The 54,793-nt window shown below is 73.3% G+C and carries 43 protein-coding genes; 11 read left to right on the top strand and 32 right to left on the bottom strand.

The genetic code is table 11. The features are described from left to right. Positions 1 to 40: 40 nt before the first annotated feature. The 5 genes from ABTZ17_RS14605 to ABTZ17_RS14585 all read right to left on the bottom strand — a co-directional run bounded on the left by ABTZ17_RS14605 (position 41) and on the right by ABTZ17_RS14585 (position 3,999). Entirely contained in the window at positions 41 to 1,129 is a 1,089-nt protein-coding gene (locus tag ABTZ17_RS14605; protein WP_352195940.1) for a branched-chain amino acid aminotransferase, read from the bottom strand. Between the two features lie 234 nt (positions 1,130 to 1,363). After that, a complete protein-coding gene (locus ABTZ17_RS14600; RefSeq protein ID WP_352195939.1) occupies positions 1,364 to 2,404 on the bottom strand; it encodes a 3-isopropylmalate dehydrogenase in 1,041 nt (346 codons plus the stop codon). A 92-nt stretch (positions 2,405 to 2,496) separates the two neighbouring features. Then, a complete protein-coding gene (locus ABTZ17_RS14595; RefSeq protein ID WP_352195938.1) occupies positions 2,497 to 2,634 on the bottom strand; it encodes a hypothetical protein in 138 nt (45 codons plus the stop codon). Between the two features lie 406 nt (positions 2,635 to 3,040). After that, positions 3,041 to 3,592, bottom strand: coding sequence for a GNAT family N-acetyltransferase (locus tag ABTZ17_RS14590; protein WP_352195937.1), 552 nt, complete (start codon positions 3,590 to 3,592; stop codon positions 3,041 to 3,043). Beyond that, complete coding sequence (locus ABTZ17_RS14585; protein ID WP_352195936.1) at positions 3,589 to 3,999, bottom strand: tyrosine-protein phosphatase; 411 nt, start codon at positions 3,997 to 3,999, stop codon at positions 3,589 to 3,591. The genes ABTZ17_RS14590 and ABTZ17_RS14585 overlap by 4 nt, the downstream gene beginning before the upstream one ends. A gap of 82 nt (positions 4,000 to 4,081) precedes the next feature. On the opposite strand from ABTZ17_RS14585, the gene ABTZ17_RS14580 reads away from it, so the two are divergent. Beyond that, positions 4,082 to 4,783 (top strand): nitroreductase family protein, encoded by a 702-nt coding sequence (locus tag ABTZ17_RS14580; protein WP_352195935.1) that lies wholly within the window; start codon positions 4,082 to 4,084, stop codon positions 4,781 to 4,783. A gap of 379 nt (positions 4,784 to 5,162) precedes the next feature. On the opposite strand, the gene ABTZ17_RS14575 is transcribed toward ABTZ17_RS14580, so the two are convergent. The 3 genes from ABTZ17_RS14575 to ABTZ17_RS14565 form a co-directional block, all read right to left on the bottom strand. After that, positions 5,163 to 6,038, bottom strand: a complete 876-nt coding sequence (locus ABTZ17_RS14575; protein ID WP_352195934.1) for a hypothetical protein — start codon at positions 6,036 to 6,038, stop codon at positions 5,163 to 5,165. A gap of 270 nt (positions 6,039 to 6,308) precedes the next feature. Next, positions 6,309 to 7,940 carry an L-glutamate gamma-semialdehyde dehydrogenase gene (gene pruA, locus ABTZ17_RS14570; protein WP_352195933.1) on the bottom strand — a complete coding sequence of 544 codons (1,632 nt, stop codon included), beginning with the start codon at positions 7,938 to 7,940 and terminating at the stop codon, positions 6,309 to 6,311. Between the two features lie 57 nt (positions 7,941 to 7,997). Then, a complete protein-coding gene (locus ABTZ17_RS14565) occupies positions 7,998 to 8,951 on the bottom strand; it encodes a proline dehydrogenase family protein (protein WP_352195932.1) in 954 nt (317 codons plus the stop codon). A gap of 204 nt (positions 8,952 to 9,155) precedes the next feature. On the opposite strand from ABTZ17_RS14565, the gene ABTZ17_RS14560 reads away from it, so the two are divergent. Beyond that, complete coding sequence (locus tag ABTZ17_RS14560) at positions 9,156 to 10,403, top strand: PucR family transcriptional regulator (RefSeq protein ID WP_352195931.1); 1,248 nt, start codon at positions 9,156 to 9,158, stop codon at positions 10,401 to 10,403. Between the two features lie 66 nt (positions 10,404 to 10,469). Here the strand turns inward: ABTZ17_RS14560 and ABTZ17_RS14555 are convergent, their stop codons facing one another. Beyond that, entirely contained in the window at positions 10,470 to 11,033 is a 564-nt protein-coding gene (locus ABTZ17_RS14555) for a TetR/AcrR family transcriptional regulator (protein WP_352195930.1), read from the bottom strand. Between the two features lie 103 nt (positions 11,034 to 11,136). Here ABTZ17_RS14555 and ABTZ17_RS14550 point away from each other — a divergent pair, with 103 nt between their 5' ends. Next, positions 11,137 to 12,690: an MFS transporter gene (locus ABTZ17_RS14550; protein WP_352195929.1), complete on the top strand. Its 1,554-nt coding sequence runs from the start codon at positions 11,137 to 11,139 to the stop codon at positions 12,688 to 12,690. Positions 12,691 to 12,780: 90 nt separating this feature from the next. Here the strand turns inward: ABTZ17_RS14550 and serA are convergent, their stop codons facing one another. The 6 genes from serA to ABTZ17_RS14520 all read right to left on the bottom strand — a co-directional run bounded on the left by serA (position 12,781) and on the right by ABTZ17_RS14520 (position 22,509). Continuing rightward, entirely contained in the window at positions 12,781 to 14,370 is a 1,590-nt protein-coding gene (serA, locus tag ABTZ17_RS14545; protein ID WP_352195928.1) for a phosphoglycerate dehydrogenase, read from the bottom strand. Positions 14,371 to 14,666: 296 nt separating this feature from the next. Beyond that, positions 14,667 to 15,668 carry a ketol-acid reductoisomerase gene (gene ilvC / locus ABTZ17_RS14540; protein ID WP_352195927.1) on the bottom strand — a complete coding sequence of 334 codons (1,002 nt, stop codon included), beginning with the start codon at positions 15,666 to 15,668 and terminating at the stop codon, positions 14,667 to 14,669. A 93-nt stretch (positions 15,669 to 15,761) separates the two neighbouring features. Continuing rightward, the gene (gene ilvN, locus ABTZ17_RS14535) at positions 15,762 to 16,286 is read right to left on the bottom strand and encodes an acetolactate synthase small subunit (RefSeq protein WP_352195926.1); all 525 of its coding nucleotides are present in this window, start codon (positions 16,284 to 16,286) and stop codon (positions 15,762 to 15,764) included. A 29-nt stretch (positions 16,287 to 16,315) separates the two neighbouring features. Continuing rightward, positions 16,316 to 18,202, bottom strand: a complete 1,887-nt coding sequence (locus ABTZ17_RS14530) for an acetolactate synthase large subunit (protein ID WP_352195925.1) — start codon at positions 18,200 to 18,202, stop codon at positions 16,316 to 16,318. A gap of 204 nt (positions 18,203 to 18,406) precedes the next feature. After that, entirely contained in the window at positions 18,407 to 21,295 is a 2,889-nt protein-coding gene (locus tag ABTZ17_RS14525; RefSeq protein WP_352195943.1) for a putative bifunctional diguanylate cyclase/phosphodiesterase, read from the bottom strand. Positions 21,296 to 21,570: 275 nt separating this feature from the next. Continuing rightward, positions 21,571 to 22,509 carry a 2-hydroxyacid dehydrogenase gene (locus tag ABTZ17_RS14520; protein ID WP_352195924.1) on the bottom strand — a complete coding sequence of 313 codons (939 nt, stop codon included), beginning with the start codon at positions 22,507 to 22,509 and terminating at the stop codon, positions 21,571 to 21,573. A gap of 74 nt (positions 22,510 to 22,583) precedes the next feature. Here ABTZ17_RS14520 and ABTZ17_RS14515 point away from each other — a divergent pair, with 74 nt between their 5' ends. The 3 genes from ABTZ17_RS14515 (at position 22,584) to ABTZ17_RS14505 (ending at position 25,247) form a co-directional block, all read left to right on the top strand. Beyond that, complete coding sequence (locus ABTZ17_RS14515) at positions 22,584 to 23,576, top strand: aldo/keto reductase (RefSeq protein ID WP_352195923.1); 993 nt, start codon at positions 22,584 to 22,586, stop codon at positions 23,574 to 23,576. Positions 23,577 to 23,791: 215 nt separating this feature from the next. Next, complete coding sequence (locus ABTZ17_RS14510; RefSeq protein ID WP_502994680.1) at positions 23,792 to 24,946, top strand: PQQ-dependent sugar dehydrogenase; 1,155 nt, start codon at positions 23,792 to 23,794, stop codon at positions 24,944 to 24,946. A gap of 85 nt (positions 24,947 to 25,031) precedes the next feature. Next, on the top strand, positions 25,032 to 25,247 hold the full coding sequence (locus ABTZ17_RS14505; protein ID WP_352195921.1) for a DUF6191 domain-containing protein: 216 nt from the start codon (positions 25,032 to 25,034) through the stop codon (positions 25,245 to 25,247). On the opposite strand, the gene ABTZ17_RS14500 is transcribed toward ABTZ17_RS14505, so the two are convergent. From ABTZ17_RS14500 to ABTZ17_RS14480, 5 genes are all read right to left on the bottom strand, one after another. Continuing rightward, a complete protein-coding gene (locus ABTZ17_RS14500; RefSeq protein WP_502994679.1) occupies positions 25,174 to 28,236 on the bottom strand; it encodes a helix-turn-helix transcriptional regulator in 3,063 nt (1,020 codons plus the stop codon). The genes ABTZ17_RS14505 and ABTZ17_RS14500 overlap by 74 nt on opposite strands. A 77-nt stretch (positions 28,237 to 28,313) precedes the next feature. Further along, a complete protein-coding gene (locus ABTZ17_RS14495) occupies positions 28,314 to 28,463 on the bottom strand; it encodes a hypothetical protein (protein WP_352195919.1) in 150 nt (49 codons plus the stop codon). Between the two features lie 201 nt (positions 28,464 to 28,664). Further along, positions 28,665 to 29,228, bottom strand: a complete 564-nt coding sequence (locus ABTZ17_RS14490) for a hypothetical protein (RefSeq protein WP_352195918.1) — start codon at positions 29,226 to 29,228, stop codon at positions 28,665 to 28,667. Positions 29,229 to 29,346: 118 nt separating this feature from the next. Then, the gene (locus tag ABTZ17_RS14485) at positions 29,347 to 29,895 is read right to left on the bottom strand and encodes a GNAT family N-acetyltransferase (protein ID WP_352195917.1); all 549 of its coding nucleotides are present in this window, start codon (positions 29,893 to 29,895) and stop codon (positions 29,347 to 29,349) included. 28 nt (positions 29,896 to 29,923) lie between these two features. Continuing rightward, positions 29,924 to 32,140, bottom strand: a complete 2,217-nt coding sequence (locus ABTZ17_RS14480; RefSeq protein ID WP_352195916.1) for an MMPL family transporter — start codon at positions 32,138 to 32,140, stop codon at positions 29,924 to 29,926. Positions 32,141 to 32,460: 320 nt separating this feature from the next. On the opposite strand from ABTZ17_RS14480, the gene ABTZ17_RS14475 reads away from it, so the two are divergent. Both ABTZ17_RS14475 and ABTZ17_RS14470 read left to right on the top strand, forming a co-directional pair. Further along, positions 32,461 to 33,279: a GNAT family N-acetyltransferase gene (locus ABTZ17_RS14475; protein WP_352195915.1), complete on the top strand. Its 819-nt coding sequence runs from the start codon at positions 32,461 to 32,463 to the stop codon at positions 33,277 to 33,279. After that, a complete protein-coding gene (locus ABTZ17_RS14470; RefSeq protein WP_352195914.1) occupies positions 33,276 to 33,791 on the top strand; it encodes a DinB family protein in 516 nt (171 codons plus the stop codon). Before ABTZ17_RS14475 ends, ABTZ17_RS14470 begins: the two co-directional genes overlap by 4 nt. 167 nt (positions 33,792 to 33,958) lie before the next feature. Here the strand turns inward: ABTZ17_RS14470 and ABTZ17_RS14465 are convergent, their stop codons facing one another. Further along, positions 33,959 to 34,687: a siderophore-interacting protein gene (locus ABTZ17_RS14465; protein ID WP_352195913.1), complete on the bottom strand. Its 729-nt coding sequence runs from the start codon at positions 34,685 to 34,687 to the stop codon at positions 33,959 to 33,961. A gap of 122 nt (positions 34,688 to 34,809) precedes the next feature. Here ABTZ17_RS14465 and ABTZ17_RS14460 point away from each other — a divergent pair, with 122 nt between their 5' ends. Together ABTZ17_RS14460 and ABTZ17_RS14455 are read left to right on the top strand one after the other, a co-directional pair. After that, a complete protein-coding gene (locus tag ABTZ17_RS14460; RefSeq protein ID WP_352195912.1) occupies positions 34,810 to 36,861 on the top strand; it encodes a penicillin acylase family protein in 2,052 nt (683 codons plus the stop codon). After that, positions 36,858 to 37,469: a GNAT family N-acetyltransferase gene (locus tag ABTZ17_RS14455; RefSeq protein ID WP_352195911.1), complete on the top strand. Its 612-nt coding sequence runs from the start codon at positions 36,858 to 36,860 to the stop codon at positions 37,467 to 37,469. The genes ABTZ17_RS14460 and ABTZ17_RS14455 overlap by 4 nt, the downstream gene beginning before the upstream one ends. A gap of 99 nt (positions 37,470 to 37,568) precedes the next feature. Here the strand turns inward: ABTZ17_RS14455 and gatB are convergent, their stop codons facing one another. The 10 genes from gatB to mnmA all read right to left on the bottom strand — a co-directional run bounded on the left by gatB (position 37,569) and on the right by mnmA (position 52,713). Beyond that, positions 37,569 to 39,023 (bottom strand): Asp-tRNA(Asn)/Glu-tRNA(Gln) amidotransferase subunit GatB, encoded by a 1,455-nt coding sequence (gatB, locus tag ABTZ17_RS14450; RefSeq protein ID WP_352195942.1) that lies wholly within the window; start codon positions 39,021 to 39,023, stop codon positions 37,569 to 37,571. 73 nt (positions 39,024 to 39,096) lie between these two features. After that, complete coding sequence (locus tag ABTZ17_RS14445; protein ID WP_352195910.1) at positions 39,097 to 39,339, bottom strand: hypothetical protein; 243 nt, start codon at positions 39,337 to 39,339, stop codon at positions 39,097 to 39,099. After that, positions 39,336 to 40,829 carry an Asp-tRNA(Asn)/Glu-tRNA(Gln) amidotransferase subunit GatA gene (gatA, locus tag ABTZ17_RS14440; RefSeq protein WP_352195909.1) on the bottom strand — a complete coding sequence of 498 codons (1,494 nt, stop codon included), beginning with the start codon at positions 40,827 to 40,829 and terminating at the stop codon, positions 39,336 to 39,338. Before gatA ends, ABTZ17_RS14445 begins: the two co-directional genes overlap by 4 nt. 4 nt (positions 40,830 to 40,833) lie before the next feature. Continuing rightward, positions 40,834 to 41,130: an Asp-tRNA(Asn)/Glu-tRNA(Gln) amidotransferase subunit GatC gene (gene gatC / locus ABTZ17_RS14435; RefSeq protein WP_007266718.1), complete on the bottom strand. Its 297-nt coding sequence runs from the start codon at positions 41,128 to 41,130 to the stop codon at positions 40,834 to 40,836. Between the two features lie 135 nt (positions 41,131 to 41,265). Beyond that, a complete protein-coding gene (locus tag ABTZ17_RS14430) occupies positions 41,266 to 43,458 on the bottom strand; it encodes a putative bifunctional diguanylate cyclase/phosphodiesterase (protein ID WP_502994678.1) in 2,193 nt (730 codons plus the stop codon). Positions 43,459 to 43,784: 326 nt separating this feature from the next. Further along, entirely contained in the window at positions 43,785 to 45,977 is a 2,193-nt protein-coding gene (gene ligA / locus ABTZ17_RS14425) for an NAD-dependent DNA ligase LigA (RefSeq protein ID WP_352195908.1), read from the bottom strand. Positions 45,978 to 45,996: 19 nt separating this feature from the next. Beyond that, on the bottom strand, positions 45,997 to 46,980 hold the full coding sequence (locus tag ABTZ17_RS14420) for a methionine synthase (protein ID WP_352195907.1): 984 nt from the start codon (positions 46,978 to 46,980) through the stop codon (positions 45,997 to 45,999). Positions 46,981 to 46,985: 5 nt separating this feature from the next. After that, positions 46,986 to 47,675, bottom strand: a complete 690-nt coding sequence (locus tag ABTZ17_RS14415; protein ID WP_352195906.1) for an SDR family oxidoreductase — start codon at positions 47,673 to 47,675, stop codon at positions 46,986 to 46,988. A 169-nt stretch (positions 47,676 to 47,844) separates the two neighbouring features. Then, positions 47,845 to 51,204 (bottom strand): S8 family peptidase, encoded by a 3,360-nt coding sequence (locus ABTZ17_RS14410; RefSeq protein WP_352195905.1) that lies wholly within the window; start codon positions 51,202 to 51,204, stop codon positions 47,845 to 47,847. A 363-nt stretch (positions 51,205 to 51,567) separates the two neighbouring features. After that, positions 51,568 to 52,713, bottom strand: a complete 1,146-nt coding sequence (gene mnmA / locus ABTZ17_RS14405) for a tRNA 2-thiouridine(34) synthase MnmA (RefSeq protein WP_352195904.1) — start codon at positions 52,711 to 52,713, stop codon at positions 51,568 to 51,570. Between the two features lie 63 nt (positions 52,714 to 52,776). Between mnmA and ABTZ17_RS14400 the strand changes: the two genes are divergently transcribed. Then, positions 52,777 to 53,442 (top strand): N-acetylmuramoyl-L-alanine amidase, encoded by a 666-nt coding sequence (locus ABTZ17_RS14400; RefSeq protein ID WP_352195903.1) that lies wholly within the window; start codon positions 52,777 to 52,779, stop codon positions 53,440 to 53,442. Between the two features lie 48 nt (positions 53,443 to 53,490). On the opposite strand, the gene ABTZ17_RS14395 is transcribed toward ABTZ17_RS14400, so the two are convergent. Further along, positions 53,491 to 54,654 (bottom strand): cysteine desulfurase family protein, encoded by a 1,164-nt coding sequence (locus ABTZ17_RS14395; RefSeq protein ID WP_352195902.1) that lies wholly within the window; start codon positions 54,652 to 54,654, stop codon positions 53,491 to 53,493. Positions 54,655 to 54,793: the final 139 nt, after the last annotated feature.

Below are 54,793 nucleotides of genomic sequence, written 5' to 3'. Positions count from 1 at the left end.
GTCCGGCGGGGCCCACCCCGTTCGCGCGTTCCGTCCGCGATCAGTCGCCCAGCGGGTGCATCCAGCCGTGGGTGTCGGGGGTGCGGCCGGTCTGGAGGTCCAGGAGCGCCGTGCGGAGCTTCATGGTGACCTCGCCGGGCTCGCCGTCGCCCTGGGTCCAGCTCGCGGCGTGCGACTTCACGGAGCCGACCGGGGTGATCGCGGCGGCGGTGCCGCAGGCGAAGACCTCGGTGAGGGTGCCGTTCTCGGTGTCGCGCTTCCAGTCCTCGGTGGAGATGCGGCCCTCCTCGGCGGTGTAGCCGAGGTCGCGGGCGATGGTGAGGAGCGAGTCACGGGTGATGCCGGGCAGCAGGGAGCCGGTCAGCTCGGGGGTGACGATGCGGTCCCCGTACACGAAGTACAGGTTCATGCCGCCCATCTCCTCGACCCAGCGGTGCTCCACGGCGTCCAGCCAGACCACCTGGTCGCAGCCGTGTCCGGCGGCCTCGGCCTGGGCGACGAGGGAGGCCGCGTAGTTGCCGCCGGTCTTCGCCGCTCCGGTGCCGCCCTTGACGGCGCGGACGTACTCCTCGGAGAGCCAGACCGAGACCGGCTTGACCCCGCCGGAGAAGTAGGCGCCGGCCGGGGAGGCGATCACCATGAAGAGGAACTCGTTGGCCGGGCGGACGCCCAGGCCGACCTCGGTGGCGAACATGAAGGGCCGCAGGTAGAGGCTGGCCTCGCCGGAGGAGGGAACCCAGGCACGGTCCTGCTGGACCAGCGCGTCGCAGGCGGCCAGGAACAGCTCGGTGGGCAGCTCCGGCATGGCCATGCGGCGGGCGGACGCCTGGAAGCGCTCGGCGTTGGCCTGCGGGCGGAAGGTGCCCACGCCGCCGTCGGGCTGCCGGAAGGCCTTCAGCCCCTCGAAGATCGTCTGCGCGTAGTGCAGGGTCATGTTGGCCGGGTCCACGGACAGCGGCGCGTAGGGCACCAGCTCGGCGTCGTGCCAGCCGCGACCCTCCGTCCACTTGATCGTGACCATGTGGTCGGTGAAGTGCCGGCCGAATCCGGGATTGGCCAGGATCGCCTCGCGCTCCGCGTCCGAGAGCGGGTGGGAGGAGGGCTTGAGCTCGATCGTGGGCGTCGTCATGGGTGCGTGTCCTTCACCGGTCGTGTGGAGTGGACCGCGCTCAACGGCGTACCTAGCACGTCGGGCATCCCCGCATTCCGCGGCCCCGCGTTCGATTATCGCGCGGAGGGCGGCTGCGGAGAAAGCCGGTGGTGCGGTCCAGGGGAGATGGTGGCACCCGGAGGCCGCACAGGAGAAGCCGCCGGGCGCCCGTGGGGGCGGACCCGGCGGCTTCGGGGAGCGTACGCGGCCGGGTCAGCCGGCTACGCGGGCGGCGAGCGCGTCGCCGATTTCGTCCGTGCTGCGGAAGGTGCCGTCGCGCTCGGCGAGGTCCGCGGAGACGGCCTCCTCGATGCGGGCGGCCTCCGCGTCCCGGCCGAGGTGGCGCAGGAGCAGGGCGACGGAGAGGACCGTCGCGGTGGGGTCGGCCTTGCCGGTGCCCGCGATGTCGGGGGCGGAGCCGTGCACGGGCTCGAACATGGACGGGAAGGCACCGGTCGGGTTGATGTTGCCCGAGGCGGCCAGCCCGATGCCACCGGTGACGGCGGCGGCCAGGTCGGTGAGGATGTCGCCGAAGAGGTTGTCCGTGACGATCACGTCGAACCGCTCGGGCTGCGTGACGAAGAAGATCGTCGCCGCGTCCACGTGCAGGTAGTCCGTGGTGACCTCGGGGTACTCAGCGGCCACCCGGTCGAAGGTGTTCTTCCACAGGTGACCGGCGTAGACGAGCACGTTGTTCTTGTGCACGAGGGTCAGCTTCTTGCGGGGGCGGGCGGCGGCCCGTGCGAAGGCGTCCCGGACCACGCGCTCCACGCCGTAGGCGGTGTTCACGCTGACCTCGGTGGCCACCTCGGCAGGGGTCCCGGTGCGCAGGGAGCCGCCGTTGCCGGTGTACGGGCCCTCGGTGCCCTCGCGGACGACCACGAAGTCGATCTCCGGACGGCCGGCCAGCGGGGTGGCGGTGTTCGGGAAGAGCTTCGAGGGGCGCAGGTTGATGAAGTGGTCGAAGGCGAAGCGGAGCTTCAGGAGCAGGCCGCGCTCCAGGACGCCGGAGGGGACCGAGGGGTCGCCGATGGCGCCGAGCAGGATCGCGTCGTGGCCCTTGAGGGCCTCCAGCTCCGCGTCCGGCAGGGTCTCGCCGGTGCGGTGCCAACGCTGGGCGCCGAGGTCGTATTCCTTGGTCTCCAGCTTGACGTCCTGGGGCAGGACCGCGGTGAGGACCTTGAGGCCCTGTGCCACGACTTCCCGTCCGATGCCGTCACCGGGGATCACTGCGAGATTGATGCTGGTCGCCATGACGGAACCGTACTCCCTGTCCCATTCGCTGACACGCCTTGTCCGGATACTGGACAAGGCGTGTCAGTCGGGGCCTTTGCGGACGTGCCTGATCAGTGGACGTGGCCGGTCTGGCCGCCGTTGTCACGGCGGTCCAGGGCCCGCTGGAGGGCGGCGGCGGCGTTCTTGCGGTCGGCGGCGGCGGTGGGGGCGGCGTGGCGGACGCGACGGACCGCGGTCGTCTCGGACATGGTGATCGACTCCTTGAGATCACGGATGCGGCCGCGCACGGGCGGGACCGCGGGATGAGGGGTTCTCCAAGGCGCCGGAAGGGGCGGGGAGCCGTGCGCCGCAGGGGTTGCCTGCCAAAGGGCGCGCGCTCTCGACCGCCATTCGCTGGATCAGCGAGACGTTCGGCTCCTACAAAGCTAGGGCAGGTTCCGCTGTATGTCCCGGCAGATACTCGGACTTCCTAGCATTTGAGACGGACGCTCACCCGGCGGGACCCCCGCGCTCACCCGGCGGGACTCCCGCGTCGCGCTCCGACCCCTGCGGCGGGCCTCCCGGGCCCGCTTCGACCGGGCGGCCCATCGTCTCGGAACGCTCGCCCTCGGAGCACTCCCCCGCAGAGGGCGCGCCCCTCGGAGCGCGCGCCCCTCAGAGCACGTCCCCGTCCCGCCAGTCGAAGTCCAGCCGCCCGGCCGGGTCGGGGGCGGTCGCGCCCGCCGGGACCCACAGGTAGGTGCTGCCCTCCTCCTCGGGCAGCGCGACCGGGCCCGCCGGGCCCAGCGCCCCGATCCGTCCCGGCCAGCACCGCCAGCCCCGCCCCGCGTACAGGGCCGCGCCCTCCTCCGAGGCGGACAGGGCCCCGAGCACGTAGGCCGCCTCGACCACCCGCTCCAGCTCCGCCATGACCAGCCCGCCCAGCCCGCGCCGCCGGTGGTCGGCCCGGACCGCCACGGCCTCCACGTACCCGGTGCGCAGGGCCCGGCCGCCGTGCAGGACCCGGCGCTGCACCACGCTGCCGTGGGCGAGGAGCGCGCCCCCGGGGCCGTCCTCGCGGAGCAGGACGTGCATCCCGCCGAGGGCGTGCTCGAAGTCCTCCTCGGCGAAGTCCCCTTCGAAGGCGGCGTCGAGGAGTTCCCGGATCTCGGCGAGGTCGGCCGGGGTCAGCTGCGCGGTGTGGCGGGTCAGGGTGTGCGTCGTCATCCGCCCAGTCTCGCCCGCGGCGGGGCGGGCCCCGCCTCTGCCGGGCCGGCGGACCGCAGGAGTGCGGAAAGGCCGGAAACAGGCGGGGGTTCCGCATGTCGGAGTGCCGGACGCGGGTGCCCGGCGTCGTGGTGGAGGGGTCCGGCGCGGGGGAAACGGACCGTGGCGCCCTCCTTCGGGCGCCGCGCCCGCTCCTTCGCGGCCCCTTCCCGTTCCTGCTCTTCGCGCAGGTCGACGACGGTGCGCACGCCGTGCGCGGCGAGCCGTTCCGGGTCCCGACCGGTAAGGGGGCCGACCCGGTCGACACGGACGGGCCGGGCCGGCCGGAGCCCTCCGGGACCGCCCGGGTCACGAACGTCACCGCGGCCTTCCCGGGCCGGGAATCGACGTTCGGCGCCGACGGTCATAGTGCTCCTGTTGGTGACAGGAGGGACGAACCGACCGGAGGCCGCTCTGGTCGCCGCGGTTCCCGGGCCGCAGACTCGGGCCATGTCCGAACTGACCCAGCATTGGACGCCCACCCACGGCGATCCGTACCGTCCGGTGGCCTATCGGCCCGCGCGGATGCCCGGCGAGGAATCCCTGGCCCGGGCCGCGGACCTGCGGCTGCGGATGGACGGGCGCCGCACGGTGCGCAGCTTCTCCGCCGACCCGGTCCCGGAGCAGGTGGTCCGGGACGCCGTGGCCTGCGCGGCGACCGCGCCGTCCGGGGCCCACCAGCAGCCCTGGACCTTCGTCCTGGTGAAGGACCCGCAGGTGCGGGCCCGGATCCGGGAGGCGGCCGAGGAGGAGGAGCGCCTCTCCTACGACGGCCGGTTGGGCGAGGAGTGGCTGGCCGCGCTGCGCCCGCTGGGCACGGACGCGGTGAAGACCCACCTGACGGACGCGCCCGCCCTGGTGGTGGTCTTCCAACAGCGGTACTGGCTGGGCCCGGACGGCGAGAAGCGCAAGCACTACTACGTGGACGAGTCGGTGGGCATCGCGGTAGGGATGCTGCTGTCGGCCCTGCACCTGTCGGGCCTGGCGGCCCTGGTGCACACTCCCAGCCCGATGCGCTTCCTCGGCGAGGTGCTGGGCCGCCCGGAGAACGAGAAGGCGTTCGCGGTCATCCCGGTGGGCTACCCGGCCCCCGACTGCGAGGTCCCCGACCTGGTCCGCAAGTCCCTGGACCAGGTCCTGATCGAGGTCTAGGCCCCGCTTCCCCGTCGAGTACGTCCCCCACAGCCCCGCCGGCCCGCCGGTGGGGGGTTCCGGCGGCGGGGGCTGCCGGGACCCGCAAGAAGAACCGCCCCCGCTCCGGACTTGGGGGTACCGGAACGGGGGCGGGGTCAGGGACTCGGGTGCCCTCCGCCAAGTGGCGACGCCGCGGCCTCCTGAGGTACGGACGTGGGCTCCTGTGTGGCCGACCGCCCGGGGAAACCGCCGAGTGCCCCGGTCAGCTCCATGCCGATCCGGACGCGATCCTCAGCCGAGCAACCGTCCATGACCGCTCGCACTTGCTGAAGGATCAGGATGTCCCGCACCACTCTGGTCAAGGCGAGGACGGCAGCCGACACGATGACGACGGTGATCACGACGACGCTCGCAGTGATGCCGTGGCCCGCTCCGCGCAGTGGCCTTGCCTCACGGTGAGCACCGCTTCTCCGAGCTCCAAGAGTCCGTAGGCGGACCAGTTCTCGCGCTGGGGACGCTTGGTCGGCGGCAACCCCTCGGCCTCGGCCGTCAGCCCGCTGCGCACGAGGAGCCGCGCCATGTCGGACGCGGGCATCGCGCAGCACCATTCGATGGTGATCCCACGGCTGCCGTGCGCGTAGGTGTTCGCCCATCCGTGAGCGGCGCCCGCCCCGTTGACCAGACGAGGTCGGCGGAGTGCACGACTGAGCAGCCAGTCCTGTCCGTGACGCAGCGGACGATGAGCGGGCAACTCACTGCCGTGGGGATGCCGCGGGCTCTGTCGCCAGACATGAACAAGGTCAGGCGCCCCTTGCGGAAGTACCGGCCTCCAGAAGGGGTCCGGATGCCGCAGTCGGACCCGTGCTCCGTCGAGGAGCCCCCGGAGCCACCACCGGCCGGGAGAACCCGTGAGCCTGAGTCCGGGAACACCCCGCAGGCCGCCGTACAACATGTCCCTGCGGGGCAGGGCCGCGGCCAGCACCCGATCGGCCATGGCCGGGTGCAGCGTCAGCGTCAAACCTTCCCTGCTCGGCTCGGAGGCCGTGAACCCGAGCAGGGCGCCTTCCACCTGTTCATGCCGCAGGGCGTCGACAAGCGACAGCACGAGCCGTGCTTCGAACGCACGCTGACCTGGCAGGTCCGCGTCCGGAACCGGCTGGTACCTGTCGATCAGACCTTCTGTCGCCCATCGAAGGCAGGTGAGGTGGGGCAGCCCAGTGGCGGCCCGGCAGATGACGGCGATGCGATGACGATTGTGCGTGCGCCTGGACATACGTCTCCCTGAGATCCGTCCCGGCACGGACACTGGCAGGTTGCGTATTCCCAGTGGTGGAATCCCGACCCCGCGCGGGAGCTCGTCAGAGCCCTTTGCTCCCCCGGGTACCGGGCCCAGGTTGAGGAGCGCGTCACCGCACACGACAACTGGAGCCAAGGTAGCAGCCGTCGGTCCCCCAGGGAATGGGAACCGCCCCCGCTCCGGACTTGGGGGTACCGGAACGGGGGCGGGGTCAGGGGCGGGGCCGGCGGGCGGCCCCGGGGCGGGTCAGCCCATGTGGGGGTAGCCGTACTCGGTCGGCGGGACCAGGGTCTCCTTGATGGAGCGGGTCGAGGTCCAGCGGAGCAGGTTGGAGGCGGCACCGGCCTTGTCGTTGGTGCCGGAGGCGCGGCCGCCGCCGAAGGGCTGCTGGCCGACGACGGCGCCGGTGGACTTGTCGTTGATGTAGAAGTTGCCCGCGGCGAAGCGGAGCTTCTCCATCGTGTCCGCGGCCGCGTAGCGGTCCTGGGCGATGACGGAGCCGGTGAGGGCGTAGGCGGAGACGGACTCCATCTGGGCCAGCATCTCGTCGTACTTGTCGTCCTCGTAGACGTACACGGCGAGGATCGGGCCGAAGTACTCGGTGGTGAAGACCTCGTTCTCCGGGTCCGTGCACGCGATGACCGTCGGGCGGACGAAGTAGCCCTCGGAGTCGTCGTAGCTGCCGCCCGCGACGACGGTGCAGGTCGGGTCGGCCTGGGCGCGGTCGATGGCGGCCTTGTTCTTGGCGAAGGACCGCTCGTCGATGACGGCGCCGATGAAGTTCGACAGGTCGGTGACCGGGCCCATGGTGATGCCGTCGACCTCGGCGGCGAACTCTTCCTTGAAGCCGTCGTTCCAGATGGAGGCCGGGACGTAGGCGCGGGAGGAGGCCGAGCACTTCTGGCCCTGGAACTCGAAGGAGCCACGGGTCAGGGCGGTCTTGAGGATGGCGCGGTCCGCGGAGGGGTGCGCCACGACGAAGTCCTTGCCGCCGGTCTCGCCGACCAGGCGCGGGTAGGACTTGTACTTCTCGATGTTGTTGCCGACGGTCTTCCAGAGGTACTGGAAGGTCTTGGTGGAGCCGGTGAAGTGGATGCCGGCCAGCTCCGGGTGCTCCAGGGCGACCTCGGAGACGGCGATGCCGTCGCCGGTGACCAGGTTGATGACGCCCTTGGGCAGGCCGGCGGCCTCCAGGAGCTCCATCAGCAGCACGGCGGAGTGGGTCTGCGTCGGGGACGGCTTCCACACCACGACGTTGCCCATGAGGGCGGGGGCGGTGGGCAGGTTGCCCGCGATGGCCGTGAAGTTGAACGGCGTGATCGCGTAGACGAAGCCCTCCAGCGGGCGGTGGTCGCTGCGGTTCCACACGCCGGCGGAGTTGGCCTCCGGCTGCTCCGCCAGGATCCGGCGGGCGAAGTGGACGTTGAAGCGCCAGAAGTCGACGAGCTCGCAGGGGGTGTCGATCTCGGCCTGCTGGGCGGTCTTGGACTGGCCGAGCATGGTGGACGCGGCCAGCTTCTCGCGCCAGGGGCCGGCGAGGAGCTCGGCGGCGCGCAGGATGATCGCGGCGCGGTCGTCGAAGGACATGGCGCGCCAGGCCGGGGCGGCGGCCAGGGCGGCGTCGATCGCGTCCTGGGCGTCCTGCCGCGTGGCGTTGGCGTAGGTGCCGATGACGGACTTGTGCGCGTGCGGCTGCACCACGTCGAAGCGGTCGCCGCCGCCCATCCGCTTGACCCCGTCGATGGTCATCGGGAGCTCGATCGGGTTCTCCGCCAGCTGCTTGAGCTGGGCCTCCAGGCGGGCGCGCTCGGGGCTGCCGGGGGCGTAGGAGTGAACCGGCTCGTTGACCGGCGCGGGGACCTGGGTCACAGCATCCATGAGAGGGGTGTCTCCTTGGTGAGGGGTGTTCTGCCGACCGGGGGCGCTCGGGCCGAGCTAGTTCTTGGTGATCATCGAGCGGACGAAGAAGAGCAGGTTGGCCGGCTTCTCGGCGAGGCGGCGCATGAAGTATCCGTACCAGTCGGTGCCGTAGGCGGTGTACACGCGCATCCGGTGGCCCTCGGCGGCGAGGCGGACGTGCTCCTCGCTGCGGATGCCGTACAGCATCTGGAACTCGTACTCGTCGAGCTTGCGGCCGGCCTGGCGGGCCAGTTCCTGGGTGATGGCGATGAGGCGCGGGTCGTGCGAGCCGATCATCGGGTAGCCGTCGCCGGCCATGAGGATCTTCAGGATCCGCACGTACGCCTTGTCGATCTCGCCCTTGTCCAGGTAGGCGACCTCGGCGGGCTCCTTGTAGGCGCCCTTGACGATGCGCACGCGGCTGCCGGCGGCGGCCAGGCGGCGGGCGTCGGCCTCGGTGCGGAAGAGGTAGGCCTGGATGACGCAGCCGGTCTGCGGGAAGTCCTTCCGCAGCTCCTCGTGGATGGCGAACATCGAGTCGAGGGTGGTGTGGTCCTCGGCGTCCAGGGTGACCGTGGTGCCGATGGCGGCGGCGGCCTCGACGACCGGGCGGACGTTGGAGAGGGCCAGCTCGTGGCCGTTCTCGAAGGCCGGGGCGGTCACGGAGGTCGGCAGCGACTGGCCGAACATCGACAGCTTCACGGACATCTCGGCCCTGGTGCCCAGGCCCAGCTCCTTGAGGCGGCCGATGAGCTCCAGGTAGGCGTCGCGGGCGGCGTGCGACTGCTCCACCGTGGTGATGTCCTCGCCGACGACGTCGAGGGTGACCTCCAGGCCCTTCGCGTCGAGCTCCGACACGATCGGGATCACCTGGTCGACGGTCTCGCCCGGGATGAAGCGGTTCACCACCGGCTTGGTCACCGGGGCAGCAGAGACGATCTTGCGCATCTTGTCGCTGCGGGACGCGGCGAGGATCACGGGACCCAGCACGGGGGCACCTCCAACGGGTGGCAGAAAGCTAGTGCGGAAAGCGCCACGAAAGTCATGAAGATGAACAGATCATCCTTATACCGTCGCGACACGGAGAACCACCGTGAAACCTAAGGATCGATCCGATCCTCGACCATCGACACCTGTCACGCATCCGTGGTCGCGATCTCAGACAGATGTCTGAAGGGGTGGGAGAATGACCGCGTGAAAGGCGATTACCAGGACCTGGTGGACGAGATCTCGGCGCTGCTGGGCGCCCCGGCGACCCTGGAGAACCGCGATTTCCAGCTGATCGCCTTCGGCGCGCACGACAGCGAGGACGACCTCGCCATGGACCCGGTGCGCACCCGCTCGATCCTGACCCGGCAGTCCACGGCGGCGGTCCGCAGCTGGTTCGAGGGCTTCGGCATCGCCCAGGCCACCGGCCCGGTCCGGATCCCCGCGGCCCCGGACGCCGGGGTGTTCCGGGGCCGGATCTGCCTGCCGGTCCGGCACCGGGGCATCGTGCACGGGTACGTGTGGCTACTGGACACCGAACCGGGCCCGGACGCCGCCCGGCTGGACGCGGCCATGGAGGTGGCGGCCCGGATCGGGACGCTGCTGGCCGACGAGGCGAAGGCGGGCGCGGACCTCTCCCGCGAGTTCCAGGCGGTGCTGACGGCCCACCGGGGCTGGCAGCAGGACATGGCGGTGGCGGCCCTCCGGTCCGCCCTGGGGGCGGCGGCCGACGGCCTCCACGCGGTGGTGTGCGTGTCCCCCTGGTACGGGGAGCTCCCGCAGTCGGTGCCGGGCGCGGCCGCGGTCTGCGTGGCCCCGGCCCGGTCGGAGGGCCCGCCGGCCCTGGCGGTGCTGTTGCGGCTGCGGTCGGCGGAGGCGGCGGGTCCGGCGGTGGCGGCCGCGGAGCGGCTGGTCGCGGGGGGCGCGGGCGGTACGGGACCGGGCCCTGCGGGGCGACCGGCCGGGCGCGCCCCGGCGGCCGGCCCCGCGCGGGCGGGCGGGGTGAACGGGAGCGGGGGCGCGCCGGGGGCGGGCGGCGGGAGCACCGCCGGGGTGGCGACGGCCCGCCGCGGCCTGGCCGACCTGGGTGCGGCCTGGCAGGAGGCGGTGGCGGCCGCCCGATCGGCGGCGGCCCGCCCGCAGGGCGGCCCGGTGGCCCGATGGGCGGAGATCGGCCCGTACCGAATGCTGGCGGCCCTGCCGCCGGGGGCCGTGCGGGACCCGGCCACGGAGGCCCTGCTCTCCCCAGCCCATCCCGAACTGGCCCGGACCGCCGAGGTGTTCCTCGACTGCGCCGGTCAGGCCGGTCGGGCGGCGGCGGCCCTGGGCATCCACCGCCAGACCCTCTACTACCGGCTCTCCCGGGTCGAGCAGCTCACCGGGCTGGACCTCGACGAGGGCGAGGACCGGCTCCTCCTCCACATGTCCCTCAAGGCCCGCCGACTGGCCCCCTGAGCCCACCGCCCGGGCGGGATCGCGCGGGGCGGAGGGCCGCCGCGGGAGGGCGGACGCGGACGGAGGTCACCCGCGGGCCGCCTCCGCGGCCAGACGCATGCCCTCGGTGAGCTCCTCGGCGGTGGCCGCCGACTCCGGGTCGAAGGTCCACTGCACCATCAGCCCGTTGAGCAGCGCCTGGTAGAAGGCGCCGAGGGTCCGCATCTCGCGCTCGGTCACCTCCTCCTCCGGGCGGCCCGTGAACATGGCCACCAGGCCCCGGCGCCCCTCTTCCTGAGAGGCCGTCAAGAGAGCGCGCAGCTCGGGCAGCCGGTCACCGGCGAGGGCCACCTCCAGGCTCGCGGCCCAGACCGGTCGGGCCTCCTCCTGCCGGGCCACGACCGCTTCCCAGACCTCGCGGAAGCGGTCCAGGCTCCCCGGCGCACCGGAGGGGTCGGCCGGGAATCCGCTCTCGCCGACGAGGGCCACGTACGCCTGGGTGAGCAGGGCGTCCTTGGATCCGTAGTGGTAGCCGATGGAGGCCAGGTTCGCGCCGGAGGCGGTCACGATGTCGCGCGCGGTGGTGCGCGCGAACCCCTTCTCCAGCAGGCACTTCTTGGCGCCTTCGAGCAGGTCTTCCTTGTGTCCCATGCGCCGGACCCTACCAAGACACCCGTACAAGACGGCAGTACAAGACACGCGTTTCACACAAGCGTCATAGACAGACGTTTATGACGGCTGTACATTCCTCGCCATGACGCACTCCGCAGCCCGCGCCGGGCGCCGGGAATGGACCGCCTTCACCGTCCTCCTGCTGCCCCTCCTCCTGGTCTCGATGGACGTCTCCGTCCTCTACTTCGCGGTCCCCGCCCTCACCCGGGAGCTGGACCCCAGCGCCACCCAGCAACTGTGGATCTTCGACAGCTACGCCTTCGCCCTGGCCGGGCTCCTGCTCACCATGGGGTCGCTGGGCGACCGGATCGGCCGCCGCAGGCTGCTCCTGGCGGGCGCCGCCGCCTTCGGCACCGCCTCCGTGGCCGCCGCGTACGCCGGCAGCGCCGAGATGCTCATCGCGGCCCGGATCCTGCTGGGCGTCGGCGGGGCCACCCTGATGCCCTCCACCCTCGCCCTGGTCCGCGACCTGTTCCGGGACGAGGCCCAGCGGAGCAAGGCCGTCGCCCTGTGGTCGGGGGCCATGGCCGGGGGCATCGCCCTCGGCTCCGTCCTCAGCGGCCTGCTGCTGGAGCACTTCTGGTGGGGGTCGGTCTTCCTGGTCAACGTGCCCGCGATGGCGCTGCTGTTGATCCTCGCGCCCCTCCTGGTCCCGGAGTCCCGGGACCCCTCCCCCGGCCGCTTCGACCTGCTGAGCGTGCCGCTGTCCATGGCGGCCGTGCTGCCGGTGGTGTACGGACTGAAGGAGAGCGCCGCCCGGGGTCCTCAGCCCCTCCCCCTGACGGCCGTGGTCGTCGGGCTGGGCTTCACCTGGCTGTTCGTCCGGCGCCAACGGACCCGGTCCGGGGCCATGATCGACCGGGGGCTGTTCCGGGACCGTCGCTTCGGGGCGGGCGTCACCCTCAACACCGTGGCCGCGTTCGCGATGATGGGCTCCGCCTACTTCTCCACCCAGTACCTGCAGTCCGTGCTCGGCATGGGCTCCCTGGAAGCGGCGCTGTGGAGCCTGGCGCCCTCCCTCGCGGTGGGTGCCGCGGCCCCCGCCGCCGCGGCGCTGGGCGGTCGGTTCGGTCGGGGCCCGGTCGTGGCCGCCGGATTCGTGATCGCCGCGGCCGGGTTCGCGCTGCTCGGCCGGGTGGGCACGGACTCCCTGGCCCTGCTGCTGACCGGCGCCACCGTCCTCGCCTGCGGCATCGTCACCGTGATGTCCCTGGTCTCCGACCTGGCCCTGGGGGCGGCCCCGGTGGCGAAGGCCGGTTCGGCGGCCGCGCTGTTGGAGACCGGCCAGGAGTTCGGCGGCGCCCTGGGCATGGCCCTGCTCGGGAGCCTGGGAACCGCCGTCTACCGGGCGGACCTGGCGGGCACGGACCCCGCGGCCCGTGAGACCCTGGGCGCGGCCGCGGCCGCCGCCGCCCGCACCGGCGGCCCGGCCGGCGAAGCGCTCTTGGAGTCGGCCCGCACCGCCTTCGTGCACGGCATGGGGTACGCGGCCCTCGGCGGCACCGCCGTGCTGCTGGCCGCGGCCGTCCCGGCGGCCCTGCTGCTGCGCGGCCACCGGGACCGGACCCCGTGCCCGACCCCGGGAGCCTCCCCCGACCGCACGGACCCGCGCGCCGCCGCCCCCGGCACCCCCTGAGGAGTCGGAGCGGGCACGGGGCACGGGAAAGGGCCCGGAGGCGATCCTCCGGGCCCTTCCGCCACGTCCGCCGGTCGCCCGGCGCCGGGATCAGCCCAGGTTGACCGAGCGCGCCGAGGCCGCGCCGATCTCCTCGGAGATCTCCGTCAGCACCGACTGCGGCACGGTGTCGTCGACGGTGAGGACGGCGACGGCCTCGCCGTGCTCCTCCGCGCGCGCCACCTGCATGCCCGCGATGTTCAGACCGGCCTCGCCGAGGATCCGGCCGACCGTGCCGACCACGCCGGGACGGTCCTGGTAGCGCAGCACCACCATGTGGTCGGCGAGCGACAGGTCCACGTCGTAGTCGCCGATGCCGACGATCTTCTGGAGGTGCTTCGGGCCGGCCAGCGTGCCCGAGACCGCGACCTCCTGACCGTCCGACAGGGTGCCGCGGACCGTGACGACGTTACGGTGGTCGGGGGACTCCGAGCTGGTGGTCAGCCGCACCTCGACGCCGCGCTCCTGCGCGAACAGCGGGGCGTTGACGTAGGACACCGTCTCGTCCACCACGTCCTCGAACACGCCCTTGAGCGCGGAGAGTTCGAGCACCTTCACGTCGTGCTGGGTGATCTCGCCGCAGACCTCGACGTCCAGCCGGACCGCGACCTCACCGGCGAGGGCGGTGAAGATCCGACCCAGCTTCTCGGCGAGCGGCAGACCCGGGCGCACGTCCTCGGCGATGACCCCGCCCTGGACGTTGACCGCGTCCGGCACGAGCTCGCCCGCGAGGGCCAGCCGCACCGACTTGGCCACGGCGATGCCGGCCTTCTCCTGGGCCTCGTCGGTGGAGGCGCCCAGGTGCGGGGTGCAGACCACCTGGTCCAGCTCGAAGAGCGGGGAGTCCGTGCAGGGCTCCTTCGCGTACACGTCCAGACCGGCCGCCGCGACGCGCCCCTCCTTCAGCGCCGAGTACAGCGCGTCCTCGTCCACGATCCCACCGCGCGCGGCGTTGACGATCCGGACCGAGGGCTTCACCTTGTGCAGGGCCTCGTCACCGATGAGACCCAGGGTCTCGGGGGTCTTGGGCAGGTGCACCGTGATGAAGTCGGCCACCTCCAGCAGCTCGTCGAGCGTCAGCATCTTGACGCCCATCTGAGCGGCCCGCGCGGGCTGCACGTACGGGTCGTAGGCGACGACCTTCATCCCGAAGGCCGACATGCGCTGGGCGACCAGGACGCCGATCCGGCCGAGGCCGACCACGCCGAGGGTCTTCTCGCTCAGCTCGACACCCGTGTACTTGTTCCGCTTCCACTCGCCGTTCTTCAGGGCGGTGTTGGCCTGCGGGATGTTGCGGGCGGTGGCGATGAGCAGACCGCAGGCCAGCTCGGCGGCGGTCACGATGTTGGAGGTCGGGGCGTTCACGACCATCACGCCGGCCTTGGTGGCGGCGGAGACGTCCACGTTGTCGAGGCCGACACCGGCGCGGGCCACGACCTTCAGCTTGCGGGCCGCCGCGATGGCCTCCGCGTCGACCTTGGTGGCGGAGCGGACGAGGATCGCGTCCACGTCGACGATCGCGGGCAGCAGCTCCGCGCGGTCGGCTCCGTTGACGTGCCGGATCTCGAAGTCGGGGCCGAGGGCCTCGACGGTGGCGGGCGACAGCTCTTCGGCGATGAGTACGACAGGTTTCGAGCTCACGTGGGTCCTCACAAGTCCAGTGCGGACGGCCGTCCCGACGGCCGCAGGCGGTGGAGGGGGTAGCCGCGTGGAAGACGCACGACACTGTGGGCCTGACGCGTATGTGTTGAGCAGTGTAGTGGCGCGGAGCGGAGGGTTTTCCGCCTGTCCGGAAGGATCACCCGTCCGTGGTTGGCCGAGGTGGACAACCGGGCCGCGCCCCGACCCCGGCGGTCCCGGCCCGGGGTGCGCGCGGGGGCCGGGGACCGCACCCGTGGGATGCGGCCCCGGCCCCCGCGCCGGAGAGGGTCCGAGGACTAGTTCTCCTCGCTGTCCACCCAGCTCATCAGCTTGCGGAGCTTCTTGCCGGTGGTCTCCAGCAGGTGCTCCTCGTCGGCCTTCTTGTACTCGTTGTACTTCGGCAGACCGGCCTTGTACTCGGCCATCCAGGTGTTGGCGAACTCGCCGTTCTGGATCTCGGCGAGGACCTTCTTCATCTCGGCCTTGGTGGCGTCGGTGATGACGCGCGGGCCGGTGATGTAGTCGCCCCACTCGGCGGTCTCGGAGACCGACCAGCGCATCTTCTCCAGGCCGCCCTCGTACATGAGGTCCACGATGAGCTTCAGCTCGTGCAGGCACTCGAAGTACGCGATCTCCGGCTGGTAGCCGGCCTCGGTCAGGACCTCGAAGCCCGCCTTGACCAGGGCCGAGGCGCCACCACAGAGGACGGCCTGCTCACCGAACAGGTCGGTCTCGGTCTCCTCGGTGAAGGTGGTCTTGATGACGCCGGCGCGGGTGCCGCCGATGCCGGCCGCGTAGGAGAGCGCCAGCTCGAAGGCCTTGCCGGTGGAGTCCTGCTCGACGGCGGCGATGCACGGAACGCCGCGGCCCTCCTCGTACTGGCGGCGGACCAGGTGGCCCGGGCCCTTCGGGGCGACCAGGGCGACGTCCACGTGCGCCGGGGGCTTGATGAAGCCGTAGCGGACGTTGAAGCCGTGGCCGAAGAAGAGCGCGTCGCCCTCCTTCAGGTTGTCCTTGATGGACTCCTCGTAGACCTGGGCCTGGATCGGGTCCGGGGTGAGGATCATGATGACGTCGGCCTCGGCCGCCGCCTCGGCGACGGAGACCACGCGCAGGCCCTGCTCCTCGGCCTTCGCCTTGGACTTGGAGCCCTCCTGGAGGCCGACGCGGACATCGACGCCGGAGTCACGCAGCGACAGCGCGTGGGCGTGGCCCTGGCTGCCGTAGCCGATGACCGCGACCTTGCGGCCCTGGATGATGGACAGGTCGGCGTCGTTCTCGTAGAACAGCTCGGCCACTGGGAATCTCCTTGGTGCGCTGATGTTGCTCCCACCGTACGGCGGGGGACGGAAAGGAAGTCTTGCGGTCTCGGGATACGAGCGGACGGCGGGTCAGGCGCTGCGGTCGAGCGCCCGCAGGCTGCGGTCCGTGATGGACCGTCCGCCACGCCCTATGGCGATCGTGCCCGACTGGACGAGCTCCTTGATGCCGAAGGGCTCCAGCATCTTGAGCATGGCCTCCAGCTTGTCGGCCCCGCCGGTGGCCTCGATGGTGACGGCCTCCGGGGAGACGTCCACCGTCTTGGCGCGGAACAGCTGGACGATCTCGACGATCTGGGAGCGCGTCTCGTTGTCGGCGCGGACCTTGACCAGGACCAGCTCGCGCTGGATCGCGGCGGAGGGCTCCAGCTCGACGATCTTGAGCACGTTGACCAGCTTGTTGAGCTGCTTGGTCACCTGCTCCAGCGGAAGGTCCTCGACGTTCACGACGATCGTGATGCGGGAGATGTCGGGGTGCTCGGTGACGCCGACCGCGAGGGAGTCGATGTTGAACCCGCGGCGGGAGAACAGGGCGGCGATCCGGGCCAGGATGCCGGGGGTGTTCTCGACCAGGACGGAGAGCGTGTGCTTGGACATGTGCGTCGGTCTCTCTCTGCGCTCTGCGCTCAGTCGTCTTCGTTGTCGCCGAAGTCGGGGCGGACGCCCCGGGCGGCCATGACCTCGTCGTTGGAGGTGCCGGCGGCGACCATCGGCCAGACCATGGCGTCCTCGTGGACGATGAAGTCGATGACGACCGGACGGTCGTTGATGGCGTTGGCCTCGGCGATGACCTTGTCCAGGTCGGCCGGGTCCTCACAGCGCAGGGCCACGCAGCCCATGGCCTCGGACAGCTTGACGAAGTCCGGGACGCGGGTGCCCTTGCGGGGGGCGGTGGACTCGCCGAGCTGCGAGCCGACGGTGCCGTGACCGGTCTCGTCGGCGTGCAGGACGGTGTTGGAGTACCGCTGGTTGTAGAACAGGGTCTGCCACTGGCGGACCATGCCCAGCGCGCCGTTGTTGATGATCGCGACCTTGATCGGGATGTTGTTCAGCGCGCAGGTGACCAGCTCCTGGTTGGTCATCTGGAAGCAGCCGTCGCCGTCGATCGCCCAGACCGTGCGGTCCGGAGCGCCGACCTTGGCGCCCATCGCGGCGGGGACGGCGTAGCCCATCGTTCCGGCACCGCCGGAGTTCAGCCAGGTGCGGGGCTCCTCGTAGTTCACGAAGTGCGAGGCCCACATCTGGTGCTGGCCGACGCCGGCCGCGTAGATCGTGCCTTGGGGAGCCAGCTGCCCGATCCGCTCGATGACCTGCTGCGGGGAGAGCATGCCGTCGGAGGGCAGGTCGTAGCCGAGCGGGTAGGTCTCGCGCCAGCGGTTCAGGTCGGTCCACCAGGCCGCGTAGTCGCCGGTGTGGCCCTCGGTGTGCTCGGCCTGGACGGCCTGGACCAGATCGGCGATGACCTCGCGGGCGTCGCCGACGATCGGGACGTCCACCGCGCGGTTCTTGCCGATCTCGGCCGGGTCGATGTCGGCGTGGATGACCTTGGCGAAGGGGGCGAAGCTGTCCAGCTTGCCGGTGACCCGGTCGTCGAAGCGGGTGCCGAGGGCGATCAGCAGGTCCGACTTCTGGAGCGCGGTGACCGCGGTGACCGCGCCGTGCATGCCGGGCATGCCCACGTGCAGCGGGTGGCTGTCCGGGAACGAACCCAGCGCCATCAGGGTGGTGGTGACGGGGATCCCGGTCAGCTCGGCCAGGACCTTCAGCTCGGCGGTGGCGCCGGACTTCATCACGCCGCCACCGACGTACAGGACCGGGCGCTTGGCCTGGACGATCAGCTTGGCGGCCTCGCGGATCTGCTTGGCGTGCGGCTTGGTGACCGGCCGGTAGCCGGGCAGGTCCTGGGCGGGCGGCCAGGTGAAGGTGGTGCGGGACTGGAGGGCGTCCTTGGCGATGTCGACCAGGACCGGGCCGGGGCGGCCGGTGGAGGCGATGTGGAAGGCCTCGGCGATGGTCTTCGGGATGTCCTCGGCCCTGGTGACCAGGAAGTTGTGCTTGGTGATCGGCATCGTGATGCCGACGATGTCCGCTTCCTGGAAGGCGTCGGTGCCGATCGCCTTCGAGGAGACCTGACCGGTGATGGCGACGAGCGGGACGGAGTCCATGTGCGCGTCGGCGATCGGGGTGACCAGGTTGGTGGCGCCGGGCCCGGAGGTCGCCATACAGACGCCGACCTTGCCGGTGGCCTGCGCGTAGCCGGTGGCGGCGTGGCCGGCCCCCTGCTCGTGGCGGACCAGGATGTGACGGACCTTCTGCGAGTCCATCATCGGGTCGTACGCCGGGAGGATGGCACCGCCCGGGATGCCGAAGACGGTGTCGCACCCCACCTCTTCGAGAGAACGGATGAGGGACTGCGCACCCGTGACGTGCTCGATCGCAGCGGTCTGCTGTCCGCCGTTACGGGCCCGCGGCTGCGGATGGTGGGCCCCGGTGGCCTGCTCGGTCATCGGCATTCTCTTCTCGAAGCTGAGGGTTGTGCGGGGGATTCGGGTGTTGCCAGTGCAACAAAAAACCCCTCGTGCCGGAAGGCAAGCGAGGGGAGCGCGTCGGGTGCGATCAGCGGGGACAGTCGGGTCCCGGCTTCAGCCGACGCGCTTTCCAAGTACGAGAATTCGGGTGCGCATGGCACAGACCCTCCCTCCGGGGGGAGGTCGGTGTCAAGTAGGTGGGACGGACGTCTCATTATGTGAGCCCCTACGGCCCACTGGAGATCCGCCTGCCAGAACGGCCATCGGGTTACCTCCCGGTACGGGGAACGTACCCCGAACGAGGGAGCGACGCAGTCGGTACTCGTCCAGGGGGCCGGAAAAGGCCATGCCCTGGCCGTGTGTACAGCCCATGGCGCGCAGGGCCATCACCTGCTCGGGGAGGTCCACGCCCTCGGCCACCGAGGGCATGCCCAGATCGTTTGCGATGCGCAACAATCCGGCCGTGATCTTGTGCAGTCTGGCCGATTCCACCACGCCCTCGACGAGACCGCGATCGAGTTTCAGTACGTCCACGGGGAGGCGGCGCAGGGCGCTGATGGCCGCGTAGCCGCTGCCGAGCCCGTCGAGGGCGATCCGGACGCCGAGCCGTCGCAGGGCCGCCAGGCGGCGCTCCAGCTCGTCGAAGGCCAGCCGGGGGTCGCTCTCGGACAGCTCGATGACCAGGGCCCCGGAGGGCAGGCCGTGGCGGTTCAGCAGGGCCTCCACGGAGGCCGGGGGCACCGAGCGGTCCAGCAGGCCGTGGGCGGACACCCGGACCGAGACGGGGATCCGGTGCCCGGCCCGGTACCGCTCGGCGGCCTGGGCCACCGCCTCCTCCAGCAGTCGGCGGCCGAGCTGGGCCGCCTGAGCCCCGCCGGGCGGGCCGCCGGATGCCCTGCGACCGCCCGCGGCACGGTCCTCCGCGCCGCCGTCGGTGGCACGGAGGAACTCGGCGGGGGTGAGCAGCAGTCCCTGGGCGGAGCGCCAGCGGGCCTGGGCGGACACGGCGGTGACGGCTCCGGTGGCGAGGGAGACCACGGGCTGGTGGAGCAGGGCGAACTCGCCCCCGTGGACGGCGGAGCGGAGCCGGCCGGCCATTTCGGCCCGCCGGAGCACCTCGGTCTGCATCTGGGGGGCGTACAGCTCGACCCGGTTCTTGCCGCCGGCCTTGGCCCGGTACATGGCGAGGTCGGCGTTGCGCATGAGGTCGGCGGGGGTGACCCCGGGATCGGCGAAGGCCACGCCGATGCTGGCGGCGACGCGGACCTCGGTGCCCGCGATCCGGTAGGGCTGGGAGAGGGTGGTGCGCAGCCGGTCGGCGATCTCGCGGGCCTGGTGCTCGCGGGCGGAGTGGTCCCGGCTGCCGTCGCCGAGGATCAGGGCGGCGAACTCGTCCCCGCCGAGGCGGGCGGCGGTGTCCCCGGCGCGGACGGAGTCCTGGAGGCGGCGGGCGGCCTCCACGAGGAGCTCGTCGCCCGCCTGGTGGCCGATGGTGTCGTTGACGGCCTTGAAGCCGTCGAGGTCGATGAAGAGCACGGCGGTGCCGCGGTCCCCGGCACGGCGGCCGGTGAGGGCCTGGCGGACGCGGCGGGTGAACAGCGCGCGGTTGGGGAGGTCGGTGAGGGGGTCGTGTTCGGCGCTGTGCTGGAGCTGGGCCTGGAGGCGGACGCGTTCGGTCACGTCACGGCTGTTGAGGATCAGGCCGCCCTGGTGGCGGTTGACGGTGGACTCGACGTTGAGCCATTCCCCGGCGCCGGAGCGGAAGCGGCACTCGATGCGGGTGGCGGTCTCCTCGCCGGGGGCGGCGGCCAGGAAGCGGCGGACCTCGTGGATGACGCGTCCGAGGTCCTCGGGGTGGATGAGGCTGGGCAGCTCGGTGCCGACCAGCTCGTCGGCCTCGCGCCCGTAGACCCCGGCGGCGGCGGGGCTGACGTAGCGGAGTACGCCGTCCGGGGCGGCGATCATGATCACGTCGCTGGAGCCCTGGACCAGGGAGCGGAAGTGGTTCTCCTTCTGGGCCAGCTCGTGGGTGAGGGCGATGTTGTCGAGCAGCATGATGCCCTGGCGGACCACGAGGGCGAGGACCACGGTGCAGCCGGTGAAGACGACCACCCGGTCCACCCGCCGCCCGTCGACGACGTTGTACAGGATCCCGAGGGTGCACACGGCGGCGGCCAGGTACGGGGTGAGGGCGGGCAGCGAGCCGGTGAGGGGGCGGCCGTGCGGGCGGGGGCCGCGGGGCGGGGCGGGCGGGGGGCCGTCGGGGCCGTAGAGCCGCCGGGCGCCCCAGGGGGCGTAGGCGAGCAGCAGGGAGCCCGCGAACCAGCCGGCGTCGAGGAGCTGCCCTGATTCGTAGCTGGCCCGGAGCAGGGGCGAGGTGAACAGGGCGTCGCTGAGCACGGTGAGGGCGAGCGCGGCGATGGCGGTGTTGACGGCGGAGCGGTTCGCCGGGGACCGCCGGAAGTGCAGGACCAGCACGATGGAGACGAGGGCGATGTCCAGGAGCGGGTAGGCCAGGGAGAGGGCGGCCCGGGGGACGCTGCCCTGTCCGCCGGCGGCCACCGTCTCGGTGGCGTGGGCGAGGGCGAGGCTCCAGGAGAGGGTCAGCAGCGAGCCGCCGATCAGCCAGGAGTCCAGGGCCAGGCAGACCCAACCGGCCCGGGTGACGGGGCGTTTGGCGAGGACGAGCAGACCCACGATGGCGGGCGGGGCGAAGCAGAGGAAGAAGAAGTCGGCCACGGAGGCGCCGGGGACCTCCTGGCGGAGCACCACTTCGTACCAGCCCCAGACCAGGTTGCCGCAGGCGCCCATGAGGGAGGAGAAGGAGAAGAGGAGCCAAGCGGGGCGCTCCCGGATGCCCTCGGTGCGGGCGTACGAGAAGCAGGAGACGGCGGCGAGGAGGCCCGCCGCACTGAGTCCGAAGTCGCCCATGATCAGGGCGGCTTGCTCGGACCCCCAGCCGAGGGCGGCCCCGACGGCGTATCCGCCGCAGACGATCGCGAGGAGGAACTGCGGGAGGACGCCCCGCCCGCCTCCGGCGACCGGGGGCTGCTCCAGGAGCGCCCCGGGGGCGCTCACCGGGGCCCCCGGGCCGGGAGCGGCGCGGCCGGCGCCCGCCGTGTGCGGCGGCTTCGCCGCCTCGGATTCTTCGCCCATTGGCCGTGCATCGCCCGTCGCCCCCCCAAAGTGTCCGATCACTCCCCAGCGCCGTACGTTCACGGCGCAGCCCCCCGTTCCGGACGATACACCAGTTCCGTCACTCAGGGACATAGAGTCTCTACTCTGCGTGACCAACCGGGGGATTTACGGGCGCCGGGTGCACCCGAACGGATCCCGGTGGCGCCCCGGCGGGCTCATTCCGTGGTAAGGACCGTGTTCACCACCGGTTCCCCCGCCGCGAAGCGGGTCAGCTGTTCCGCGATGAGCCGCTTGGCCCTCGGCATGAAGGCCGAGGTGCTGCCGCCGACGTGCGGGGTGATCAGCACGTGGGGGGCGTGCCAGAGCGGGTGTCCGGCGGGCAGCGGTTCGGGGTCGGTGACGTCGAGGGCGGCCCGGAGCCGGCCGGACTCCAGCTCGGCGAGCAGGGCCGCGGTGTCCACCACGGGGCCGCGGGCCACGTTGACGAGCAGGGCGCCGTCCTTCATCCGCGCCAGGAACTCCGCCCCGGCGAGGCCGCGGGTCTGTTCGGTGAGCGGGGTGGAGAGGATCACCACGTCGGCGTCGGGGAGCAGCCCGGGAAGGTCGGCGAGGGGGTGCACGGGGCCGCGGGCGGTGGTGCGGGCGGTCCGGGCGACCCGGGTGACGGAGGCGCACTCGAAGGGGGCGAGCCGGTCCTCGATGGCCGCGCCGATGGAGCCGTAGCCGACGATCAGCACCGACTTGTCGGCCAGGGCCGGGTAGAAGCCGTCGCGCCACTCCTCGCGGTCCTGGCCGCGCACGAAGCCGGGCAGGCCGCGGAGCGAGCCGAGCACCAGGGCGAGGGTGAGCTCGGCGGTGCTGGCCTCGTGCACGCCGCGGGCGTTGCACAGCCGCACGCCGGGGCGCAGCGAGCCGAGCCCGGGCTGGACGTGGTCTATGCCCGCGGAGAGGGTCTGCACGACTTCCACGGAGGTCATCCCGGGCAGCGGCCGGGTGGCCACGGCCGGGCCCTTCATGTACGGAACCACGTAGTACGCGCACTCCGCGGGGTCGGCGGGGAACTCCGGTCCGCCGTCCCACAGGTGGTAGGTCAGGCCCGCGGGCAGGCCCTGGATCTCGTCGGCCGGAATCGGCAGCCACACGTCTTTCGTCATGCCAGGAGGCTAAGCGAAGCCGTCGTGGATCAAGAGGTTAGTTTGGGGGGCGGCAGAGGGAGGGGTACGGGCAGGTGGAGCGCAGGACTCTCGGGGCGTCGGGGCTCGCCGTCGGGGCCGTCGGGCTCGGGTGCATGCCGATGAGCTGGGCCTACAGCGCCTCGCAGCGGGACGGCGAGGCTTCGGTGCGGGCGGTGCACCGGTCCCTGGACCTGGGGGCGAACCTCCTGGACACGGCCGACGTCTACGGACCGTTCACGAACGAGCTGCTGATCGGGCGCGTGCTGCGGGAGCGGCGCGGGGACGTCTTCCTCTCCACGAAGGTCGGGCTCCAGCTCGGGGACGGGCACCTGGTGACCAACGGGCGCCCGGGGTACGTGCGGCGGGCCTGCGACGCCTCGCTGCGGCGGCTACAGACCGACGTGATCGACCTGTACCAGCTGCACCGCCCGGACCCGGACGTTCCGGTGGAGGAGACCTGGGGGGCGATGGCGGAGCTGGTGAGCGCCGGAAAGGTGCGGTCGCTGGGGTTCTGCGCGCTGGGGGCGCGGTCGCGGCGGGGGGCGGAGCTGTACGGGACGACGATCCGTCAGCTGGAGCTGGTGCAGCAGGTGTTCCCGGTGAGCGCGGTGCAGGCGGAGCTGTCGGTGTGGTCGTTGCGCGCGTTGCCCGCGCTGCTGCCGTGGTGCGCGGCCCGGGGCGTGGGCTTCCTGGCCGCGATGCCGCTGGGCAGCGGCTTCCTGACCGGGGCGCTCAAGGCGGGGCAGGGCTTCGAGCCGGAGGACCCGCGGGCCCGGCACCCCCGATTCACGGCGGAGGCGATGGCGCGGAACGGGCGGCTGGTGGCGGGGCTCCGGCGGATAGCCCGACGGCACGGGCCCGAGGTCACCCCGGGGCAGGTGGCGCTGGCCTGGGTGCTGGCGCAGGGACCGCACGTGGTGCCGGTGCCGGGGACCAAGCGGGAGCGGTGGGCGGACGAGAACGCGCGGGCGGCCGGGGTGCTGCTGACGGCGGCGGACCTGGACGAGATGGCCGGTTTCCCGGCCGCCGTGGAAGCCTGGTACTGAGCCGATCCCGAGGGCGCCCCCGCGGACCACTCGATCGGGTGTACGAGGACCTGGAACCCGGGGCGACCCCCGGACGGTTCTGACTGGTGTGGGGCCCCGCACGGGGCGGGCACCCCATCGACCGGAGGGAGTGGGCCATGTCGGGCGGACGGACACGGGCGGACGGTGCCCCGGGGGCGGCGGGCGCGGGGCGGGGCCGACGGGCCCGCGGGGCCCTGCGGGCCCTGGTGGCGGCGGGCTGCGGGGCGGCCCTGCTGGCCGGCTGCGCCGGGAGCGGGGGCGCGGAGGCGGAGCGGGTCTGGGGGCCGGGGGCGACGGGCACGGCGAGCGGCCCGGCGGAGCCGTCGGAGGCGCCCTCCGGATCCGGGGCGCCCGCGGAGGGCGGGGTCACGGTCACGGGCACGGTGGCCGAGGGGCTGCGCAGCCCGTGGGGGGTGGCCCCGCTGCCCGGGGGCGACCTGCTGGTGGGCTCGCGGGACGAGGGCACGATCAGCCGGGTGGAGAGCGGCACCGGCCGGGTGGTCCCGGTGGGCGAGGTGCCCGGGGTGGCCGCCGAGGGCGAGGGCGGGCTGCTGGGCCTGGCCCTCTCCCCCGATTTCGCCTCGGACCGGCTGGTGTACGCGTACTTCACCACGGAGTCCGACAACCGCATCGCGCGGATGCGGTACGACGAGCGCCGACCGGCGGGGCAACGGCTCGGCGCGCCGGACACGGTGTTCCGCGGCATCCCCAAGGGGTTCACGCACAACGGCGGCCGGATCGCCTTCGGCCCCGACGGCATGCTCTACGCGGGCACCGGGGAGGCGGGCCGGAAGCCCCTGGCGCAGGACCGGCGCTCGCTGGGCGGCAAGATCCTGCGGATGACCCCGGACGGACAGCCCGTGCACGGCAATCCGGAGGCCGACTCGGTGATCTACTCCTACGGCCACCGCAACGTGCAGGGCCTGGCCTGGGACGCCGACAAACGCCTGTGGGCGGCCGAGTTCGGCCAGGACACCTGGGACGAGCTCAACCTGATCCGGCCCGGGGCGAACTACGGCTGGCCGGAGGCGGAGGGCAAGGCCGGCCGGGCCGGGTTCGTGGACCCGGTGGCCGTCTGGCCCACCGACCGGGCCTCCCCCAGCGGCATCGCCTGGGCGCAGGGCTCGGTGTGGATGGCGGGGCTGCGGGGTCAGCGGCTGTGGCGGATCCCGCTGGACGGGACCAAGGCCGCCGCGGAGCCGCGGGCCTTCCTCACGGAGGAGTACGGGCGGCTGCGCACCGTGGTCCCGCTGGGCGGGGACAAGCTGCTGCTGGTCACCAGCGAGACCGACGGCCGGGGCTCCCCCGGTGCCGGGGACGATCGGATCCTGTCCCTGACGGTCCGGTGACCGGCGGCGCGCGGATCCCCGCCCCCTGCGACACCCGACACCTGACACCCGACGCCACCCGCTGCCCGGGCCCGAGGAGGCCGCCGTGTTCTCATCGCTCGACGAGTTGTTCGCCCCGGGCCGCCGTCACGCGGAGGAGGAACGGCGGCGGCTGGAGCTGACCCGGACGGACGCCCCGGACGCCGATCCGGGGCGCGGCCCGGTGGACCTGGAGTCCGGCCGGATCCTCATACGCCTGGCGGAACAGGAGCCGGAGTCCGGTGCACAGCCGGGGTCGGGGTCGGGGTCGGGAACAGCCTGAGGCGGTGGGCCAGGGCGGCGGCTTCGCCGCGGCCCGCCACGCCCAGCTTGGCAAGGATGTTCGAGACGTGCACGCTGGCGGTCTTCGGGGAGATGAACAGCTCCTCGGCGATCTGCCGGTTGCTGTGTCCGACGGCCACCAGCCGCAGCACGTCGCGTTCTCGGCTGGTCAGACCCAGGGCCTCGACGGGGTCCTCGGCGGGGGCGGGGGCCGGGGCGTCGGGGGCGGTGAGCGGCAGGCGGGCGCGGCGGGCCAGCAGGGCGAGGTCCTCGCGGAGGCGGCGGGCGCCCAGGGCGTCGGCGGTGGTGTGGGCCGCGCGCAGCAGGGCGCCGGCCTCCTCGCGGTCGCCGCCGTCGGCGAGGAGGGCCTCGGCGAGTCGGTGCCGGATCCGGGCCCGGAGGTAGGGGCGCTCCGGTTGCGCGGCGGCGGTCGCGGCCTCCTGCCAGTCGGCTGCGGTGTCCCGACCCTCGGCGCGGAGCAGTTCGGCCCGGACGTACCGCTCGTAGGCCCGCCAGACGGGGCCGGGGGTGGGCAGGGAGCGGGTCGAGGCGCGGATCAGGGCCAGGGCCTCGTCGCGGCCGGGGTCGGCGGCGGGCAGGCCCCGGGCGTCGGCCTCGGCGGTGGCCGCGGCCAGGAGCACCGGCCAGGCGTAGCGGTGGTTGCCGAGCGGGAAGCCGAAGGCGGCGGCGCGGGCGGTCTCGGCGCGCGCGTCGAGGATGCGTCCCTCGGCGGCCGCGATGCCGATGGCCAGCCGGAAGAGCGGGAGCGTGTGCTGCGGGGCGGATTCCCGTACGGAGAAGTGCGCGCGGGCGGCGGCGAGTTGTGCGGCCGCTTCGGTCAGTTCGCCGCGGGCCAGGGCCAGATGGGCCAGTCGGGTGCTGCCGGAGCCCCGGGGCTTGGCGCTCTGCGCGGAGCGGACGGCCTGTTCGGCGGCGCGGCCGGAGTCCTGCCAACGCCCCAGGCTGTACAGGGATTCGGACATGTTGCCGCTGATCCACGCCTCGGAGTCGAGGAGGCGGAAGGAGCGGGCGCGTTGCACTCCGCGTTCGGCGGTCTCGACGGCCTCGGCGGAGCGGCCCGCGCATTCGAGGATGGAGGAGATGTTGATGTGGGCGCGGCCGATGAGCATGGCGAGGCCCAGTTCGCCGGCCCGGTCGAGGACGGCCCGCATCTCGGCGAGGCCGCGTTCGAGGTCGTCGTCGGCGAGCAGGGAGCCGACGGTGAGGCGGGCGTTGAGCTCGATCTCCTCGGCGCCGATCATGCGGGCGTAGGACACGGCGCGTTCGGCGGTGGGGAGGTTGTCGGGGCCGGGGCGGTTGAGCATGCCCCAGCCCGCGACGAGCACGAGCACTTCGGCGTGCACCTGGGAGGGCGGCAGGCCGCGGACGAGTTCCTGGGCGGTGGCCAGTTCCTCCCAGCCGTCGCCGCGGGCGAGGCTGGCGACGAGGCGGGAGCGTTCGGTCCAGAACCAGGCGGCGCGCAGCGGGTCGCCGCCGTTCTCCAGGAGGCGCAGTGCGGTGCGGGAGAGCTTCATGGCCCGCTCGCGCTCCCCGCCGAAGCGGGCGGCGAGGGTGGCCTCGGCGAACAGGTCGATGCGCTGGAGCGGGGTGTCGCCGTCGCAGCCGCAGGGCGGGTAGACCTCGGTGAAGTCCACCGGGCGCAGTTCCTCGCGGACCTCCTGCGGGGCCTGGTCCCACAGGTCGATGGCGCGTTCGAGGAGGGTGAGCTGCTCGGAGTAGGCGTGCCGGCGGCGGGCCGCGACGGAGGCGTCGAGGACGGCGGGCAGGGCCTTGGCCGGGTCGTGGGCGTAGTACCAGTAGCTGGCCAGGCGGATGGTGCGTTCCTCGGCGCGGACGAGGGCGGGGTCGGCTTCGAGGGCTTCGGCGTAGCGGCGGTTGACGCGGGAGCGCTCGCCGGGGAGCAGGTCGTCGCTGACGGCCTCGCGGACCAGGGAGTGGCGGAAGCGGTAGCCGTCCCCGTCGGCGGTGGGCAGGAGGATGTTGGCGCCGACGGCCGCGCGCAGGGCCTCGATGAGTTCGTCCTCGGAGAGCCGGGACACGGCGAGGAGGAGGGCGTACTCGATGGTGGAGCCGCCCTCGGCGACCAGGCGGACCACGCGCTGGGCGCTCTCGGGGAGGACTTCGACCCGGACGAGCAGCAGGTCGCGGAGGGATTCGGTGAGGCCGGTGCGGCAGCCGTCCTCCATGGAGGCGACCAGTTCCTCCACGAAGAAGGCGTTGCCGTCGGAGCGGCCGAAGACGGTGTCGACGAAATCCTCGTCGGGGGGCGCGGAGAGGATCCCGGTGAGCTGCCGGCGGACCTCGGCGCGGGTGAAGCGGGAGAGTTCCAGGCGCCGGACGGTGCGCAGCCGGTCGAGTTCGGCGAGGAGGGGGCGCAGCGGGTGGCGGCGGTGGACGTCGTCGGCGCGGTAGGTGGCGACGAGCACGAGGCGGCCGCCCGCGAGGGTGCGGAAGAGGTAGGAGAGCAGGTGCCGGGTGGAGGTGTCGGCCCAGTGGAGGTCTTCGAGGACGATGACCAGGGTGCGGTCGGTGGCGAGCTTCTCCAGGAGCCGGGCGGTGAGTTCGAAGAGGCGGGCGGTGCTCTCCTCGTCGTGGGGGCCGCGGGGGGTGTCGCCGAGTTCGGGGAGGATCCGGGCGAGTTCGTCCTCCTGTCCGGCGGCGGCCTCGGCCAGTTCCTCGGGGAGGAGGCGGCGCAGGGCGCGCAGGGCGGTCGAGAAGGGGGCGAAGGGCAGGCCCTCCGCCCCGATCTCCACGCAGCCTCCGACGGCCACCACCGCGTCGCGGCGGGCGGCCTCGTCGAGGAACTCCTCGGTGAGGCGGGTCTTTCCGACCCCGGCCTCGCCGCCGATCAGGAGGGCCTGGGGCTCCTGCCGACCGGCCCTGCTCAGTGCGTCGGTGAGTACGGCCAGTTCGTCGGCTCGGCCGACGAACACCGGGCTGACGGATCTGGTTTCCACGTCGCCGAGCATCGCACAGAGGTCCGGTGCGGTGGCACCCGATTTCGGCGGGGTGCTCATGGTGCGCGCGTCTTCCGCGGCCGGGCCGGCTACGCGGCCTTGGTGAAGCGGTCGCGGTGCGGCTGCCGGGCGCGTTCCCCGGCGGCCTCGGCGCGGGCGGCCTCGCGGGCCCGGCGGAACTCGGCGGCCTCGCGGATCAGCTCGGCGCGGCGGAGGGCGGCGATCTCGTACTCGAACATGTCCTGACTCCCCTGTCTGTTTCTTCTCGGCACCTTCGCGGTGTGATCCGAGCTTCGTTTCCCAGGGGGGTCGGGCACATCGGGCGGGTTCCGCATCCCCTCGGACCCGGGGGCCTTAGTTCCGGACGCCGCCTCCTCAGCGGGGCCGAGGGCGGTGTCCGGAAGGTCCCCGGGTGCCTTAGGGAGCACCCGTGGGGTGGGTCAGGGGGCGGTGGGCAGGGGGGTGAAGACGTCCGTGTACATGAGGACGGCGACGAGCAGGCCCAGGAGGGAGAGGACGACCGCGGAGCCGGCGGCGGCGCGGACCCAGACCGGGAGGATGCGGCCGGGGGCGCCGAAGGCGGGGCGGACCAGGACGAAGAGGCCGAGGAGCAGGGCCACCGCGGCGAAGGCGCCGTTGGTCAGGGCGGTCACGTGCCAGGCGTCGCCGTAGAGGGCGGAGATCTTGGCGGCGGAGGTGGTGGCGTCCGCCGAGTCGATCTGGCCGATCAGGGTCTGGCGTTCGGAGAGGACCCGGGAGACCCAGGTGCCGGTGAGGGCGGCGACGGCCAGGCCGGCGCCGCTGAGGGCCAGGACGGCCGAGCCGACCCCGCTCGGGGGGCGGCTGTCCATCTCGTCGAGGGCCGCCAGGTCGGTCTCGTCGGCGTCGTCGTCCGCGTCGAGACCGGCGAGGAGGCCGTCGGCGGGGGCGGGGTCCTCGGGGGCGAGGTCCTCGGGGGCGGCCGGGTCCGCGGTCTTCGTGGCCTCGGTCTTCTTCATGTCCATGCGGGGCACCGTAGGTGGCGATTCTGAGAGCGGCCTGAGAACGGCGGGTCCGGTTCCGGCCGGGCGGGTTCCCCCGCCGGGTGTCGGGCCGTCCGGGACCGCCGCCCCGGGGCCCGGCTCAGGTCCGGGCGGGCCACTCGCGGGCGAGCACGGACCAGATCTCGGTGTCCTGGACCTGCCCGCGGTGCAGGTAGTTCTCGCGCAGGACGCCCTCGCGGGTCATGCCGAGCCGGGCGGCGACGGCGAGGCTCTTCTCGTTCGCGGAGTCGGCGTGCCACTCCACCCGGCGCATGCCGCGCTCGTGGAAGGCCCAGTCGATGAGCACCCGGCAGGCGCGGGTGACGAGGCCGCGCCCGGCGGCTGCGGGCTCCACCCAGCAGCCGATCTCGCAGGTGCCGTTGCGGGCGTCGAAGGAGGGGAAGAGGACCCCGCCGACGAGGACGCCGTCGGCGCGGATCCCGTACATGCGGCCGGTGTCGGCCGCCGCCCGGCGGGCGAAGTCCTCCAGCAGGCGGCGGGCGGAGGCGGTGTCGGTGGCGCGGTCGGGGAAGCCGACGTGCCTGCCGATGAACTCGCGGCCGCGGTCGATGTGCGCGTGGAACTCCTGGGCGTGGTGGGGCTCCAGGGCGAAGAGCCGGACGCCTTCGTCCAGTTCTATGGAGAACATGCGGTTCCTCGGGGCAGGGGGTGACCGGTCAACGGTGACGTGCCGCGGGTTCCGCTCCGGAGTCGCTCGCCCGCTGTGCCGGAAGTGTCGCACGGACGGGTTCGGGCGCCTCGATGCTGATCCGGGGCAGCCAGCGGTCGAGCCGGGCGGGCAGCCACCAGTTGGCCCCGCCGAGCAGGTGCATGAGGGCCGGGACGAGCAGGGTGCGCAGGACGAAGGCGTCCAGGGCCACGGCCGCGGCGAGGGCGATCCCGAACATGGCGATCAGTCGGTCGCCGCTGAGGACGAAGGCGAGGAAGACGGAGATCATGATGACGGCCGCCGAGTTGATCACGCGGCTGGTCTCGGCGAGGCCCACCCGGACCGCCCGTCGGTTGTCCCCGGTCTCCAGCCATTCCTCGTACATCCGGCTGACGAGGAAGACCTGGTAGTCCATGGACAGCCCGAAGAGCACGGAGACCATGATCACGGGCAGGAAGGGTTCGATGGGGCCGGCGCTGCCCAGGCCCATCGGTTCGCTGCCCCAGCCCCATTGGAAGACGGCGATCACGATGCCGAAGGAGGAGGCGACGGCGGCCACGTTCATGGCGGCGGCCTTGAGCGGGATGCCGATGGAGCGGAAGGCGAGGAGCAGCAGGAGGCACCCGAGGGCGATCACGACGCCGACGAAGAGGGGCAGCTTGCCGACGATCACCTCGGCGAAGTCGTCGTAGCCCGCGGTGACCCCGCCCACGTGGACCTGGAGGGTGGTGCCCTCGGCGGCCTCGGGGACGGTGTCGGCGCGCAGCCGGTCCACCAGCGCGCTGGTGTCGCGGGACTGCGGGGGGGATTCGGGGACCACGGTGAGGAAGGCGGTGTCACCGCTGCGGTTGAGGACGGGGCGGCCGGTGGCGGCCACGCCCTCGGTGCCGGGCAGGGCGGCGGCGAGCCGGTCCAGGGCCACCCGGTCGGCGGCCCCGTCCAGCCGGGCGACCAGGGTGAGGGGGCCGTTGACCCCCGGGCCGAAGCCCTCGGCGAGCAGGTCGTACGCCTGCCGGGTGGTGCTGGAGGTCGGGTTGGTGCCCTGGTCGGAGGTGCCGAGGTGGAGGAAGAAGGCGGGCAGGGCCAGGACGGCCATGGTGAGCGCGGCCACGGAGCCGAGGAGCTTGGGGTGGCGTTCCACGAAGGCGGACCAGCGGGCCGCGAAGGTGGTGGGCTCCTCCCCGCGCGGCCCCTCCTCGGCGAGGGTGCGGCGCTCGCGGCGGGACAGCGCCCGCATGCCGATGTACGAGAGGAGCGCGGGCAGCAGCGTGAGGGAGGCGGCGACGGTCAGCACGACGGTCAGGCAGGCCGCGAAGGCCACGCCGTTGAGGAAGTTCAGCCGCAGGATCAGCATGCCGAGCAGGGCGATGCAGACGGTGGCCCCCGCGAAGACCACGGCCCGGCCGGTGGTGGCGACGGCGGCACGGGCCGCCTCCTCCACGGTCAGGCCGCGTTTGAGGCCCTTGCGGTGCCGGGTGACGATGAACAGGGCGTAGTCGATGCCGACGCCGAGGCCGATGAGGAGCCCGAGCATGGGGGCGAAGTCGGCGACGGCCATGGCGTGGCCGAGGAGGACGATCCCGGCGTAGGCGGTGCCCACGCTGACCAGGGCGGTGGCGATGGGCAGCAGGCTCGCGGCCAGGGAGCCGAAGGCGAGGAAGAGCACCACGGCGGCCACGCCGACGCCGACTGCCTCGGCCACGTGCGAGGTGGGTGCCTCGGTGAGGCCGATGGCCCGGCCGCCGAGCTCGACCCGGAGCCCGTCGCCCTCGGCATGCTTGGCGGCGTCCACGACGGCCTGGGCCTGGCCCCGGGGCACGGCGTCGGCCTGGTGGTCGAAGGTGACCACGGCGTAGGCGGTGCGGCCGTCGGGGCTGATCTGGGCGACGCCCTCGGGGGTGTACGGGCTGGTGACGGCGCCGATGCCGGGCAGGTCGGCGATGACGGACAGGGCCCGGCTCATCCGCTGCTCGACCGCGGGGGTGCGGGCGGTCTGTCCGTCGGGCGTCCGCCAGACCACGGCGTCGGTGTCACCGCCCTGGCCGGGGAAGCCCTCGCGAAGGAGGGCGGTGGCCCGGCCCGACTCGGTGCCCGGGACCTCGTAGTCGTTGGAGTAGGCGGTGCCCGCGACGACCGCGGCCGCGGCGGTGCCGCCGAAGGTGAGGAGCCAGATCAGGACGGCGGCGAGGCGGTGCCGCATGCACCACCGTGCGATTGCTGCCAACGGACGTGCTCCCTGGTGGTTCGGATCTTTCACCGGGAACGCCCGACGCAAAGAACGCTGACCTGGACCGTGATCTGGTGCCGCGGGCCCGGGGTCGCCGGGTCCCGCGCCCACGATTCCAGCCTTCGGTGATCGTTGGTCCGTTTCGTGTGGATCGTCACAGACGGTTCGGGTCACAGGGGACGGAGGGCCCTGGCCGGGTGCTCCGAGGGTCCCGGGGGGCCGGGACCGGGGACCGTCCGACGGCCGCGGGAAGGCCGCCCCGGGGAGAGTCCGTAAATCCTGTTGCCGGGGGCGACGGCGGGTGCTGGGGTGGCCGGATGGACATCGGTGACGTACGGGACCTCTACGACCGCGAGATGCGCCGGGACGCCCCGCCGGACGGGCCGGACGCCCGGGTGGAGCGGGTCGGCGACGTGGTCCGGCAGACCGCTCCCCCGCTGGGCTGGAACGGCGTGCTGTGGTCGGGGCTGGACGCGGCGGGGGCCGATGCGGCGATCACCGCGCAGGTGGCGCACTTCGCCGGGCTGCCGGACGGGGCGCGGACCTGGGAGTGGAAGCTGTACGCGCACGACGGGCCGGCCGACCTGGGCGCGCGGCTGCGGGCGGCGGGCTTCGAGGAGGGCGAGCCGGAGACGCTGATGGTGGCGGAGACCGCCGCGCTGCCCCGGGAGCCGGTGCTGCCCGAGGGGGTCCGGCTGGTTCCGGTCACCGACGCCTCGGGGGTGGACCTGATGATGCGGGCCCACGACGGGGCCTTCGGCGGGCCGCCCCGGCCGGACCTGCGGCACCAGCTGCTGACCCGGGTGACCTCGGAGCCCGACCGGATCGCCGCGGTGGTGGCGCTGGCCGGGGACCGGCCGGTGTCGGCGGCGCGGCTGGAGCTGACACCGGGGCGCAGCTTCGGCGGGCTGTGGGGCGGAGGCACGGTGCCGGAGTGGCGGGGGCGCGGGATCTACCGTGCGATGACCGCTTACCGGGCCCGGATCGCGGCCGAGCGCGGGGTGCGGTACCTCCAGGTGGACGCCACCGGGTACAGCAGGCCGATCCTGGGCCGGCTGGGCTTCTCCGAGCTGGGCACGACCCGGGAGTACGTGTGGCACGCGGCCTCCGACGGGGCCGGCGGGGAGCGGGCGTGAAGGGCTCGGACGGACGGGTTCCGCCGCCGCTGACCGGTGGGGAGCGCGAGACCCTGCGGGCCTTCCTGGACTACCACCGGGCCACCCTGGCGCTGAAGTGCGCGGGTCTGTCCGAGGAGCAGTTGCGGCTGCGTTCCAGTCCGCCCTCGGAGCTGTCGCTGCTGGGTCTGGTCCGGCACATGGCGGAGGTGGAGCGGACCTGGTTCCGCCGGGTGATCGGCGGGGAGGCGGAACTGCCGCTGGTGTGGTCCGCCGAGGGGGACTACCAGGCCGCCTACGACGCCGGCGCGGCGGACCGGGAGTCGGCCTTCGCCGCCTGGGAGGCGGAGGTGGCGCACGCCCGGCGGATCGAGGCGGGGGCGGAGTCCCTGGAGGTGACGGGGTACCAGCCGCGCTGGGAGGCCGAGGTCTCGCTGCGGCTGGTGATGCTGCACCTGATCCACGAGTACGCGCGGCACAACGGGCACGCGGACTTCCTGCGCGAGGCCATCGACGGCGAGACCGGCGCCTGACGGGCGGCGCCCCCGTGCCCGGCCCCGGGAGTTTCGGGGGCCGGGCACGGGGCGCGACGCGCGGGATCCGTCGCGGGCGGGCCGGCCCGGGTCGTGCCTTTCGGATCTTGCCGGCCAGGCCCGCGGTGCCAGGCGTCGCGGGTCGGGCAGGATCCGGAGGACACGTCCTAGGCGGCGCGCCAGTACCCCAGCGAGTTGACCCGCTGCTTGGGGACGGCCAGTTCCTTGCGGAGATAGGCGGTGAGGCTGCGGGTGGCGGCGGCCTCGGTGGCCAGCCACACGTAGGCGTCGGCCGGATCGCCGAGCAGTTCCGGCAGTTCGGCGCGGACCCGGGCCTCCAGGGCGCCGTCCGCGCGGTCGACCCGGCGCAGGTCGTGCCGGTCCTCGTCCAGTCGGAAGGGCAGGTCCGCGTCGGAGGCGTGCTGGGTCTCGAACCAGATGGTGGCCGGGGTCTCCGGGTACGCGTCCAGCAGAGAGTTGACGGCCGGCAGCGAGGCCGGGTCGCCGATGACGAGCAGCCGTTCGGGGGCGGGGGCCGGCGGGGTGAAGCCGGTGCCCTGCACGGTGGCCTCGATGGTGTCCCCGGGCTCGGCGTTCCGGGCCCAGTCGCTGGCGATGCCCTCATGGAGGGCGAACTCCAGGGTGAAGACGCCGCGTTCGGGGTCGGGGTCGACGAGGGTGTAGGCCCGCTGGTGCGGCTTGCCGCCGTCGCGGAACCACAGCCGCACCCACATGGTGGGGTGCAGGGCCCCGCCGGTGGCGGCGAGGAGCCCACCGTCCTCCAGGTGGACCCGGCGGTAGTGCCCGGTCACGTCCTCCGCCGACGTCACCGTGAAGGTGAAGTCCTTGCCCCTCATCAGCTTGAGGACCACGCCCTCCCAGCCGTGACCTGCCATGCCCGCCCGCCCCTCTGGAGTCTTCCGCCCTGTGTTTAAACTTAGGCCAGCCTAACCTAAAGGCCGATCGTCCCTGACGCCGGGGACCCACGGCCCGATCCACCAGCACTCCGGGGAGCAGTGTGAGTACCGAGGTCTACCGCGACGCCTGGGGCGTCCCGCACCTGCGTGCGGCCGACGCCCGTGAACTGGCCTTCGCCCAGGGCCGGGTCACCGCCCACGACCGCGCCTGGCAGCTGGAGGTGGAGCGCCGCCGCGCCCAGGGCTCGACCGCGGCCTTCCTCGGCCCCGACGCCGTCTCCTGGGACCGCTTCGCCCGCCAGTGCCGCCTCGACGACACCGCGCAGCGCTGCTTCGGCGCCCTCGACACGGAGACCGCCGACTGGGTCCGCGCCTACGTGGACGGGGTCAACGCGGGCATGGCGGCGGGTGCGGCCCGCGACGAACGGTTCGCCACGACCGGGCTGACCACCGAACCCTGGGAGCCGTGGGTGCCGCTGGGCATCTGGCTCTCCGCCCACATCCTCTTCGCCGGGTTCCCCACCAAGCTGTGGCGGGCGCGGGTCACCACCGCCCTCGGCCCGGAGGCCGCCACCCTCTTCGCCACGGACGGGCCCGGCACCTCCGGCAGCAACGGCTGGCTCGTCCCCGGCGACCGCACCGCCACCGGCGCCGCCCTGATCGCGGGCGACCCGCACCGGTTCATCGAGGACCCGGGCGTCTACCAGCAGATCCGGCTCTCCTGCCCCGAGTACGACGTCCTCGGCCTGGCCGTGCCCGGGGTCCCCGGCCTCGCCCACTTCGGCCACACCGGCGACGCCGCCTGGGCCATCACCAACGCCATGGCCGACTACCAGGACCTGTACCGGGAGCGACTGCGCGAGGGCGCCGACGGCCCGGAGGCCCTGGGCCCCGAGGGTGCCTGGGAGCCGGTGGACCGCCACGTCGAGACCGTCGAGGTCGCGGGCGGGGAACCGGTGGAGGTGGAGGTCCTGGAGACCGCCCGCGGCCCCGTCGTCGTCACCGGTCACGACGACTCCGGCGAGGTGCTCAGCCTCCGCTACCCGCCGCGGGTCAGCCACGACCTCGGCTTCGCCGCGCTGCCCGCCCTGCTGCGGTCCCGGACCGTCGAGGACGTCGACCGCGCCTTCGACCGCTGGGCCGAGCCCGTCAACGTGGTCCACGCCGCCGACACCCGGGGCGGGCTGCTGCACCGGGTCGCGGGCGCCGTCCCGCTGCGCAACCGCGAGAACCGGCTGCGGCCCGTCCCGGCCTGGGAGTCCGGCCACGGCTGGCACGGCTGGGCGCCCACCGCCGCCGAACCGGTCCAGGGCTTCGCCGTGATGGCCAACGCCCGCGGCATCGCCTCCCCGTACGGGGTGGAGTTCGCTCCCCCGCACCGCGCCGACCGGATCCGCACCCTGCTCAGCGGCTCCGACCAGTGGACCGGCCCGGACATGGCCACCGTCCACACCGACACCCACCTGGCCTCCGCCGCGCCGGTGCTGGAGCTGCTGGCTGGTCTGGACGGGCTGTCCCCGGAGGCCGCGAAGGTCCGCGACCGGCTGCTGGCCTGGGACCGGCGGATGGCGGCCGACAGCACCGAGGCCACGCTGTTCTCCGGCGTGCGCACCGCGCTGGTCCGGGCCATCGCCGCCGACCCGGTGCTCGCCGGCCTGGCCCCCGCCCCCACGGGCCCCGACGTGCTGTACCCCTGGCAGTACCTGGTCCCCAAGGTCGGTTACGCGCTGGAGGGGGTGTTGGGCACCGCCCTGCTGCCCGAGCTGGACCGTCCCGCCCTGGCCCGGGCGGCCCTGGAGCAGGTCGCGGCCGCGGGCGAGGACCCGGCGCCGTGGTCGGAGGTGCACCGGCTGAGCCCCTGGCAGGCCCTCCCGGATCCGGAGGCCGTGTGGCCCGGGCTCGGCGGCGACCACGACTGCGTGCTGGCCACCTCCGGCGTGCCCGGGGTCACCGACCTGGTCGCCCGGGCCTCCGCCGCCCGCTACGTCTGGGACCTGGCCCGCCGCGAGGACAGCCTGTGGGCCGTCCCGCTCGGCGCGGACGGGGTCCCCGGCACCCCGCACCACCGCGACCAGCTCGCCCCCTGGGCGCGCGGCGCCCTCGTACCCGTCGTCACCGACTGGACCCTGCTCACCAAGGAAGAAGCACGATGACCCTGCCCGCGCCCTCCCCGGCCGCCACCCGCGCACCCGTCCACGTCCAGGAGGTGCCGGAGTTCGGCACCGTCACCATCACCCCGGTGGACCCGGCGGCCGACGCCCCGCTGATCCATTCCTGGGTGACCGAGGAGCGGGCCCGCTTCTGGGGCATGGGAGAGGCGAGCGTGGAGCTCGTCGAGGAGATCTACGCGGACGTGGACCGGCGCACCACGCACCACGCCTTCCTCGTGCGCCGCGACGACGAGCCGGTGGCCCTGTTCCAGACCTACGAGGCCGCCGAGGACCGGGTCAGCGAGTGCTACGAGGTGCAGCCCGGTGACACCGGCGTGCACCTGCTGATCGCCCCGGCCCAGGAGGGCGCGCGGCACGGGTTCACCTTCGCGCTGCTGGAGGTGTTCACGCACTTCGTGTTCTCCTCCGGCACCCCCCGGGTGGTCGTGGAGCCCGACTCCCGCAACACCAAGGCCGTGGCGCTGATGGAGCGGTTCGGGTTCACCCTGGACGCCGAGGTGGTGCTGCCGGAGATCGACCTGCCCGAGGTGTACCTCCCGGCGAAGCCCGCCCGGCTGGCCTTCATGAAGGCGTCCGACAAGGGCTACTGAGCCGAAGCGGCCCCGGCGCGCGCGAAGGGGGCGGGACCACCGGACCGGAGTCCGGGGTCCCGCCCCCTCGTGCGTCGCGCGCGTGGCGCGGCGGGCGGATCAGCCCTCCGAGACGCCGAGCTTCTCCAGGATCAGCTCCTTGACGCGGGCCGCGTCGGCCTGGCCGCGGGTGGTCTTCATGACCGCGCCGACCAGGGCACCGACGGCGGCCACCTTGCCGCCGCGGATCTTGTCCGCGATGGCGGCGTTGCCCGCGATGGCCTCGTCCACGGCCGCGCCGAGCGCGCCCTCGTCCGAGACGACCTTCAGGCCGCGCTTCTCGACGACCTCGTCCGGGCCGCCCTCGCCCGCGAGGACGCCCTCCAGGACCTGGCGCGCCAGCTTGTCGTTCAGCTCGCCGGCCGCGACCAGCGCCGCCACCCGGGCCACCTGGGCCGGGGTGATGGGGAGCTCGTCCACGGCGACGCCCTGCTCGTTGGCGTTGCGGGCCAGCTCGCCCATCCACCACTTGCGGGCGGCGACGGAGTCGGCGCCCGCGTCGATGGTGGCGGTGATGGAGTCCACGGCACCGGCGTTCAGGATCGACTGCATGTCGTGCTCGCTGATGCCCCACTCCTCGCGGAGGCGGTTGCGGCGCACGCGCGGCAGCTCCGGAAGGACGGCGCGCAGCTCCTCGACCCAGGCGCGCGCGGGCGCGACGGGGACGAGGTCGGGCTCCGGGAAGTACCGGTAGTCCTCGGCGTTGTCCTTGATCCGTCCGGAGGTGGTGGAGCCGTCCTCCTCGTGGAAGTGCCGGGTCTCCTGCACGATGCTGCCGCCGGACCGAAGGACGGCCGCGTGGCGCTGGATCTCGAAGCGGGCGGCCCGCTCGACGGAGCGCAGCGAGTTGACGTTCTTGGTCTCGCTGCGGGTGCCGAACTTCTCGGTGCCCCGCGGGCGCAGCGACAGGTTCACGTCGCAGCGCATCTGGCCCTTGTCCATGCGGGCCTCGGAGACGCCCAGGGCCTTGATGACCTCGCGGAGCTCGGCCACGTACGCCTTGGCGACCTCGGGGGCCCGCTCGCCGGCGCCCTCGATCGGCTTGGTGACGATCTCGATGAGGGGGATGCCCGCGCGGTTGTAGTCGAGCAGGGAGTGCGAGGCGCCGTGGATGCGGCCGGTGGCACCGCCGACGTGCGTCGACTTGCCGGTGTCCTCCTCCATGTGGGCGCGCTCGATCTCCACGCGGAAGACCTCGCCGTCCTCCAGCTGGACGTCCAGGTAGCCGTTGAAGGCGATGGGCTCGTCGTACTGGGAGGTCTGGAAGTTCTTCGGCATGTCCGGATAGAAGTAGTTCTTCCGGGCGAAGCGGCACCACTCGGCGATCTCGCAGTTGAGGGCGAGACCGATCTTGATCGCGGACTCGACGCCGATCGCGTTGACCACCGGCAGGGAGCCGGGCAGGCCGAGGCAGGTGGGGCAGGTCTGCGAGTTGGGCTCGGCGCCCAGCTCCGTGGAGCAGCCGCAGAACATCTTGGTCCTGGTGCCGAGCTCGACGTGGACTTCGAGGCCCATGACGGGGTCGTACGCCTCCAGGGCGGCGTCGTACGACAGGAGTTCGGTGACGGTCACGGTGAAACTTTCCCTCTCAGCCCAGCAGGACGTCGTCGTCGCCGAGGCGCTTCAGCTCGCGGTACAGGATCGCGAGGCCGGTGACGATGGCGGCGGCGGACACAACGGCGTCGACCAGTTGCAGCGTGTCGTGATCGGTGCGGGCCTTGCGGGCCTGCTTGATCACGCTGAGGGCACCGAAGGCGGTGGTGCCGATCGACAGGTACGTACCGGACTTGGACTTCCGGAATCCCTTGGCCTTGGACAGTGCGTTGCTCACAGCGACGGTGCCTCCTCAAGCAGCGGGTGACCCCAGCGCGCGACGAAGGCGGCCTCGACGGCCGCACCGACCTTGTACAGGCGGTCGTCCTTCATCGCCGGGGCGATGATCTGCAGTCCGACCGGGAGACCGTCCTCCGGTGCCAGGCCGCAGGGCAGCGACATGGCGGAGTTGCCGGCCAGGTTGGTCGGGATGGTGCACAGGTCCGCGAGGTACATCGCCATCGGGTCGTCGGCGCGCTCGCCGATCGGGAAGGCGGTGGTCGGAGTGGTCGGGGAGACGATCACGTCGACCTGCTCGAAGGACTTCTCGAAGTCCTGCGTGATGAGCGTGCGGACCTTCTGGGCCGAGCCGTAGTACGCGTCGTAGTAGCCGGAGCTGAGCGCGTACGTGCCCAGGATGACGCGGCGCTTGACCTCGTCGCCGAAGCCGGCCTCGCGGGTCAAGGCGGTGACGTCCTCGGCGGACCGCGTGCCGTCGTCGCCGACCCGCAGGCCGTAGCGCATGGCGTCGAAGCGGGCCAGGTTGGAGGAGCACTCCGAGGGCGCGATCAGGTAGTACGCGGCCAGGGCCAGGTCGAAGGACGGGCAGTCCAGCTCGACGATCTCGGCGCCGAGCTCCTTGAGGAGCTCCACCGACTCGTCGAAGCGCTGCACGACACCGGCCTGGTAGCCCTCGCCGCGGAACTGCTTGACCACGCCGACGCGCATCCCGGCCACCGAGCCGTTGCGGGCCGCCTCGACGACCGGCGGGACCGGGGCGTCGATGGAGGTGGAGTCCAGCGGGTCGTGGCCGGCGATGACCTCGTGCAGCAGGGCCGCGTCCAGGACCGTGCGGGCACAGGGGCCGCCCTGGTCCAGGGAGGAGGAGAAGGCCACCATGCCGTAGCGGGAGACCCCGCCGTAGGTGGGCTTCACACCGACGGTGGCGGTGACGGCCGCGGGCTGGCGGATGGAGCCGCCGGTGTCGGTGCCGATGGCGAGCGGGGCCTCGTAGGCTGCCAGGGCCGCGGAGGAGCCGCCGCCGGAACCGCCGGGGATCCGGGTGAGGTCCCAGGGGTTGCCGGTCGGGCCGTAGGCGCTGTTCTCGGTGGAGGACCCCATGGCGAACTCGTCCATGTTGGTCTTGCCGAGGATGACGACGTCCGCTTCCTTCAGCTTGCGCGTCAGGGTGGCGTCGTAGGGCGGGATCCAGCCTTCGAGGATCTTGGAGCCGACCGTGGTCGGGACGCCCTTGGTGGTGAAGATGTCCTTCAGGGCCAGCGGGACGCCGGCCAGCGGGCCCAGCTCCTCACCCGCGGCGCGCTTGGCGTCCACGGCGCGGGCCTGGGCCAGGGCGCCCTCGCGGTCCACGTGGAGGAAGGCGTGCACCTTCTCGTCCACGGCCTCGATCCGGGCCAGGTGGGCCTCGGTGACCTCGACCGCGGTCAGCTCGCCGGAAGCGATCTTCGCGGCGATCTCGGCGGCGGTGAGCTTGATGATGTCCGTCATGGTCTTAGTCCTCCCCCAGGATCTGCGGCACCTTGAAACGCTGCTGCTCCTGGGCGGGAGCACCGGAGAGCGCCTGCTCGGGGGTGAGCGAGGGACGGACCTCGTCCGCGCGCATGACGTTGGTCAGCGGCAGCGGGTGGGAGGTCGGCGGGACGTCTTGGTCGGCGACCTCGGAAACGCGGGCGACCGCGCCGATGATGTCGTCGAGCTGACCGGCGAAGTGATCGAGCTCTTCGCTCTTGAGCTCCAGACGCGCCAGCCGAGCGAGGTGGGCGACCTCCTCGCGCGTGATGCCAGGCATGCAGCGATCCTCTGAGGGTGGTGAGTGTGTAGGTTCGCGCCCAATCCTAGGGGGCGCTCCCCTCTCACCACGAAACGGTTTGGCGGAGGCCGTGGGCACGGCCTCCGCCCGCTCCGTTTCCCGGGCCCGACGGCCCTACGGCAGGTGCCGGTGGTCGACCGGTTCGACGGCCGCGGCCGCGGACAGTTCCGCGGTGATGTCGGCGGGACGGCGCCAGCCGTGCTCGCCGCGGGCCAGCAGCCAGGCGGTGGCCTCGGCCGGCGGCATCGCGGCGGCGACCAGCCAGCCCTGGACGGCGTCGCAGCCCAGGTCCCGCAGCCGCTCCCAGGTCTCGTCGTCCTCCACGCCCTCCGCGACGACCAGGAGGCCCAGCGAGTGGGCGAGGTCCACGGTGCAGCGGACGATCTCGGCGTCCTGGGCGTCCACGGCGAGCCGCGCCACGAAGGAGCGGTCGATCTTGAGCTCGCTGACCGGCAGCCGGCGCAGGTGGACCAGGGAGGAGTAGCCGGTGCCGAAGTCGTCCAGGGACATCTTGACCCCGTGGCCGGTGAGCCCGGCCATGGTGTCGGCGGCCCGCTGTGGGTCCTCCAGCAGCACGTGCTCGGTGATCTCCAGCTGGAGGGCGCCGGCGGGGACCCCGTGGCGGGCCAGCCGGGCGGCGACCGCCCCCGCGAAGCCGGGGGTGTGGACGTCGCGCGGGGAGACGTTCACCGCGACCGGCACCTCCAGCCCCTGGGCGCGCCACCGCGCGACCTGGGCGAGGGCGGTCTCCAGCACGTACTCCGTCAGGTGCGGCATCAGCCCGGAGGTCTCGGCGATGGCGATGAACTCGTCCGGGGGGACCCGGCCGCGCTCCGGGTGCACCCAGCGGACCAGGGCCTCCAGCCCGGCCACGTGCCCGTCGAAGCGGACCTTGGGTTGGTAGTGGAGCTCCACCTCGGAGGCGTCCAGGGCCCGGCGCAGGTCGCCGAGGAGGCCGAGCCGGTCCGGGGTGTTGCTGTCCCGCTTGGACTCGTACACCTCCACGCCGGTGCGGTCCCGCTTGGCCTGGTACATGGCCACGTCGGCGCGGCGCAGCAGCCCCTCGGCGTCCAGGGCGTGCTCGGGGAAGACGGCCAGGCCGGCGCTGGCCTCCAGGACGAGGACGAGCCCGTCCAGGTCCAGCGGGGAGCCCAGCTCGGCGACGAGGTGGCGGGCGATCCGCTGGGCGCTGGTGGTGGAGTCGGCCACGGGCAGCAGGACGGCGAACTCGTCCCCGCCGAGCCGGGCCGCCTCGGCGTTGCGGGGCAGGGCCCGCTGGAGGCGTTCGGCGATCTGCAGGAGCAGCCGGTCGCCGGCGAGGTGGCCCAGGGTGTCGTTGACGGCGCGGAAGCGGTCGAGGTCGATGAGGACCAGCGCGGAGCGGGTGCCGAGACGTTCCGCCTCGTCCAGGGCGGCCCAGGCGCGTTCCAGGAGCCACTGTCGGTTGGGCAGGCCGGTGAGGGGGTCGCGGAGCTGTTCCTCGGCGCGGGCCCGGGCGATCCACAGGGTGGAGTCCAGGGCGATGAGCGGTACGGAGAAGAGCGGCAGCAGCACCGGCAGGGTCACCGCGACCACGCAGAGCAGCGGGGCGATGCCCAACAGGGCGACGGCCACCAGCGCCTGACGGACCATCGCGGTCCGGGCCACGGTGGGCAGTCCGGCCCCGCGCGGGGCCAGGGCGAGCCAGAGCAGGGCTCGGGTGACCGTCAGGTAGGCCACGGCGACCAGGGCGATCTCGGGGACGGCGTCCGGCCCCCAGTGGAAGGGCAGCCAGGGCTCCTCGACGGTGGGCGTCTCCCCGAAGGCGGCGAGCACCAGCGCGCCCGCCGCGATGCCGAGCACGTCCACCGCCCCGTGCAGCAGGCCCTGTCGCCAGCGGTGCCGGCGGGCGGCCCCGACCAGGGCGACCACGGCGAGGCTGACCAGTCCGGCGGGGACCCAGCCGTAGAGGAGGAGGACCCCGAGGGTGAGGGCCGCGCCGGAGCCGGTGCCTCCCCACCAGCGGTCCCGTCCCAGGGCCACCAGGTGCCCGACGACGATGCCCGTGAGCAGGGCCAGGGACCAGCCGGCCGTGGAGCCGGGGAAGAGGGCGCGGCCGTCGCCGAGGGTGCGGGCGATGCCGAGGATCAGGAGCAGTCCGGCGGAGACGGTGACGGCCACGGGCAGCACGGTGCGCCGCCCGGTCCCGGTGTCCCGCGGGCGGACCCGCGGGATCCGGGGCAGCGGCACGCCCGGCCGCCCGCCCCGTCCGCGCCGGGCCTCCCCGCCGGACTCGGGTGACGGGTCGGCGCTCTCGGTGGGTTTCATGCCCGTCCCTCTCACAGCCGGCAGTGCCGATGCCACACGATGGCCCCCATGTCGTGCCGGCACGGCCGGAATTGCACCACGCGGCCGTGCCCGACAGGTGCCCCCCAACACAGTAGGCGGCTGGAAGCTCCCAGGGGCAGCGGTCGGCGCCGGTTGCCCGGATGCGACCCGGCCATCCACATCAGTACGGTATCCGCCGAACGGGTGAGGAAGGACGGGACCCCCCGGTCATCCGGCCGTCGGACCGACGGCGGGACGGGGACCGGTCGGAACGGCCGCTCCCCCCGCGGGCTTCCTGCGCGCACTATTCCCGCGCGTCGCCGCCGCTACTCCCCCTCGACCGGAAGCGCTGCTTCCCGCGCGGCCTCCGGGCCCTGCTCCAGCAGCACCGCGAAGCCCGCCTCGTCCAGCACGGCCAGCTTCAGTTGGACGGCCTTGTCGTACTTGGAGCCCGGGTTGTCGCCGACGACCACGAAGGAGGTCTTCTTCGAGACCGAGCCGGTGACCTTGGCGCCGCGGCTCTGCAGGGCCTCCTTGGCCCCGTCCCGGGTGTGACCGACCAGGGTGCCGGTGACCACCACGGTCAGCCCCTCCAGCGGGCGCGGGGCCTGCTCCTCGTCGGCGCCCTCCTCCTCCGTCCGGACCCCGGCGGCCCGCCACTTGCGGAGGATCTCCTGGTGCCAGTCCACCGCGAACCACTCCTTGACGGAGGCGGCGATGATGGCGCCCACGCCCTCGGTGGCGGCCAACTCCTCCTCGGTGGCCCGCTCGATCCGCTCGATGGAGCGGAACTCCCGGGCCAGGGCCTCGGCGGCGACCGGGCCCACGTGCCGGATGGAGAGGCCGTTGATGATCCGGGCGAGCGGGCGGTCCTTGGCCGCGGCGATGTGCTCCAGCATCGCCAGGGTGTTCTTCTTCGGCTCGCCCTTCTGGTTGGCGAAGACCGTGACGACCTTCTCCTCGCCGGTCTTCGGGTCCCGCTTGGGCAGCCCGCTGTCCGGGTCGAGCACGTACGCCTTGATGGGCAGCAGCTGCTCCACGGAGAGGTCGAACAGGTCGCCCTCGTCGGTCATCGGGGGCACCGCCGGCTCCAGCGGCCGGGTCAGGGCCGCCGCGGCCACCGCGCCGAAGTTCTCGATGTCCAGGCACTGCCGGCCACCGAGGTAGAAGAGCCGCTCCCGCAACTGGGCGGGACAGGTGCGCCCGTTGGGGCACCGCAGGTCGATGTCCCCCTCCTTCATGGCGCGCAGCGGGGTGCCGCACTCCGGGCAGTCGGCGGGCATCACGAACTCCCGCTCGGTGCCGTCGCGGAGGTCCGCCACGGGGCCGAGGATCTCCGGGATCACGTCCCCCGCCTTGCGGATGACGACGGTGTCCCCGATGAGCACGCCCTTGGCCTTGACCACCTCCTGGTTGTGGAGGGTGGCGAACTCCACCTCGGACCCGGCCACCGTGACCGGCTCCACCTGGGCGTAGGGGGTGACCCGGCCGGTCCGGCCGACCCCGACCTTGATGTCGACCAGCTTGGTGTTGACCTCCTCGGGCGCGTACTTCCACGCGATGGCCCAGCGCGGGGCGCGGGCGGTGGAGCCGAGGCGGCCCTGGAGGGGGATCTCGTCGAGCTTGACCACGACCCCGTCGATCTCGTGCTCCACGGAGTGCCGCTGCTCCCCGAAGCGGGCGATGAACTCCCGCACCTCGTCGAGGGTGCCCACCACGGCGTTGTGCCGGGCGGTGGGCAGGCCCCATCCGCGCAGCAGGTCGTAGGCGTGGCTGAGGCAGTCGATGTCGAGGCCCTCGCGGGCGCCGATGCCGTGGACCACCATGTGCAGCGGGCGGGTCGCGGTGACCTTCGGGTCCTTCTGGCGGAGCGAACCGGCGGCGGCGTTGCGGGGGTTGGCGAAGGGCTTGTCCCCGGCGGCCACCAGGCGGGCGTTGAGCTCCTCGAAGGCCTCCATCGGGAAGTAGACCTCGCCGCGGATCTCCACCAGGGCCGGGATCCGGTCCCCGGTGAGACGGTCGGGGATCTCCGCGATGGTGCGGACGTTGGGGGTGATGTCCTCGCCGGTGCGGCCGTCGCCGCGGGTGGCGGCCCGGACCAACCGCCCCTTCTCGTAGGTGAGGTTGACGGCGAGGCCGTCCACCTTCAGCTCGCACAGGTAGTGGAAGTCCGGGGTGCCGACGTCCCGGGCCACCCGCTCCGCCCAGGCCGCCAGCTCCTCGTCGTCGAAGGCGTTGTCCAGGGAGAGCATGCGCTCGCGGTGCTCGACGGAGGCGAAGTCCGTGGCGTACGCCCCGGCCACCTTCTGGGTGGGCGAATCGGGGGTGCGCAGCTCCGGGTGCTCCTCCTCCAGCGCCTCCAGCGCGCGCAGCAGCCGGTCGAACTCGGCGTCGCTGACGACCGGCTGGTCGTTCACGTAGTACCGGAAGCGGTGCTCCTCGACCTGCTCGGCGAGCAGGGCGTGCCGCTCCCGCGCCTCGGCCGGTACCTCCGTGCCGTGCTGCTGTTCGGCTGCCATTCGTGTCCTCCCGTGACCGTCACTCAGGGTTGTCGGCGAGCGACCTCGCCGCGCGGACGCAGTGGGCCTGCGCCGCGCGCGCGTACGCGGGCGAGGCGCCCGCGAGCCCGCACGCCGGGGTGACCACCACGGACTCGGCGAGGGTCCGCGGCGACAGGCCCAACCTGCGCCAGAGCTTCCTGACCCCCATGACGCTACCGCCCGGGTCGGACAGCGGGCCGTCGGTGCCGGGCACCACTCCGGTGAAGAGTTTCAGGCCGGCCTCGACGGCCTCCCCGAGGGCGTCGTCATCGCGCTCCGTGAGCAAGGAGAAGTCGAAGGAGACCCCCGCGGCGCCGGCCCGGCGGAGCAGCCCGAAGGGCACCCCGGGGGCGCAGGAGTGCACGAGGACCTCGCCGTCGGTGACGGCGAAGAGCTCGCGCAGGGTCTGCTCCACGACCTGCCGGTCCACCGCGCGGTAGGTGCGGTAGCCGCTGGCGGAGCGGACCCGGCCGCTGAGGACGGCCGTCAGGGAGGGCTCGTCGAACTGGAGGACCACCTCGGCGCCGGGGATCCGCTTGCGGACCTCGGCGAGGTGCCCGCGCAGTCCCTCGGCCAGGGATCCAGCCAGGTCGCGGCAGGCGCCGGGGTCCTGGAGGAAGGCTTCGCCGGCGTGCAGCTCCAGGGCGGCGGCCAGCGTCCACGGACCCACGGCCTGCACCTTGAGGCGCCCCCGGTAGTCCTGGGTGAACTCCTCCAGGGCGTCGAGGTCCTCGCCGAGCCAGGAGCGGGCCCGGCGGGTGTCGCGGCCGGGCCGGTCGCTGATCCGCCAGCCGCTGGGCTCCACGTGCGCGTACAGGTCCGCGAGCAGCCCCAGGGAGCGGCCGATCATGTCGGCGCCGGGGCCGCGGCCGGGCAGTTCGGGCAGGTACGGCAGGTCCTCGAAGGTTCCGGTGACGGTCTTGGCGGCCTCGCGGGCGTCCCCGCCGGGGAGGGAGCCGACGCCGGTGGCGGTGGTGGTCATGCCGGTCAGCGCCCCGGCCGTACGGTGAGGTCGTTGACCTCGGCGTCGCGGGGCAGGTCCAGGGCCATCACGATGGTGGTGGCCACGGACTCCGGGTCGATCCAGGCGGCCGGGTCGTAGTCGCGGCCCTCCTGGGAGTGGACCTTGGCCTGCATCGGGGTGGCGGTGCGGCCCGGGTAGACCGAGGTGACGCGGACCCCGTTCGGCTTCTCCTCGTGGCGCAGGGAGTCCGCGAGGGCCTTCAGACCGTGCTTGGAGGCGGCGTAGGCGCCCCATTCGGCGTGGGCGGTGAGCCCGGCGCCGGAGTTGACGAGGACCACCTGGCCGCGGGCGGCGCGCAGCGAGGGCAGCAGCAGCCGGGTGATCTCGGCGGGGGCGATCAGGTTCACGTTGAGCTGCTGGTGCCAGGTCTTGGGGCGCAGCTCGGCAACGGGTCCGAGGTCCACGATCCCGGCGACGTGCACCAGGGAGTCCAGCCGGTCCGGGAGGGCCTGGTGGGAGAAGGCCCAGGAGATCCGGTCGGGGTCGGCGAGGTCGGCGACCAGGGCCCGGGAGCCGGGGAAGCGGGCGGTGAGCTCCTTGCCGCGGGCGGCGTCGCGGGCGAGCAGGACGAGCTCGTCGCCGCGGGCGTGCAGGCGGGCGGCGACGGCGGCGCCGATGCCGGATCCGGCGCCGGTGATCAGGTGTGTGGCCATGCCCCCATGCTCGCACCCGTCGGGCCCCGCCCCGTACGCCCCGTCCGGGGAACGGGTACGGCCCGTCGGAGCGGGTGCTCCGACGGGCCGTCGTCCTGCCGTTCACCGCTTCCGGCCACCCGGTCCCGGTGACGGGGGCGGGTGACCGGCGCGGGTCATCGGGTGGGGGTCACTTGGCGAGGTAGGCGCGGATCACGCGGACCTCGGAGGTGTTGCCCTTGGTGTCCCGGACCACGCCGCGGAAGGAGACCGACTTCCCGGCGGCCGGGCTCTTCACCACGGCCTTGCCGTTCTTGACGGTCAGGACCTTCCAGGTGGCGCCGCCGTCGAAGGAGACGTACGCCTTCAGGGACTTGAGCCCCTTGCCGGCGGCCGGGCCCTGGACGGTGACGGGCACGGTCAGCTCGGTGCCCGCCTTGACGCGGCTGTCGTCGTCCAGCTTCGGGGTGAAGCGGACCACGGAGAGCGGCAGCTGCTTGGGCTTGTTCCCGGAGACGTGCCCGGAGCGGAAGTCCCAGGCGGCCTCGACCCGGGTGCTGACGCGGGACTGCTTCGTGCTGCGCTCGGCCGTCACGGCGAGGTGGTAGGCGGCCTCGGCGGCGGGCACCTTGAAGACCGCGCTGCCGTCGAGCGGGGTCGGGCTGCGGTCGATGACCGTGCCGCCGCTGGAGAGCACCGTCTCGGCCTTGGTGTAGGTCGAGTAGCCGACGCGCCCGGCGCCGTCGGCGAAGAGGGGCAGGGCGCCGGCGATCTCGTCGCCGAGGCGGAAGGGGGAGTACTCCCCGCCGTGGGCGGGGCCGAAGACGCCGGTGTTCAGGACCTCGTGGTAGCTCTTGCCGCCCTGGTAGGCGCGGGCCGGGAGGTTGTGCTGGGACTCGGTGATCGGGAAGCCGTCGGCGTCCTTGCCGCCGGTCTGCTCGAAGTAGCCCTCCCACTTCACCCCGTCCAGGTCGGACAGGTAGAGGGTGGTCGTGACGGGCAGCTTCCGGTAGCTGGTGACGGCCGAGGCGCCGGTGTTGGCCGGCAGGTAGCCGAAGGCGGTCACGCCGCCCTGCTTGCCCGCGGCGGGGGCGCCCTGACGGTAGGCGACCTTGGCGAGGTCTCCGGCGGTCACGGTGCGCTGGTAGCCGGTGCCGAGGCGCTTGACGGCGCCGCCGAGCACCACGTGGTACTCGGTGTTCGCGCCTTCCTTCCAGTGCGCGTCCCACTGCTGGACGAGGGTGCCCTTCGCGGAGTCGGGGCCGAGGTGGGCGGTGCGGAAGTTCTCGTACGAGTCCAGGAACCAGCCGTAGCCCGCGCTGTACTCGCCGGAGATCACGGTGAAGGAGGGCGAGGCGAAGGTGGAGACGGCCTTCTTCGAGGGGATCGCGACCTTGACCGGCTTCGTCTTCCGGGCGTCCACGGTGACCGTGGTCTTCCCGTTGACCGTCAGCTTGGGCTGGTTGATCCAGTGGTAGGTCTCCTGGCCCTCGCGGGCGCCGGGCTGGATGACCACCGAGTCGAGGACGTAGCCGCCCTTGGGGACCCGCAGGGTCGCGCCGCCGGGGGTGCCGTAGACGTCGGCGCTCGTACCGAGGGCTTCGCCGCTCAGGCCGAGGACGCTGCCCCGGTACGACTTCGAGGGCTTGCCGTCGGCGCCGATGAACTTCAGGGTCAGGTCGTAGGACTCGATCTCGCGGTCCACGGCGGCCGCGGTGCGGACGGTCTGGCCGCCGCCGGTCGCGGTGACGAAGCCGCTGTACGCGCCGTTCCTGTCGCCGCCGAGGCGGGTGTCCACGGTGAGCGGCACCTTGGCGGTGCCCTTCGCCGGGACGGTGACCTTCTTCTTGCCGAGCCCGAAGAAGCCGGCCGGTGCGGCCTTGCCGTCGGGGCCGTACGCGGCGACCGCGAGGTCCAGGGTGACGGCGGTGGTGCCGAGGTTGCGGTAGACCAGGTTCTTGGTGACCGGCTTGTCGTCCTGGTGCGGCCACTGCTGGACGCCGAAGCCGAGCGAGACGGGGTCGGCGACCAGGGTCTGCTTGATGGCCTTGTCCACGGCGATCCGGCCGCTGCCCTGCTCGAAGGCGGTGTACTTGCCGGGCTTGGTCGAGGCCGTCAGCACGCCCTTGAGCTGGGCGCCCTTCCAGCTCGGGTGCTGCTGCTTGAGCAGGGCGGCGGCGCCCGCGACGTGCGGGGTGGCCATGGAGGTGCCGGAGATGGTCAGGTAGCCGGGCGGGTTCTGGCCCACCTCGCGCTCGATGACGCTGCCGGGGGCGGCGGCCGCGGTGGTGTCCACGCCGGGGGCGGTGACGTCGGGCTTGATGCCGCCGTCGCCGATCCGGGGGCCGCGGCTGGAGAACTCGGCGAGCTTGTCCTTGTCGTCCACGGCGCCGACGGTCAGGGCCGCTTCGGCGCTGCCCGGGGAGCCCACGGAGCGCGCGCCGGGACCGCTGTTGCCGGCGGCGATGGCGAAGAGCACGCCCTTGTCGGCGCTGATCTTGTTGACGGCGGACTCCAGGACGTCGAGGTCCGGGCCGTCGGGGCCGCCGAGGCTGAGGTTGACGATGTCGGCGCCCTGCGCGACGGCCCACTCGATGCCCGCGAGGATGCCGGAGTCGTCCCCGGAGCCGTTGTCGTCGAGGACCTTGCCGTTGAGGAGCTTGGCCCCCGGGGCGACGCCCTTGAACTTCCCGCCCGACTTGGCTCCGGTGCCCGCGGCGATCGAGGCCACGTGGGTGCCGTGCCCGAAGCGGTCCTTCGCGTCGGGGGCCGGGGTGAAGTTCTTGGCGGCGACGACCTGGGTGGACAGGTCGGGGTGGGTGGCGTCGACACCGGTGTCCAGGACGGCGATCTTGACGCCCTTGCCGGTGTAGCCGGCGGCCCACGCCTTGTCGGCGCCGATCTGCTTGGTGCTCTTGTCGAGGCTGGCGGTGCGGATGCCGTCCAGCCAGACCTTGGCGATGCCCGCGGCCAGGGTGCGGCGTTCGCCGCCGCCCTCGGTCAGGGCCTCCCAGACGGCGGCGGCCCCGCTCGGGGTGGCGCTGACGGCCTCGGCGCCCAGGGAGGGGAAGGTGCGGCCGATCCGGGTGTCGTCCGCGGCGCGCAGCGCCGAGCGGGCGGCCGGGGCGGCTCCCTGGTAGCCGACGATCAGCTGGAGGCGGCCGTCGCGGGCGCGGTACGCCTCCTTGGAGAGCTCGGTGACGTCGAAGAGGCGGGCGTCGAGCCGCCCCTCGGCTATGAGGCGCTGGGCGTCGAGCGGGACCACGCTGGTGTGGCCGTCCCGGCGCTGCACGGAGACCGGGATGCCCTGGCGGCCGGCCGCGGGCTCCAGGCCCACGGCCCGGCCCTTGGCGTCCACCACGACCCGGTCGCCGGTGACGAGGGTGACGCGGGTGAGGCCCTGGGCGCCGCTCGCGCCGGCGGGCGTGGCCGCGGTGGAGCCGAAGTCGTGCGGGGCGGCCGTCGACGGGGAGGTCAGCCCCGCCACGAGCGCGACCGTGGCGGCCGCGGCCACGGAGGCCGCCCCCGCCCTGTTGAGTCCTTTACGCAAGTCATCCCCCGGATGAGGTCGTCGCGCGGGGAACGGAGATCGTCCCCCGGGACGGGCAGTATCACCCGGGTGGGGTGACCGCTCAACCGTGTGTCCGAAGGGCGGAGTTGAGGAATCTTTGACTCCACGTGTCCCCGTACGGCCGCTCTCGTCCGGCCCGCACCGCCTTTGCGCACCCGTTCCGGCCTGCGGGAACCGGGCCCTTCGGGCGAACGTGACGGGAACACGTCCGAGGTGTTGCGGCGACGCGTCCGCGCGTCCGGGGAGTTGGCCGAAGCGCGCCCCTGATAAGGCTCGAACACCCCGGGTCCGGACCGGCCGGTCCGGACCACGGGGGCGGAGGGGACTCCGGGGCCGGGGCCGTCAGACGGTCGCGGCGGTGGAACCGGCCGTGGCCCGGACGGTGGTGGCGATGGTGGCGGAGCCGACCACGCGGGTGCCGTCGTACAGCACGATGGCCTGGCCGGGCGCGACCCCGCGGACCGCCTCGGTGAAGGTGACCCGCAGCTCGCCGTCGACCAGCTCGGCGCTGACCTCGGTCTCGCCGCCGTGGGCGCGCAGCTGCGCGGTGTACGCGGCGGGGCCGTCGGCGGGCGGGTTGCCGCACCAGCGGGGGCGGATCGCGGTGAGCCCGGTGACGTCGAGGGCGGCGACGGGGCCGACGGTGACGGTGTTGTCCACCGGGGAGATGTCGAGGACGTAGCGCGGCTTGCCGTCGGCGGCGGGGTGCCCGATCCGCAGGCCCTTGCGCTGGCCGATGGTGAACCCGTAGGCGCCCTCGTGGGTGCCGACCTTGCGACCGGTCTCGTCCACGATGTCGCCCTCGGCCTTCCCGAGCCGCTTGGCGAGGAAGCCCTGGGTGTCCCCGTCGGCGATGAAGCAGATGTCGTGGCTGTCGGGCTTCTTCGCCACGGCCAGGCCGCGGCGCTCGGCCTCGGCGCGGATCTCCTCCTTGGTGGTGATCGTGTCACCGAGGGGGAAGAGGGCGTGGGCCAGCTGCCGCTCGTCGAGAACGCCGAGGACGTACGACTGGTCCTTGGCCATGTCGGAGGCGCGGTGCAGCTCGCGGGAGCCGTCCTCGTTGAGGACCACGGTGGCGTAGTGGCCGGTGCACACGGCGTCGAAGCCGAGGGCGAGGGCCTTGTCGAGCAGCGCCGCGAACTTGATCTTCTCGTTGCAGCGCAGGCAGGGGTTGGGCGTGCGGCCCGCCTCGTACTCGGCGACGAAGTCCTCGACCACGTCCTCGCGGAAGCGCTCGGCGAGGTCCCAGCAGTAGAAGGGGATCCCGATCACGTCGGCGGCGCGGCGGGCGTCGCGGGAGTCCTCGATGGTGCAGCATCCGCGGGCACCGGTCCGGAAGGACTGCGGGTTGGCGGACAGGGCGAGGTGGACGCCGGTCACGTCGTGCCCGGCCTCGACGGCGCGGGCGGCGGCGACGGCGGAGTCGACACCGCCCGACATGGCGGCGAGGACGCGGAGGGGGCGGCGCGGCTGCGGGTTCTGAGTCATGGCACCCTCCAGAGTACGGGGGGAACCGTGCGACGGGCACGGGCGTTCTCTTCAGCGGGGGTGATGCCGGTGGGCCGCGGGAAGCGCAGTCCGGCCAGGAGGGCCGTGCTGATCACGGGTCTGGGCGTGTTCGCGGGCATAGCGGTGGCCCAGCGGGACGAGCTGTCCCGGGGGTACTGGAAGCTGCCGGGGGTGACCACGCCGCGCACGGCCGGTGAGCTCGATCACAAGGGGGCCCGCTGGACGGCCGCCTCCTCGGCGAACTGGCGGATGGCCGACCGACCGCGGGACTACCGGGTGGACCGGATCGTGGTGCACGTCACGCAGGGCGGCTTCGCCTCGGCGGTGGACGCCTTCCGCGATCCCGGGCACCGGGCCTCGGCGCACTACATCGTGCGCGGGGACGGCCACGTGGAGCAGATGGTGCGGGAGCTGGACGTGGCCTTCCACGCCAACAACCGCTCCATGAACGAGCGCAGCGTGGGCATCGAGCACGTGGGCTTCGTGGACCGGCCGCGGGACTTCACCGGGGCCATGTACGCGGCCTCGGCCCGGCTCGCCGCGGACGTGTGCCGCCGGTACGACATCCCCGTGGACCGCCGGCACCTCATCGGGCACCACGAGGTCCCCGGGGCCGACCACACCGACCCCGGTCCGCACTGGGACTGGGACCGGTACCTGGCCCTGATCCGGGCGGAGCTGCGCCGGAACCCGCCCGCCGCGACCTGAGACCGGCCCGCCCCCACCGGATCCGCGGGGAGGGGGTGGGGCCGGAGGTCAGCTGAGGCCGGCGGAGCGGGCCCGGTCCACGGCGGGACCGATGGCGGCGGCCAGGGCGGCCACGTCCTCCCGGGTGGAGGTGTGGCCGAGGGAGAAGCGGAGGGTGCCGCGGGCGAGGTCGGGGTCGGTGCCGGTGGCCAGCAGGACGTGGCTGGGCTGGGCCACGCCGGCGGTGCAGGCGGAGCCGGTGGAGCACTCGATGCCCTGGGCGTCCAGCAGGAGCAGCAGGGAGTCGCCCTCGCAGCCGGGGAAGCTGAAGTGGGCGTTGGCCGGGAGCCGGTCCCCCGGGTCCCCGCCGAGCACGGCGTCGGGGACCGCGGCGAGCACGGCGGCCACGAGTTCGTCGCGCAGGGCGCCGATCTCGGCGGCGAAGGACTCCCGGCGCTCGACGGCGATCCGGGCGGCCACCGCGAAGGCGGCGATGGCGGGCACGTCGAGGGTGCCGGAGCGGACGTGCCGCTCCTGGCCGCCGCCGTGGAGCACGGGCACGGGGGTCTGGTCGCGGCCCAGCAGCAGGGCGCCGATGCCGTAGGGGCCGCCGACCTTGTGGCCGCTGATGGTCATGGCGGCGAGGGAGCTCGCCGCGAAGTCCACGTCGAGCTGGCCGAGGGCCTGGACGGCGTCGGAGTGCAGGGGGATGCCGTGCTCGCGGGCGATGCCGGCCAGCTCGGCCACCGGCATGACGGTGCCGATCTCGTTGTTGGCCCACATCACGGTGGCCAGGGCCACGTCGTCGGGGGCGCGTTCGACGGCCTCGCGGAAGGCCTCGGGGTGGACGCGGCCGTAGCGGTCCACGGGGAGGTACTCGACGCGGGCGCCCTCGTGCTCGGCGAGCCAGTGCACGGCGTCGAGGACCGCGTGGTGCTCGACGGGGCTGGCCAGGACGCGGGTGCGGGCCGGGTCGCGGTCGCGGCGGGACCAGTACAGGCCCTTGACGGCGAGATTGTCGGACTCGGTGCCGCCCGCGGTGAACACCACCTCGCTGGGCCGGGCTCCGACGGCCTCGGCGAGGGACTCGCGGGCCTCTTCCACGGTGCGGCGGGCGCGGCGCCCGGCGGCGTGGAGGGAGGAGGCGTTGCCGGTGGCGGCGAACTGGGCGGTCATCGCCTCGGCGGCCTCCGGGAGCATCGGAGTGGTCGCGGCGTGGTCGAGGTAGGCCATGATCCCCCGATTCTACGGTCGCCCGCGGGGCGCGCCGTCACGGGGAGACCCGGCCGGTCCGTACCTGGAGAAGGGCCTGAAGGCCACCGGTTTCGAGGAGGTCGGCCTGCTGTCGCTGTCCTCCGCCGACCACACCGAG

Source organism: Streptomyces sp. NPDC097619, from assembly GCF_040302735.1.
Lineage (GTDB): Bacteria > Actinomycetota > Actinomycetes > Streptomycetales > Streptomycetaceae > Streptomyces.
Note: the sequence above shows the minus strand (reverse complement) of the source record. Positions and strands in the feature narration are given on the sequence as shown.

Excerpts from the sequence above, each read along its gene's own strand:
- ABTZ17_RS14585 (WP_352195936.1), bottom strand. The coding sequence starts at position 3,999 with ATGACCGTCGGCGCCGAACGTCGATTCCCGGCCCGGGAAGGCCGCGGT.
- gatB (WP_352195942.1), bottom strand. The coding sequence starts at position 39,023 with ATGGGCCTCGAAGTCCACGTCGAGCTCGGCACCAGGACCAAGATGTTC.
- ABTZ17_RS14415 (WP_352195906.1), bottom strand. The coding sequence starts at position 47,675 with ATGGCCACACACCTGATCACCGGCGCCGGATCCGGCATCGGCGCCGCC.
- ABTZ17_RS14475 (WP_352195915.1), top strand. The coding sequence starts at position 32,461 with ATGGACATCGGTGACGTACGGGACCTCTACGACCGCGAGATGCGCCGG.
- gatC (WP_007266718.1), bottom strand. The coding sequence starts at position 41,130 with ATGCCTGGCATCACGCGCGAGGAGGTCGCCCACCTCGCTCGGCTGGCG.
- ilvN (WP_352195926.1), bottom strand. The coding sequence starts at position 16,286 with ATGTCCAAGCACACGCTCTCCGTCCTGGTCGAGAACACCCCCGGCATC.
- ABTZ17_RS14455 (WP_352195911.1), top strand. The coding sequence starts at position 36,858 with ATGACCCTGCCCGCGCCCTCCCCGGCCGCCACCCGCGCACCCGTCCAC.
- ABTZ17_RS14490 (WP_352195918.1), bottom strand. The coding sequence starts at position 29,228 with ATGGACATGAAGAAGACCGAGGCCACGAAGACCGCGGACCCGGCCGCC.
- gatA (WP_352195909.1), bottom strand. The coding sequence starts at position 40,829 with ATGACGGACATCATCAAGCTCACCGCCGCCGAGATCGCCGCGAAGATC.
- ABTZ17_RS14550 (WP_352195929.1), top strand. The coding sequence starts at position 11,137 with ATGACGCACTCCGCAGCCCGCGCCGGGCGCCGGGAATGGACCGCCTTC.
- ABTZ17_RS14420 (WP_352195907.1), bottom strand. The coding sequence starts at position 46,980 with ATGACCACCACCGCCACCGGCGTCGGCTCCCTCCCCGGCGGGGACGCC.
- ABTZ17_RS14430 (WP_502994678.1), bottom strand. The coding sequence starts at position 43,458 with ATGAAACCCACCGAGAGCGCCGACCCGTCACCCGAGTCCGGCGGGGAG.
- ABTZ17_RS14595 (WP_352195938.1), bottom strand. The coding sequence starts at position 2,634 with ATGTCCGAGACGACCGCGGTCCGTCGCGTCCGCCACGCCGCCCCCACC.
- ABTZ17_RS14580 (WP_352195935.1), top strand. The coding sequence starts at position 4,082 with ATGTCCGAACTGACCCAGCATTGGACGCCCACCCACGGCGATCCGTAC.
- ABTZ17_RS14530 (WP_352195925.1), bottom strand. The coding sequence starts at position 18,202 with ATGCCGATGACCGAGCAGGCCACCGGGGCCCACCATCCGCAGCCGCGG.
- ABTZ17_RS14575 (WP_352195934.1), bottom strand. The coding sequence starts at position 6,038 with ATGTCCAGGCGCACGCACAATCGTCATCGCATCGCCGTCATCTGCCGG.
- ABTZ17_RS14400 (WP_352195903.1), top strand. The coding sequence starts at position 52,777 with ATGCCGGTGGGCCGCGGGAAGCGCAGTCCGGCCAGGAGGGCCGTGCTG.
- ABTZ17_RS14500 (WP_502994679.1), bottom strand. The coding sequence starts at position 28,236 with ATGCTCGGCGACGTGGAAACCAGATCCGTCAGCCCGGTGTTCGTCGGC.
- ABTZ17_RS14465 (WP_352195913.1), bottom strand. The coding sequence starts at position 34,687 with ATGGCAGGTCACGGCTGGGAGGGCGTGGTCCTCAAGCTGATGAGGGGC.
- ligA (WP_352195908.1), bottom strand. The coding sequence starts at position 45,977 with ATGGCAGCCGAACAGCAGCACGGCACGGAGGTACCGGCCGAGGCGCGG.
- ABTZ17_RS14495 (WP_352195919.1), bottom strand. The coding sequence starts at position 28,463 with ATGTTCGAGTACGAGATCGCCGCCCTCCGCCGCGCCGAGCTGATCCGC.
- ABTZ17_RS14485 (WP_352195917.1), bottom strand. The coding sequence starts at position 29,895 with ATGTTCTCCATAGAACTGGACGAAGGCGTCCGGCTCTTCGCCCTGGAG.
- ABTZ17_RS14395 (WP_352195902.1), bottom strand. The coding sequence starts at position 54,654 with ATGGCCTACCTCGACCACGCCGCGACCACTCCGATGCTCCCGGAGGCC.
- ABTZ17_RS14520 (WP_352195924.1), bottom strand. The coding sequence starts at position 22,509 with ATGACGAAAGACGTGTGGCTGCCGATTCCGGCCGACGAGATCCAGGGC.
- mnmA (WP_352195904.1), bottom strand. The coding sequence starts at position 52,713 with ATGACTCAGAACCCGCAGCCGCGCCGCCCCCTCCGCGTCCTCGCCGCC.
- ABTZ17_RS14590 (WP_352195937.1), bottom strand. The coding sequence starts at position 3,592 with ATGACGACGCACACCCTGACCCGCCACACCGCGCAGCTGACCCCGGCC.
- pruA (WP_352195933.1), bottom strand. The coding sequence starts at position 7,940 with ATGGATGCTGTGACCCAGGTCCCCGCGCCGGTCAACGAGCCGGTTCAC.
- ABTZ17_RS14605 (WP_352195940.1), bottom strand. The coding sequence starts at position 1,129 with ATGACGACGCCCACGATCGAGCTCAAGCCCTCCTCCCACCCGCTCTCG.
- ABTZ17_RS14555 (WP_352195930.1), bottom strand. The coding sequence starts at position 11,033 with ATGGGACACAAGGAAGACCTGCTCGAAGGCGCCAAGAAGTGCCTGCTG.
- ABTZ17_RS14600 (WP_352195939.1), bottom strand. The coding sequence starts at position 2,404 with ATGGCGACCAGCATCAATCTCGCAGTGATCCCCGGTGACGGCATCGGA.